At 43.7% G+C, this 57,671-nt stretch carries 46 protein-coding genes (1 of these 46 running past the window's edge); 29 read left to right on the plus strand and 17 right to left on the minus strand.

Translation table 11 applies throughout. The annotated features are described in order from the left end of the window. Positions 1-271: 271 nt before the first annotated feature. Positions 272-1,801, minus strand: coding sequence for a carotenoid oxygenase family protein (locus L1077_RS19305; RefSeq protein WP_237138556.1), 1,530 nt, complete (start codon positions 1,799-1,801; stop codon positions 272-274). Positions 1,802-1,812: 11 nt separating this feature from the next. Then, positions 1,813-2,223, minus strand: a complete 411-nt coding sequence (locus L1077_RS19310) for a DUF2141 domain-containing protein (protein ID WP_237138557.1) — start codon at positions 2,221-2,223, stop codon at positions 1,813-1,815. Positions 2,224-2,382: 159 nt separating this feature from the next. Between L1077_RS19310 and L1077_RS19315 the strand changes: the two genes are divergently transcribed. From L1077_RS19315 to L1077_RS19345, 7 genes are all read left to right on the plus strand, one after another. Then, positions 2,383-3,225, plus strand: a complete 843-nt coding sequence (locus tag L1077_RS19315) for a LytTR family DNA-binding domain-containing protein (RefSeq protein WP_237138558.1) — start codon at positions 2,383-2,385, stop codon at positions 3,223-3,225. A gap of 99 nt (positions 3,226-3,324) precedes the next feature. After that, positions 3,325-3,702, plus strand: coding sequence for a BlaI/MecI/CopY family transcriptional regulator (locus L1077_RS19320; protein ID WP_343222245.1), 378 nt, complete (start codon positions 3,325-3,327; stop codon positions 3,700-3,702). A gap of 10 nt (positions 3,703-3,712) precedes the next feature. Beyond that, the gene (locus L1077_RS19325; protein WP_237138559.1) at positions 3,713-5,056 is read left to right on the plus strand and encodes a M23/M56 family metallopeptidase; all 1,344 of its coding nucleotides are present in this window, start codon (positions 3,713-3,715) and stop codon (positions 5,054-5,056) included. Between the two features lie 2 nt (positions 5,057-5,058). Further along, positions 5,059-6,378 carry a M23 family metallopeptidase gene (locus L1077_RS19330; RefSeq protein ID WP_237138560.1) on the plus strand — a complete coding sequence of 440 codons (1,320 nt, stop codon included), beginning with the start codon at positions 5,059-5,061 and terminating at the stop codon, positions 6,376-6,378. Then, positions 6,378-7,214 carry an alpha/beta hydrolase gene (locus L1077_RS19335; RefSeq protein WP_237138561.1) on the plus strand — a complete coding sequence of 279 codons (837 nt, stop codon included), beginning with the start codon at positions 6,378-6,380 and terminating at the stop codon, positions 7,212-7,214. Before L1077_RS19330 ends, L1077_RS19335 begins: the two co-directional genes overlap by 1 nt. A 449-nt stretch (positions 7,215-7,663) precedes the next feature. Then, a complete protein-coding gene (locus L1077_RS19340; RefSeq protein ID WP_237138562.1) occupies positions 7,664-9,763 on the plus strand; it encodes a winged helix-turn-helix domain-containing protein in 2,100 nt (699 codons plus the stop codon). Between the two features lie 48 nt (positions 9,764-9,811). Then, positions 9,812-9,988, plus strand: a complete 177-nt coding sequence (locus tag L1077_RS19345; RefSeq protein WP_237138563.1) for a hypothetical protein — start codon at positions 9,812-9,814, stop codon at positions 9,986-9,988. 896 nt (positions 9,989-10,884) lie between these two features. On the opposite strand, the gene L1077_RS19350 is transcribed toward L1077_RS19345, so the two are convergent. Further along, on the minus strand, positions 10,885-12,291 hold the full coding sequence (locus L1077_RS19350) for a DEAD/DEAH box helicase (RefSeq protein WP_237138564.1): 1,407 nt from the start codon (positions 12,289-12,291) through the stop codon (positions 10,885-10,887). A gap of 224 nt (positions 12,292-12,515) precedes the next feature. Between L1077_RS19350 and L1077_RS19355 the strand changes: the two genes are divergently transcribed. Beyond that, complete coding sequence (locus L1077_RS19355) at positions 12,516-14,126, plus strand: CHASE domain-containing protein (protein ID WP_237138565.1); 1,611 nt, start codon at positions 12,516-12,518, stop codon at positions 14,124-14,126. Here L1077_RS19355 and L1077_RS19360 read toward each other — a convergent pair. The 3 genes from L1077_RS19360 to L1077_RS19370 all read right to left on the minus strand — a co-directional run bounded on the left by L1077_RS19360 (position 14,089) and on the right by L1077_RS19370 (position 17,416). After that, a complete protein-coding gene (locus tag L1077_RS19360) occupies positions 14,089-14,961 on the minus strand; it encodes a DUF417 family protein (protein WP_237138566.1) in 873 nt (290 codons plus the stop codon). The genes L1077_RS19355 and L1077_RS19360 overlap by 38 nt on opposite strands. A gap of 125 nt (positions 14,962-15,086) precedes the next feature. Next, on the minus strand, positions 15,087-15,872 hold the full coding sequence (locus tag L1077_RS19365; protein WP_237138567.1) for a substrate-binding periplasmic protein: 786 nt from the start codon (positions 15,870-15,872) through the stop codon (positions 15,087-15,089). 11 nt (positions 15,873-15,883) lie between these two features. Next, on the minus strand, positions 15,884-17,416 hold the full coding sequence (locus L1077_RS19370) for a PAS domain-containing hybrid sensor histidine kinase/response regulator (RefSeq protein WP_237138568.1): 1,533 nt from the start codon (positions 17,414-17,416) through the stop codon (positions 15,884-15,886). A gap of 465 nt (positions 17,417-17,881) precedes the next feature. On the opposite strand from L1077_RS19370, the gene L1077_RS19375 reads away from it, so the two are divergent. Further along, entirely contained in the window at positions 17,882-18,052 is a 171-nt protein-coding gene (locus tag L1077_RS19375; protein ID WP_155401336.1) for a hypothetical protein, read from the plus strand. 5 nt (positions 18,053-18,057) lie between these two features. Here the strand turns inward: L1077_RS19375 and L1077_RS19380 are convergent, their stop codons facing one another. Together L1077_RS19380 and L1077_RS19385 are read right to left on the minus strand one after the other, a co-directional pair. Next, on the minus strand, positions 18,058-18,555 hold the full coding sequence (locus tag L1077_RS19380) for a TlpA family protein disulfide reductase (RefSeq protein WP_237138569.1): 498 nt from the start codon (positions 18,553-18,555) through the stop codon (positions 18,058-18,060). Beyond that, entirely contained in the window at positions 18,545-20,665 is a 2,121-nt protein-coding gene (locus tag L1077_RS19385) for a TonB-dependent receptor plug domain-containing protein (protein ID WP_237138570.1), read from the minus strand. The genes L1077_RS19380 and L1077_RS19385 overlap by 11 nt, the downstream gene beginning before the upstream one ends. A gap of 220 nt (positions 20,666-20,885) precedes the next feature. Here L1077_RS19385 and L1077_RS19390 point away from each other — a divergent pair, with 220 nt between their 5' ends. The 5 genes from L1077_RS19390 to L1077_RS19410 all read left to right on the plus strand — a co-directional run bounded on the left by L1077_RS19390 (position 20,886) and on the right by L1077_RS19410 (position 25,848). After that, positions 20,886-22,529, plus strand: a complete 1,644-nt coding sequence (locus L1077_RS19390; protein ID WP_237138571.1) for a methyl-accepting chemotaxis protein — start codon at positions 20,886-20,888, stop codon at positions 22,527-22,529. Positions 22,530-22,606: 77 nt separating this feature from the next. Next, positions 22,607-23,023: a BLUF domain-containing protein gene (locus L1077_RS19395; RefSeq protein WP_237138572.1), complete on the plus strand. Its 417-nt coding sequence runs from the start codon at positions 22,607-22,609 to the stop codon at positions 23,021-23,023. A 40-nt stretch (positions 23,024-23,063) separates the two neighbouring features. Next, positions 23,064-24,755 carry a methyl-accepting chemotaxis protein gene (locus tag L1077_RS19400; protein WP_237138573.1) on the plus strand — a complete coding sequence of 564 codons (1,692 nt, stop codon included), beginning with the start codon at positions 23,064-23,066 and terminating at the stop codon, positions 24,753-24,755. A gap of 84 nt (positions 24,756-24,839) precedes the next feature. Then, positions 24,840-25,331 (plus strand): signal peptidase II, encoded by a 492-nt coding sequence (gene lspA / locus L1077_RS19405; RefSeq protein WP_237138574.1) that lies wholly within the window; start codon positions 24,840-24,842, stop codon positions 25,329-25,331. A 97-nt stretch (positions 25,332-25,428) separates the two neighbouring features. Then, positions 25,429-25,848: a carboxymuconolactone decarboxylase family protein gene (locus L1077_RS19410; protein WP_237138575.1), complete on the plus strand. Its 420-nt coding sequence runs from the start codon at positions 25,429-25,431 to the stop codon at positions 25,846-25,848. Here L1077_RS19410 and L1077_RS19415 read toward each other — a convergent pair. The 3 genes from L1077_RS19415 to L1077_RS19425 all read right to left on the minus strand — a co-directional run bounded on the left by L1077_RS19415 (position 25,838) and on the right by L1077_RS19425 (position 27,439). Next, positions 25,838-26,299, minus strand: a complete 462-nt coding sequence (locus L1077_RS19415) for a DUF1842 domain-containing protein (protein ID WP_237138576.1) — start codon at positions 26,297-26,299, stop codon at positions 25,838-25,840. The genes L1077_RS19410 and L1077_RS19415 overlap by 11 nt on opposite strands. A 133-nt stretch (positions 26,300-26,432) precedes the next feature. Next, positions 26,433-26,990: a PepSY-associated TM helix domain-containing protein gene (locus tag L1077_RS19420; RefSeq protein WP_237138577.1), complete on the minus strand. Its 558-nt coding sequence runs from the start codon at positions 26,988-26,990 to the stop codon at positions 26,433-26,435. Positions 26,991-26,998: 8 nt separating this feature from the next. Next, positions 26,999-27,439 (minus strand): DUF4920 domain-containing protein, encoded by a 441-nt coding sequence (locus L1077_RS19425; protein WP_237138578.1) that lies wholly within the window; start codon positions 27,437-27,439, stop codon positions 26,999-27,001. A gap of 216 nt (positions 27,440-27,655) precedes the next feature. On the opposite strand from L1077_RS19425, the gene L1077_RS19430 reads away from it, so the two are divergent. Further along, positions 27,656-29,896, plus strand: coding sequence for a TonB-dependent receptor domain-containing protein (locus tag L1077_RS19430; RefSeq protein ID WP_237138579.1), 2,241 nt, complete (start codon positions 27,656-27,658; stop codon positions 29,894-29,896). A gap of 42 nt (positions 29,897-29,938) precedes the next feature. Here the strand turns inward: L1077_RS19430 and L1077_RS19435 are convergent, their stop codons facing one another. The 3 genes from L1077_RS19435 to L1077_RS19445 form a co-directional block, all read right to left on the minus strand. Then, positions 29,939-30,328 carry a YbaN family protein gene (locus L1077_RS19435; protein ID WP_237138580.1) on the minus strand — a complete coding sequence of 130 codons (390 nt, stop codon included), beginning with the start codon at positions 30,326-30,328 and terminating at the stop codon, positions 29,939-29,941. Between the two features lie 210 nt (positions 30,329-30,538). Further along, positions 30,539-31,780, minus strand: coding sequence for a carbohydrate porin (locus L1077_RS19440; protein ID WP_237138581.1), 1,242 nt, complete (start codon positions 31,778-31,780; stop codon positions 30,539-30,541). Positions 31,781-32,137: 357 nt separating this feature from the next. After that, positions 32,138-33,376: a carbohydrate porin gene (locus L1077_RS19445; protein WP_237138582.1), complete on the minus strand. Its 1,239-nt coding sequence runs from the start codon at positions 33,374-33,376 to the stop codon at positions 32,138-32,140. A 161-nt stretch (positions 33,377-33,537) separates the two neighbouring features. Between L1077_RS19445 and L1077_RS19450 the strand changes: the two genes are divergently transcribed. The 6 genes from L1077_RS19450 (at position 33,538) to L1077_RS19475 (ending at position 42,437) form a co-directional block, all read left to right on the plus strand. Further along, the gene (locus L1077_RS19450) at positions 33,538-35,496 is read left to right on the plus strand and encodes a methyl-accepting chemotaxis protein (RefSeq protein ID WP_237138583.1); all 1,959 of its coding nucleotides are present in this window, start codon (positions 33,538-33,540) and stop codon (positions 35,494-35,496) included. 132 nt (positions 35,497-35,628) lie between these two features. Then, entirely contained in the window at positions 35,629-36,480 is an 852-nt protein-coding gene (locus tag L1077_RS19455; protein WP_237138584.1) for a D-hexose-6-phosphate mutarotase, read from the plus strand. A 60-nt stretch (positions 36,481-36,540) separates the two neighbouring features. After that, positions 36,541-37,923, plus strand: a complete 1,383-nt coding sequence (locus L1077_RS19460) for a sigma-54-dependent transcriptional regulator (RefSeq protein ID WP_237138585.1) — start codon at positions 36,541-36,543, stop codon at positions 37,921-37,923. Beyond that, a complete protein-coding gene (locus L1077_RS19465) occupies positions 37,913-39,196 on the plus strand; it encodes a sensor histidine kinase (protein ID WP_237138586.1) in 1,284 nt (427 codons plus the stop codon). The genes L1077_RS19460 and L1077_RS19465 overlap by 11 nt, the downstream gene beginning before the upstream one ends. A gap of 94 nt (positions 39,197-39,290) precedes the next feature. Next, complete coding sequence (locus L1077_RS19470; protein WP_237138587.1) at positions 39,291-39,533, plus strand: hypothetical protein; 243 nt, start codon at positions 39,291-39,293, stop codon at positions 39,531-39,533. A gap of 66 nt (positions 39,534-39,599) precedes the next feature. After that, on the plus strand, positions 39,600-42,437 hold the full coding sequence (locus tag L1077_RS19475) for a TolB family protein (RefSeq protein ID WP_237138588.1): 2,838 nt from the start codon (positions 39,600-39,602) through the stop codon (positions 42,435-42,437). Between the two features lie 76 nt (positions 42,438-42,513). On the opposite strand, the gene L1077_RS19480 is transcribed toward L1077_RS19475, so the two are convergent. After that, positions 42,514-44,325 carry a PKD domain-containing protein gene (locus L1077_RS19480; protein ID WP_237138589.1) on the minus strand — a complete coding sequence of 604 codons (1,812 nt, stop codon included), beginning with the start codon at positions 44,323-44,325 and terminating at the stop codon, positions 42,514-42,516. A gap of 651 nt (positions 44,326-44,976) precedes the next feature. Between L1077_RS19480 and L1077_RS19485 the strand changes: the two genes are divergently transcribed. From L1077_RS19485 to L1077_RS19515, 7 genes are all read left to right on the plus strand, one after another. Beyond that, a complete protein-coding gene (locus L1077_RS19485; RefSeq protein ID WP_237138590.1) occupies positions 44,977-46,224 on the plus strand; it encodes an efflux RND transporter periplasmic adaptor subunit in 1,248 nt (415 codons plus the stop codon). A gap of 8 nt (positions 46,225-46,232) precedes the next feature. Next, on the plus strand, positions 46,233-46,958 hold the full coding sequence (locus L1077_RS19490) for an ABC transporter ATP-binding protein (RefSeq protein ID WP_237138591.1): 726 nt from the start codon (positions 46,233-46,235) through the stop codon (positions 46,956-46,958). A gap of 42 nt (positions 46,959-47,000) precedes the next feature. Then, positions 47,001-49,397 carry an ABC transporter permease gene (locus tag L1077_RS19495; protein WP_237138592.1) on the plus strand — a complete coding sequence of 799 codons (2,397 nt, stop codon included), beginning with the start codon at positions 47,001-47,003 and terminating at the stop codon, positions 49,395-49,397. An 89-nt stretch (positions 49,398-49,486) separates the two neighbouring features. Then, positions 49,487-50,653: an efflux RND transporter periplasmic adaptor subunit gene (locus L1077_RS19500; RefSeq protein WP_237138593.1), complete on the plus strand. Its 1,167-nt coding sequence runs from the start codon at positions 49,487-49,489 to the stop codon at positions 50,651-50,653. 16 nt (positions 50,654-50,669) lie between these two features. Continuing rightward, positions 50,670-53,810 carry an efflux RND transporter permease subunit gene (locus L1077_RS19505; protein WP_237138594.1) on the plus strand — a complete coding sequence of 1,047 codons (3,141 nt, stop codon included), beginning with the start codon at positions 50,670-50,672 and terminating at the stop codon, positions 53,808-53,810. Between the two features lie 279 nt (positions 53,811-54,089). Next, positions 54,090-56,156 (plus strand): S9 family peptidase, encoded by a 2,067-nt coding sequence (locus L1077_RS19510; protein ID WP_237138595.1) that lies wholly within the window; start codon positions 54,090-54,092, stop codon positions 56,154-56,156. A 45-nt stretch (positions 56,157-56,201) separates the two neighbouring features. After that, positions 56,202-56,603 (plus strand): hypothetical protein, encoded by a 402-nt coding sequence (locus tag L1077_RS19515; RefSeq protein ID WP_237138596.1) that lies wholly within the window; start codon positions 56,202-56,204, stop codon positions 56,601-56,603. Here L1077_RS19515 and L1077_RS19520 read toward each other — a convergent pair. Further along, positions 56,600-57,067 (minus strand): Dps family protein, encoded by a 468-nt coding sequence (locus tag L1077_RS19520; protein ID WP_237138597.1) that lies wholly within the window; start codon positions 57,065-57,067, stop codon positions 56,600-56,602. The two genes, L1077_RS19515 and L1077_RS19520, sit on opposite strands and share 4 nt — an antisense overlap. Before the next feature lie 353 nt (positions 57,068-57,420). Here L1077_RS19520 and L1077_RS19525 point away from each other — a divergent pair, with 353 nt between their 5' ends. Further along, positions 57,421-57,630, plus strand: coding sequence for a hypothetical protein (locus tag L1077_RS19525; RefSeq protein WP_039611328.1), 210 nt, complete (start codon positions 57,421-57,423; stop codon positions 57,628-57,630). A 1-nt stretch (position 57,631) separates the two neighbouring features. Here L1077_RS19525 and L1077_RS19530 read toward each other — a convergent pair whose 3' ends face one another. Further along, positions 57,632-57,671, minus strand: partial view of a lipase family alpha/beta hydrolase gene (locus L1077_RS19530; protein WP_237138598.1) — the end only. It continues 566 nt past the right edge of the window; the window shows 40 of its 606 coding nt (coding positions 567-606); its start codon lies off the right edge, out of view; its stop codon occupies positions 57,632-57,634.

Raw genomic sequence — 57,671 nt, forward strand, 5'->3', positions numbered from 1 at the left:
CGTGCTAAATCGTCTCGAATATTGCAGAGGTCATGCACATTGATAAAGAGACGAATTAGCGCAAGGTGAAGGGAGCAACCTTCACAGTTTTTACCTTTTACTCCTTTTAAATATATACAGTCCCTCATCATCGGTCAAAAAGGCTCATTTCACCTTGCGCGAAAAGAATGCCAGCGCTTTGCGCTGTGTCATTAACCTTTTGCACGATATTCACCTTGCGCAAAAGAAGCGTACTCACTGTGTTCGCTGTCGCTAATCTTTTGCACGATGCTCACCTTGTTAAGAAGTTGCCATGAAACCCTAAAGGAATAGCATAGGGTAACCAAGCCCTGCAAATTGGCCCTGCTGATATGTTTTGTGCGTTGAATATATTTAGGCAAGTACGCTTTGTTGGGATGTGCAGCGCAGTACCAATTAAATAATCACCCTTGGTATTTTCTTGAGTATTCACTAATACGTGTTCTTCCACTAGATAGTCCTTACCATAAGTAAACGTATCTAGGCTATCATTGTCTAAGTTAATTCGTCTAACGCTGTCACTCCAAACATCACTTTCGATGGATGATAAAGTAAATAAATCACGGTTCCTTTTTCCGGTTAATGCACTATAGATACGAGGAAATTCACTGATCCCATCAATAGTATAAGAACTCACTTTTCCATTTCGCAATAAGCTAAATACAACAGACTTAGCCGGTGATATTGGGATATCACGTTCTCCTTGCATCATAGAGGTCATCTGATTAAATACATCCCCATTAGGGTATAAGCTCGCATCAAAATAGATGTTGCCATTTTTATCTTCCCATGCATTGCCAAAATGAAAAACAAATCCAGGGTCCAAGCTATATGTTTTCACGACCTTCAAAGTACTTTTACTGATAATGAGTACTTCCATTGCCTGCTCTGGCGCAAATTGAATTGATGAAAACTGTCCTTCTATCGCTCTATCTCTTTTTAAAGAAGGTAATAAAAGGAGAATGTGCTTTTCGGTGATTAGGAAGTCATGCACCATTCCTCCAGTAAACCGGCTGTTTACCATACCTACATTTTGTAATTTACCTTGGCTATTTAACTGGTATAAAACTATGTGGCCATTGAGTGCGTAGCCAAAATTCCATATCGTGCCATCCGCCTCTACTTTTGGGTGTGCAGAGAAGGGTAAGCCTTTTAAGCTATTTTGATGTTGTGTTCCTTCACCGAGGTTAATAAGTCCTTTAGTTTCGAGTGTGCTCCCATCAATTGCCGTTGCTGAACCTGCTTCCCATAGCGCCCATAATTCCCCGTTAACTGGCAGCACATTTGTATTGGCTGTATTAATTGAGTCAGGGTTGTTGATTGCAAGGCTGTTAGGCAGTTTACTATCTGGTCCAGAAAACAAAAATTTACCGGCTTTCTCTTCAGCTATAAATTTACTTGTTTGTGTAAACTTGCCTTGGTGATGTACTTTTCCTTTTGCAAATTGGAACTGATGGATCATGCCATCACCTTCAAATAAGTGGGTATACCTCTGCTCAGCTCTTTGGTGCCGAGCTGGACCGTTGCGATAAAAACAACCTTTCAGATCTTTTGGTAACTGACCTTCTATTTTCAGTTGATTAGGTGAAAAGTCAGAGTCAGTGCCAAGTACACCTACCAAGTCTGGGTATTTCTCTAATGCAGCTAGAAAGCGTTGTTTGTTTATCTTTAGCGGATCTACATGAGATACACTGCCTTGCATAGCAGCTAGGCAAGGTGTTGAGATAGCCGCATGTGCAATGGGCGCTGCAAGTATGCCTTTAAGTAATTGCCGACGGTCCATAATGTGATCCCTTAATAGCTGATATTGGTGATTTCTAGGTTATTGCCATTTTTGATGGTAATCGCCATGTCTTGATACTTTGGTGGTCCAAATTGCATGGTTGCGTTATTTGAAAAGCCAACTCCTTCAGTTGGGATACCGAAGAAATTCGTATCTAATTTTGCATTGCTATTAACATCATGAAAGAAGCGAATAACGTACTCCCCACTTTCTATATCTGAGAAATTAGCCTTTATTGTGCCGGCTTTAGCTGAGATGATATTCTGAAGGTGGCTTTTACCTGCGTTATAGTTCTGTTCACCTTTAAACAACTCGATATACACTTTTCCCTGTTCATTACTGACATTATTGATTTGTAATTCAAGGTGATTGGCCATGACTGGTGTGCACAATAGGGCCAGGGTTGAGATTAATACCTTCATATGTTCTTCCTTATCTATCTGTTTTATTTGTGCTTATTTGCGCTGGTTGATAAAAACGATAGAATGGATTTTATCCATGAACAATATGAGTTTCGTGGATGAGGCAGCTACTTCGTAGATTAGACTTATTCAGTAGATACTTTTTTGGCGAATCGTGAAATGAAAAAAAATAACTATAAAAATCATGATGAAAGCTTAAGGTGGACAATTCGTAATATTGCTTCTGATAGCACTATTGTTTTGTTATTTGCATGCTTTTTGGCTTTTTTAAAACCCTTTGGTATGGATAACATTAGTTTTGTGTATGCACTGGGCTTTTGGATAAGCATTTGTATGTGTGGTTACCTGGTTTATGCACCTGCATTGACTTTAGGTAGAGCGGCGCTGTCCAGCATTGCGCCTAATTTGAAGGCGAAGAATGTTCTCTCTTTGGTGGTCTCTATTTTATGTGCCAGTTTAATCATGGGGCTTATCACACCATTTATCATTAACCTGTTTTTTTCATTGTCATCAGATTATTGGGATAAAGTTCCTTTTTCTATTATGACTTGCTTGTTTATAGGTGGGGTGATCACTTTAATTAGCGTGACAAAGACTTATGTGCTGCAGCAAAACGCCGTGATCACCTATCAGCAACAGCGTTTAGAGTTAGAGCAACCAGAGGCGACGATATTGCAGCAGAAAATGTTGATGGACTTTATGAGTAAATTGCCTATTGAAAAACGCGGGGAACTAATCTGCTTGCAAATGGATGATCATTATCTGCAAGTACACACAGACAAAGGAAGTCATATGCTTTTAATGCGGTTTAAAGATGCACTAAAGCAATTGGATGGTTATCCAGGTTTTCAAACTCACCGCTCTTGGTGGGTATTCACCAACGCAGTGGTTGCAACAAAGCGCGAAGGACGCCGGCTTATTTTACTAATGAGTAATGGCCTAGAAGTCCCCGTCTCACAAACATTTCTGAGTCAAACAAAAGATAAACTCAATATATCGTAACAGACTGTTCTGGCGATTAAACTCATTGTTAGAACAAGGTGCGACTTGTGTCGCACCTTGTTGCATGTTAAAGTGCGACATATGTCACAGGAGGGGTGTATGTTGAAACCAAACAACACAGAGTTAGTTATATTAAAATTGCTTTGGCAAAAAGAGCCCAGGTCAGCAAGAGAGATCCATGATGCTATTGAAGCTGAATTTGCATGGAGTTACTCATCTACTCGAAAGACGCTTGAGCGCATGGCTGACAAAGGTTTGCTGAGTGTGGGCGAGCAAGGCAATAAAAAAATATTCACCGCTGAAGTAGATAAAATGCCAACGCTGGCGGCGTGTGCGCAAGAGTTTGCGCAGTCAGTTTTTGAATTGGATGGGCCGTTGCCAGTCGCAATGTTTGCAGACAGCCGTTTAATTCAAGAAGATGAGCTGGATGAACTCGAATCATTACTTGAAGAGCTGAACAAGCAAGATAAGAAATAGGTACACGAACATGGATTGGTCACTAATCAGCCCGCTCATGATGTTAGCTTTGTGGCTATTGACGAGTTGTTTATTGCTTAAAATTGGTAAGTATATAGCCGTAAAATACCCAGCTACACCGACAATATGGTGGGTGATATTGGGATTATCTGTATTGCCTATTTTACCGGTGAGCACAAGCTCTGAGATCGGAAAAGTACCAAAAGTGCTGCTTGAGTTTGGTGGATATATTGAGCAAAAGCAGCATCAGGTTGGCCAGCTGTCTGTGCAAGATATACCGCTTTCCTTTGATGTGCTGCTTTACATTATTTTTGCTGTCTATTTAGCTGTTGCTATGCGAAAGCTAAGCAGGCTTCGTAGGAGTTGGTTGAGTATTCGGCGCTTATTGACTACGTCAGAGCCATTTGCACATTCAATGTCAAAGGCGCCTTGTGTACAAATACCCATAACCTGTTCTCCTTTTGTATTTGGGCTGTTCAATAGCAAAATTGTGCTACCGAGTTATTTTTCGCAGCTGAGTGCTGAGCAACAGAACACCTTATTGTGCCATGAAGTGACGCACATACATCATAAAGATCATATTGTATTATTAATGTGGAGCATATTGGGATGTGTTTTTTGGTTTAACCCGTTTATCAAACAGATGGAAAAAGGTTTCATTCATGCGATGGAGTTACGTTGTGATTTGAAAACGCTCAGGGGTTACGACATTAATAAAAAGCACTATGCGACAACCTTGATGACGGTATTAAAGCGTTCGGTTGCGGTTAATTCGGTACCCAGCACGGCAAACTTTTCCTCAGATGCGTTGAGCTTAGAGGATTATAAATTGAGGCTGCAACAGATCATTCAGCCACAAGCCAATAAGCCTGCATACCTCGTTGTCCTTTTACTTTCTATCTCCATTGTATTGGGCTTTGCGAATATAAAAGCGGCGCCAGCATTATACTCAGCAACTGAGCAGTGGCAGAACCCACTTACTGATTTTCGGATCAGTTCATATTATGGGCATATATCTGAATTTAGACATTCCAAGCCCCACGGTGGTATTGATTTAGTTGCGCCTGTAGGTACCCCAGTCAAAGCGGTATCTAGTGGTATTGTTGTTATTGCAGATGCGACTACGCTATCTGCTAATCTAGGCAATGTCGTCCTTGTGCAGCATAAAAATGGTTACCAAAGCCTATACGCACACTTAGATAAGATCACTGTTGAACAAGGCATGCAGATCAAAGCCGGAAGTAAGCTAGGTACTTTAGGCGCTACGGGGCGTGTGACCGGAGCGCATTTACACTTCGAACTGCTACATCAGGAGCAGCGGATAAACCCGTTGGCTATTCTAGAGCTAAAATAACCATGATAAAAAATAGTATATTGATTACTGCAGCCTTAGTTGTAGGGGGTGCTTGCACCTCAGAGAATGTAGATAAAGTCGAATATAAACAAACACCAGGTGACCACACGCCTATCGAGGAGACTACCAGTAAAATAACAGAAGCGTCTATCAAGACCGAAGGAGCGCCATCTCAGATAGTAAGGGTAGATGCTGGAGAAAATCTATTGGGTGTCCTAAAGCGCTTTAATGTAACGACATCACAAGTCATTTCGTTGATTAGTGCAGTTAAACCATGGCTGGACCTTAATAAGTTAGCTACGGGCCAGGTGATTCAAGTGACGCTAAATGAAAATGATGACTTTAAAGCCATTTCTATCGGTGTGAAGTTTGCCACAATTATTACGGCTACATTAGCGGAGCAGGGCTGGCAAGTTACAGAGTCACAGCTTGAGACTGAGTTTGTCGATAGGCATATTCAAGTAAATATTGGTCGCAGCCTTTACAATAGCGCATTGGATACCGGTATGGATGCTGAGGTAATTCAAAGAGCTATTGCGGTTCTTTCTTATCAAGTTGATTTCCAAAGATCTTTACAAGAAACGGATGTTTTTGAAGTTATCTATCAATCTACTCAGCTTATCAATCCTCATGTTTTATCAAGTGAAAGTGATTTAAGTAAGGTTCGGTATATCAAGTTAACGGTTTCAGGTCAGGTACATGCTCTTTATCTCTTTGAAGAGAGCGACGATAAATACGAGCGGTTCTATTATGCTGACGGGCGACCTGTGCAAAGCTTTTTACTCAAAACCCCGCTGAATGGCGCGCGGTTATCATCTACTTTTGGACATCGTAAACATCCGATACTCGGTTTTACAAGGCTGCATAAAGGACTCGATTTTGCGGCCACTGTGGGCACGTCTGTCTTCGCTGCTGGGGATGGAAAAATACTAAAAGCAAATTGGGGGGGCAGTTTTGGTAATCGAGTTACCATCAAGCATGCCAATGGATATAAAACGCTATACGCACATTTACGAAGCTTCGCTAAAGGTTTAAAAGCGGGGCAGTTCGTCAAGCAAGGGCAGGTCATTGGGTATTTGGGTAATACTGGACTATCACAAGCCCCACATCTCCATTATGAAGTACACAAAGATGGACATGCAATTAATCCATTGAAACTCAATATGCCTCAACTTGCTGAACAAACACTTTCCGGTATGGAATTAGCAGCCTTTCTAAATACGGTAAGCCGTATTGAGGGTCAATTACAGCAGCGTCATAAGCTGCAAAATGAATCATCAGAACTCGTTTTTAATTATATTCTTAAGGAGAACCTTCAATAATGTATAAAAGATTTATATTTATTTTGATGCCTTTATTGTTTGTTATGCAGGCGTTCGCAAATGAGCCATTTACCATTCAGAATACGCACACAATACAAGTGACATCCAAAATTAATCAACAAAGCTATGAGCTCTATGTGCGATTACCTAAAGGTTATAACAAATCAAAGCGCCATTATCCGCTTGTCTTAATTAATGATACTAGCTACTCCATTGCAACTGCCAGTGGCGTTTTGCATTTAATTGAAGGTAGAGATATTGAAGAAGTCGTCGTCGTTGGTGTCTCTTACTCCAAAGGAACCAACCCACTAATTAGCAGGACTCGTGACTATACTCCTACTTTCGCGCCTGATGAGGCCATGGGACACTCCAAAGAAGCGCAACAAGTATCGGGGCAAGCAAAAAATTATGTGAAGTTTATCGAAACACAAGTATTACCATTGGTAATAAGTCAATATCGTATTGATAGCTCGCGCAAAACTTTCGTAGGCCATTCATACGGTGGGTTATTAGGCACTTATATTTTGCTACATCAACCGGAGCTATTTAGCTCTTATATCTTGGGCAGCCCGTCATTTTGGTATGACAATAAGGTGATATTTGAGATGGAGAAAAGCTATGCAAAGCGCAATAGCGCGCTACCTGCGACAGTACGTTATTTTATAGGAGGTAATGAAGGTTGGATGGTGACGGACTTGAAGGAGTTTATTAGTGTACTAGATAAACGTCAGTATAAAGATTTTGACTATCAACATACGGTGATCCCAAATATGTCTCATTTTAGTGTATTTGCGCTATTGCTAACGGAGGGGTTAATTAGCTTATACGGTAAATAGTCAAAAGAGATGCTGATCGCTACCCCTCTGATCAGCATCATCTTTTTCAAATATCAAGCTTTGTAATATCCTGTTTTTTGCATGTAAATAATTTGTATGCAAAATAATTGTGTGATCATTAGATGATGCTTTGTGAAAAAGTGTCAATAAGAAATTATTTTTAAGTTTTAAAATTTTAATGCGTATCATTCACTAAATAAATTCTTAAGTAGATGTTTATTAAGTACAAATTCCAAATTGAGGGACTAGGTTAAACTGAAGATTGTAAATATAACTGTATATTTATAAAGAGATTTTCAACTTGTCACATCATTGTTTAGGTTGAATTATTAAGGTTTTCCTTGGTACACTTGATGTGTCAAAACTTTTATAAATATTTACATATTTAGCATTATTGGTGCCAGTTTTCAGTCCATCTTGTGCGTTAAACTTTAGTTAGGAATAGTTTGTTGCAAAAGGATAGTATCAGAGCTTCACTTGGGGAATTTGTCATTGATTTAGGGCAAAGTCTGCTTTTTTTAAAAGGTGAAGAGGTTTCAGTAGAACCTAAAGTCATGGAGTTATTACTATACCTCTACGATTGTCGTGGCCGCTATGTCACGGTCGAAGAGTTACATGATCATGTTTGGGCAGATCGTGTAGTCACTGACACCGCTGTGAGAGGGACTGTTAAAAAGCTCCGGGTGATCCTCTCTGATGATGACTTGAATAATCCAAAATATATCAAATCCGTTGCAAAGAGAGGATATAAATTAGTCTGTGAGACTAAAGTACTGTTTGATGAGGATGAACACCCGCCTACGTCTAGTATTGAATCCTCTAATTCTAACCTCAAGTCAAATTCACGTAGCCAAGAAAATATAAAGCCTCAAAAAAGGTCATTTTTAGCTGCTTTACTGTCGCTGTTTTTTATTTTGTTGACTGTAAGCTTTATGGCTTCCGAATATATTTATAATGATACGCACCTAATAGGGAAAGAGCACCTTACCGAATTTAAGGGAGAAAAAAAATCACTAGCTATATCCTCTGACGGGCGCTTTATCGCTTTTACAGGTAGGTATAGTGAAGACGGCCTCAGCCAAGTGTATCTGCTAGATAAGCAAGAAGGGGTTACACGGCAGCTTACCACGCGCGCATCTAATGCGCGTTTTATCAGTTTTGCACAAAATGACAAAGTGTTGGTATTCACTGATACTGTCACTGGTGCTTCTGCACTTAAACTTTTGCCATTAACGGTCTCAGACCCTGAAAGTGCTATGGTGACGCTGTTGGAAAATAAATTTCTAATCAGTGGTGTTGCATCTGGTAGAGTGCCATCTGAAATACTTGTTCAACTGGCAGAGGATGCTGAGGCAGCACTTGTGCTGTATGCAATGGACCTAGAATCTCTTAACTTAACTCGGCTTGTGACACCTACTCACAGAGGTGAATATATAGTGGGTGGAGCAGTATCTCCTGATAAATCACGATTAATGACCATCGTTGTCCAGTCAGGTAAATACCAACTAGTCATTCATGATTTTACCACTCAGTTAGACAGTGTATTGAGTGAACAAAATCGAAGAATAGACGGTGCTGTTTGGTTGAATGATGAGGAAGCTTTATTCCTTGATACCGAAGGCTTGCACGTCATTAATGTTAACACGGCTGAAAGTAAGCAAGTGTATGAAAATTTAAGTGGTTTGGTCAGAGAGATTGCAGCTTCTCAAACTGGCCATGTGGTGGCTATTGAAAAGTCTCAAGAGCGCGCTAACAGGTTGTATATTGAGCGCGCATTGAGTGGTTCTGGTGATGTTAGTAGAGTTATTAATACTGCCCCTGAGATCACATCTATGTTGTTCGACCCACAAGATGAGCAGATGCGATGGGTAAGGGTGAAAAAGAACAACATTAATTATGTTGGTCACTTTAATATTAAAAATGACGACATTTCAATGCATTACCAGACGACGGGGCTACTTGAAATACTAGATGTCGCCCAAGACAATCAACATATATTGGTCAAAGAAAATCATCGTTTAGCAATTTTGGATATTCATACTGGCACATTGCTTTACTTAACTGCCGACTCGAGTGTCTCGAGTGACGCCGTATTTTATCAAGATAGTAAATATGTGCTTTTTGGGATGCAGGTTGCAGGAGAGTGGGAGATCCAAAAATATGACCTTAATAAGGCGACAACAGATGTATTTCTCCGTAACTTTAGGTCAATTAGGCCTGCTAATACAGGTTTTATTGCCGCGAACAGTGCAGGCGATTTATATCATTTAGCTTCATTGCAGTCTATTGCTGAACCACTTGGCCATCAAATTAGTTATGAGTTTATTTCTCGGTGGCACGTCAAACAAAATACTGTCATTTGGACTGATTTTGATTATTTAAAAAGTTATGTGCACTTTATTGATATAGAGACAAAAGAGCATGTCGTTATTGAAGATTTATTCTATAGCATGTACCCGAGAATATCAGTGGATAAAGTTGGTGAGCATGTCGTATATCTCTCGGTACAGATAAATGACTCTGCCATTCAACAGTTATTCTTTGATTGAATCACTTATCTCCACCCCCTTATTACAATCCTAAATACGAGAAAAATAATGAGTACCTTAAAACTATTGAGCTTTACTATTTTTATTGCGGTTATGTCGAGCCCAGCTTATTCCTTACAAATGACTTCCCCTGAGGAGTGTAAAATTACACAAGAGTGTACAGATCCTGTTACCCCATTTGGAAGTGGCAAAGGTAAAGGGGGCGTAGACAAGCCTTCTAAATAGACCGCCCTAATATGACTACTGCTTGTTTTGCAAGAATGCTTGTTAGTAAGTAGTAGTTTCCCCTCTCATTTTTTTAAAATTTAAATTATATAAATATATGATTTAAAAGCTTACTTTTTAGGTTATAAAAAAGCAATGCGTTAGTTGTTGGTGTTCGGTGCACATTTTAATAACTTGGTTAGCGCAGCAAGGAGTGGGCACTTGGTAGTGTGATTCGCCTCCAGTTTTTTGTACGGATGCAGAAATATATTGGAGGTTGAATCGCCAAACCTGAATCAAATTTAACAGGATTTGATGCAATGAGTCAGCCAGGATGCAATGAGTCAGCCAGGATGCAATGAGTCAGCCAGGATGCAAGTGAGTCAGCCAGGATGCAAGTGAGTCAGCTAGGATGCAAGTGAGTCAGCTAGGATGCAAGTGAGTCAGCTAGGATGCAATTGAGTCAGCCAGGATGCAAGTGAGTCAGCCAGGATATAGGTTAATCCACTGGGAAGTCTCACAGCTAATAGAAATAAAAAGAATAAGCCAGCTTATGTAAGAGAGAAGTACACTTCCCTCCCCGTTTGGGAAAGTGGTGAAGCCAAAAATCCATTGGCTAAACTGAGAGTAGAATCTGGGGATGTTTGCTAATTTCAAGGATGGTCGCCACGTATGCGTAGTTCACCATTACTTGGTGTTGTCATATGACCGCAAGGAGAGCGGTACTGGCTTTTATTCTTTTCGTTTTTCTGTAAGTGTTTCGCTTTACTTCACTTCAAATTATCATTCAATCAGTTTATTTTTTGATTGGCTTTTTATGAATGTACACCTACCTATCCAGAGCATTTTTCCTCTATGTCAGGGGGAAAAGCTGAGGAAAAATTCAGCTTTTCAATGAAGGGACGCTATCTATTGTCCTATCTCTCTTGTCGGCGTGATTGTGATTGGGTTGCTTTTTGACCTCGCGATTTTGGCTTTATAGCCTGCTTTGAACCGTGCGTTGAGTTGTCAGTGTTTGTTTTTGCTCTGCGCGGTGGCCGGTTCTTTTTGACTGGGCTTTTTGTCTTTACTGGATCTTTTGACTTGGTAAAGTGCTGAGCACTGTCTGTGGTATTTTGCTGCTTTTTTTTGGGCTTTTTGGGTTTTTTTGGTTTAATGGGCCTAGTATCTAGCGCTTTTTCAGGCACTGGGTTTTGAGGTACAAACCCTGATTCTTCCGCTCTAGGGATGAGTGCGCCAATAAAGCGCTCAATACCATACAGATCATCAGCATCTGCAAGTGTTACAAATGACACAGCCACACCTTCTGCACCTGCACGACCGGTACGCCCAATTCTGTGTACATAGTCTTCATAAGTGTTAGGCAAATCGTAATTGACTACATAGGGAAGCTCACTAATATCAAGACCACGAGCCACAATGTCGGTGGCAACAAGCACATTGATTTCACCTGTTTTAAAGCCATTTAATGCTTTTACCCTTGCGCCTTGGGATTTATTACCGTGTATTGCTGCTGCACTGATATGATTTTTCTCAAGATAAGTAACTAAGCGATTCGCACCGTGCTTAGTACGACAAAAAACCAAGACCTGCTGCCACTTTTTATTCAAAACAAAATGACTTAAGAGTTTGTTTTTTTGAGATTTATCTAGAGCATATGCGCTTTGAATTACCGTTTTGGCAGCTGTGTTTTCTGCGGCAACAGAAATCTCAACAGGCGCTGCAAAGAGGGTTTTTGCTAATGCGCGAATTGGGTCAGAAAAAGTAGCGGAAAAAAGTAAGTTTTGACGTTTCTTAGGTAACAGGCTGATGATTTTTTTAAGATCATGAATAAAGCCCATATCCAGCATACGGTCCGCTTCGTCCAAGACTAATGTAGTGAGCTCTGTGAATTTCACCGCATTTTGCTGGTATAGGTCGAGTAGCCTACCCGGCGTAGCAATTAAGATATCAACGCCTTTTCTCAAGCGCATCATCTGTGGGTTTATTTTCACCCCGCCATATACAACAGTGCTACGAATTCTAGTACCTGCGCTATAAGTTTCTACGCTCTCGGCTATCTGAATCGCGAGCTCGCGTGTGGGTGCTAAGACTAACACACGAGCTTGGTTAGCGTGAGGTTGCTGAGAGGCTAACAGTTTTTCGATTAAAGGTAAGGTAAACGCGGCTGTTTTACCCGTGCCTGTTTGCGCGGCTGCCATGACATCCTCACCAGTTAGAACGGCTGGGATTGCTTGCTGTTGGATTGGAGTCGGTGATTGATACCCTTTAGACTGAAGTGTATCTAACAGTACTTGAGATAGCCCAAGTTGGGAAAAATTCATGCAAGTTCTCTTCTGTTTGGCCAAAGTGCAGCTCGGCCTTTGCTTTAATCTGATGTTGAGCGACGGTAATATCGCAAGTTAGCGATAATAGCAGAGAAGCGGGTATCTGCCGAATGAATTGTGATATGGCTAAGGATCGGTGAGAGACTAATTTTTGTTAAAAATGCTGTGTTCTTGATGCCTTTATCTATACTTGCAGGTGACATGGAAGATAGGGGGTAAGCATGGACATAACACATCGTCATTATGCTGGGACGTTGCAAGGACTTGTGGTGTTACTTGGGTTTAGCTTAACTGGATTTTTAGGTTATGCCTTATACGCGGATCAACAGCGTTTAATTACCCAAGAATTTAATCAAGAATATCTTTTGCGTGTTGACTCCTTTAAGCAGAGTGTACTGAATCGCTTAGCAACATTGCATAGCTTGGCAGTGTTATTTGAAACTCAGCCAAATGTAACTAAGCCTTTATTTAAGAAGGTTGCCGCGGAGCTTATTGCTCATCACCCTGATATTCAAGCCTTGGAGTGGGCGCCAAGGGTGGAGCATGTAAATCGTTTGCCTTTTGAGCAAGGTGGTCTAAATCACCACTCCCACTTTTCAATCACAGAACGACATCCCTCAGGTACTATGCAGTACGCAACAGAGCGGTCAGAATATTATCCAATTCAGTTTGTAGAGCCGATTTACAATAATGAGATTGTACTGGGGTTTGATTTATTATCTGACTCGCACAGGAAATCCACTATTCAGGCTTCAAGAGATCTTGCGCTACCGCTTGCTACATCAAGTCTTAAATTGGTTCAAGATCCCAAAGGACACAGTGCATTTTTAGCAATGCGGCCGGTGTATCTTGATAGGCCGATTACAGTGCTTGAAAAAAGAGCGCGTATTCTCGGTTTTGTTGTCGGAGTGTTTAAAGTACAGGCTTTGCTTGCACAGTCCAAGCTTGGTAAAAATGAGGGCGATATGGCTTTTACAATTAAGGATGTGACAGAACAAACGCCTCAAGAGTTGCATGTGGAGGGAACATTAGAGGCGGGTATACCACCAGTTATTGTCTGGATTGAAGTGTGGGGGCGAGACTGGCAAATAAGCGCGACGCCCTCTTCTCAATTCATCGCAAGTCGCACTTCTGCAATGCCCTATATCGTGTTGGTTATTGGATTTTTATCGACGATCCTGACTGTGCTATATGTTCGCTTGTTATATCGTAAGCAACTGGCCATAGCGCAAGCTGTGAGAGCAAAAACATATGAGTTAGATAAAGCGAATGCGCAATTGCAGGTACTCACGCAAGTGGATGGTTTAACACAGGTTTCGAATCGACGCTTTTTCGACTTACAATTGCAAAAGGAGTTTCGCCGAGCTGCGCGTATTGCGAGTCCCATCAGTTTGCTGGTGGTTGATATTGATTATTTTAAAGAATATAACGACCGCTATGGACACATAATGGGAGATGAATGTCTTCGCAGTGTTGCGCAAGCCTTGAATGCTTTGGCAAAGCGTCCCTGTGATGTGTTTGCACGTATTGGTGGTGAAGAGTTTGTCTTTATTTTGCCAGATACAGAACGAGTAGATTCGCTCTGTGACCAATGCTTAGAGGTCGTTCAAGGGCTAAAAATAAGACATGAAGGATCTGATGCGTCGAAGTTTGTGTCTGTCAGTATCGGTGGTGCAGTGATGCGCCCGAGTAGTCATGAAAGCGCCGAAATTGCACTGAATCATGCTGATCGAGCAATGTATACGGCCAAAGAAAATGGCCGTAATTGCGCGCATGTCGTGAATTTGGTTAAACCTAACTCTCCACAGGTACCGATGAGTATTGTTGATTAGTATGTTGCGCACTTGGGTTATGTGCAATCCATGTGATGATTAATAAGTTACAAATAAACCAAATGTCTTTGATAATAAATTGGCCTGTGCCAGTTAGCAGTGTGGTTGCACTGAGTGCGCCCGGAGTTGTGAATAGGAAAGTTTGCGTCATGACGAAGACCGCACCGCAGCCAAGAATGGCAACGTTCACTAATACCTTGCTTTGATGAGCCAACGCGACTGCGAGTAATCCCGCGATAAATAAGTCGTAGATGCCAATGACGTTTGATGCCATTTGTAGTGACATCAAGTCATACATCCATGACATAAATGGCGAGTGATTTACTAGCGTCTCTATCCCTTTCGCTTCAAATTCAAAAAACTTCATGCTGCCTATCCACACAAGTACCAGTGCGACAGGGAAAAAGTTGAACCAGAGATGTTGATTATCAGTCAATTTATCACGTAAAAATAGATAAGTTGCAATAGGCAATAGCGCGAAATATTTGATGATCCCTTGTCCGGAGCCAATAACAGGAAATCCACCAAGGGAAGATATCCAGCGGGTTTCAGAAAATAAAGAGAGTAAAAATAGAGCGCTAAGCACAAATAATCCGATGCCAGCTGCTTTTTTTAGCACGGAGTGCTGAAAGATAAGCATTGCGCTAATTATCACAATCACGCCACCGAGTAATTGTGCCGCGTGTATCTGTGATAAAATGTTGTCTAAGAAATAAAGCTGTGTAATGGCGTGTACATAGCGATCGTTGCCGCCTAGCATCATTGATAACCCGAAAATAAATAAGCTAAAAGCCAATGAACCGGTCACCAAATTTATAAGCATTTTATGTTGCATATGAACTCCAAGAATATGAACTATTCTTAAAGACCGCATCAAGTGGATATATATTTCAATTGTCGTGAAGTAAAACACATCCTCAGTAGTATTTTTCAATGCGAATACAGTTTTACTTATTGATACTAGGGGGAGTGAATAGCTTGAGTACTTTGGGCTTGGGTCAATATGGCTTGGTATTCACCGCTCTCTTTGATTTTTTGCATTCCCTCATTAAAGGTTTTTAACAATTCGATTGAACCCTCTTTGTCTTTTGGAAATAACAGGTGCAATGTCCCTGTCATGAGCGGTGTAGTGTGGTAACTGAGCTGATGCTTTTCATCTGGGTAGTTTTGTTCTAACAAATAGGTTGCAGGCAGTAACCCCATGGGGAAAAGGTCAATTCTCCCTTTGAGTAACATTGAGAGGTTTTGCTCATCTCGGGTCATGACATTGATATCTAAGAAACCGGTATTTGCCAATTGCCAAAACTCTTGTGTATAACTGTAGCCCCGAGTTGCGCCGATGCGGTATTTATCTAGCTCCGGCAGGGAACGCCAAGGAGGAACGGGATTATTTTTATTGTAAAAAAACACTGCGGTCTCTTCATACAGTGCGGTACTACAAAAATAATCTTGTTGCCTCTTATCCGTGCAAAACCAAAATGCAGATGCATCATAGTTTATTTTTTCGGACTCTTTAAAGCTGCGGGCCCATGGCATAAAGACAAATTTGACCTGAATATTTTGCTTGGCAAAGGCTTTTCGAAGGATTTGTGGCACGAGTCCCTGATGCACTAAGCTTTTTCCAGAGTAGGGAGGGTATTCACCAATCGTAATCGTCAGGGTGCGTGCATGTAGTGAATGACTCACCATTAAAAAAGTCAGATTTAAAAATAGTATTGTGAAAACCGAGAGCTTGGTCGTTGTCATAAGCGTTGGCATTAAGTATTCGAGTTTGTGGTAGCCAGAGCTTTCATTAACTCTTGCTGATTAAACGGCTTGGTTAGATACCCATTTGCACCTAGTTCAAGACACTTTTGCTGTGTGGCTTCGTAAGCATCAGCTGACAGCATGATGATCCGAGTAGATTCAGACATTGCCATCGTCTTGAGCAATGCGAGTACTTCATAGCCATTCATTTTTGGCATATTGATATCGAGTAAAATGAGATCAAAAGGAGGAGAGTTATTAATAACTTGCAGCGCTTCATAGCCATCAGATGCTTGCTCTATGTCGGTGCAAAATGTCGAGAGCATTTTATTGGTGATAACGAGATTGAGTGCGTTGTCATCAACCACCAAAACACGCTCAATGTCGGGAATATGTACCTTGGATGTGATGGGTTCAGGCTCGCTGTGTTGCTTGATGATTTCCACAGGCATAGAGATAGAGACTTGTGTACCCACACCAAGCTGGGATTCAAAGGTAAGTTGATAATTGAGTAACTCACAGAGTTGAGAGACAACCTCCAGTCCCAACCCGCTGCCGCTGACCATGCCTTCATAAGAGTTGTCTTCTTGGGTATACGCTTGAAATATCGCATCGACATCTTTAATGCCAACACCCGTGTCGATGACAGAGACTGTGCACGCTTGCGCTGTGAGCGCCGCGTTGATGGTCACTGAACCTGATTTAGTATATTTGATTGCATTGCTGACTAGGTTACTCAAAACTTGGGTGAGCCGTACTTTATCTGTTTTAACATAAACATGAGTAAGGTTGTGTGTCTCTACATTGAGGGTTAATTGCTTTTCATTTGCCGCCGCATCGTACAGCTCGTGAATATGGCTGAATACGTTTTCTAGCGAAACTTTTTCAATGCTCGTGGAGAGTTTTTCAGCGTCTAGTTTAGACAGCGTGAGTATATCATTTAGAAGAGATTGTAACTGTTCGCCACAGCTCAAGATGGTACTGATATCTTGCGCTATTTTTTCATTGCCCACAGCGCTTTTCAAAGTACCAGCAATACCTAAGATGCCAAAAAGGGGGGTGCGGATTTCATGTGACATCCGCGCAAAAAATTGCTCTCGGGCTTCGAGCTCCTCAATAGCCCGACGTTCACTTTCTTTAAATTCAGTGATATCGATGTGAGAGCCAATCATGCGAGTTGGGTGGCCATCCGACTCTCTGATTATTAATCCTTTACACCGTATCCATATTGTCTTGCCAGTAGCATGGGTATACCTGACTACTTGGTCATAAGGGTGGCTTGGATCTGCTTTGTGCTTTTCGAAGTTATCAAGCGCTTGCTGGAGGTCGTCTTGATTGATGATTTTGTGCCACTCGCTGACTTCGTGTTTTTTGGTGTTAGGGTCGTAGCCAAGTGTTTGCCATAATTTGGGGCTCATCCATTCTTGTTCTGGGTTATCTAGATCCCAGTACCAGAGACCATCCAAAGACGATTCAACCACAAAGTCGAAAATCTCTGGGTGTTCTTTTAGCTTCGCGTACAGTTCCTTTTCCAGTCTGTGCACAAAGTATCCTCCAAAATTAGGCTAGTAGCATAGTTAAGTATAGTTAAGTATAGTCATTACAGACATGGGTGCAGATTTTATGTACAGCTAAGTATTACAGTCTGACGCTGAGGGTTATTGAAAAGCCATTTTGAAAAGAGAATTGCGTAAAAATGACACATAAACTTCATTTTTCTCTTGTACAGTTTAACTAATTAAAGTATGCTGACCAACTTGCTTATGAAACTTACAAATATAAGCAGTAATATGTCTTACCTTGATCCAGTCAGTCATAGTTTTAAAGTTAGCGCCTTAATGCGTCTGTCTTGAAATTATCAATTGTACGACCATGTCATTATCATGGTTATAAATTTTGCCACCGAGTGTGAGCACTATTCAGCAGACCTTAATAAGGCATCATGTAAATAAATCTCTTTGTGCATTGTGCACGTAGAGATATTAATATTAAAAAATGAGCGTTTTATTATGTCTTACTTATACCAAGGACAGCAGGTGGCGATTACGTTACCGGTCCAATCAATTTCTATGCATAAATGCCGTATGGCAGTAAAGCATCAATCAGGCCTAAGTTACATCGACTTTGCGAACACTGCCGATGCAAAAGGCTTTTTAAACTGGCTGGGTAAAGCAAACTAACCCAGCTAAACCTTACATTGCGCTTTTGCCGTTAACCCATTCAATGCACTTCGTAAAGCATTTTCTGGCATAAAGCCAATGTGGTAGGTCACTAATACTCCCTCGGTATCTAAAATAAACAATTGTGGTGCACTTTTTACGGTCAATGACTGCGCCAATTTATTAGGCAAGGTAGTGATGGGAAAGTGACTTTGATAACGTTTCATTGCCCGTTTTAGGGTATGTCTGTCGCCTCCTGTTGCCATCATCATTACGGCCAGCTTATGGCAGTTTTTTGGCTGTTGCTCAACGAGATGAGAGAGCAATTTATATTGCTTTTTACACCAGCTGCAATCAGGTTGTACAAGCATGATTGCAAGTACCTGACCTTGAAAGACTGATAAGTTGCTAGGTGCATTTTGTGTGATTGGGGTCAGATTTAACTGGTAAAAAGGGCTTATGGCCGCAGCGCCAAAAGGCGCTGCAAGTAAAAGCCAAAGTATTGAGACTGGTTTAAAAGTCATAGTCAAAGCCAAGGTATGCTTGTCTGCCTCTGAGCGGTGCATAAATATAGGTGACGTCATATCCACCTTCGCTGTCAAACAATAGTGGAGACGCTTCATCTGCTGCCTGATTGTAATCCAGTGCATTATTCATACCTGCATATAGCTTAATATCATTTGTCAGTGCATAGGTGACTTTAAAATCTAGCAATCCATAACTAGAGACGTTCGTGGCTTTAGGTTGTTGTGCCTGGATATCATTGAAACCCTCATAGCCATAATCACTCAAGTCTCTGCTGGGCACAAATAGGTAATTGGCTGTGACGGTCCACGCGGCTTGCACAAACTCTAGATTGATACTGGCACGCTTTTCGGTGGGTGCTATGCCAAAGGAGGACTTAAATTCATCATTGTATCTGTAAGTCTCAATACTGGCGCCAAGCTGCAGTTGCTTTAGTAGTTGATAGCTCAATGCGAGATCCCAAGCCCACACATCAGCCCGTTCTGATAATTGGCCGAGTACAGGCGTACCAGTTTCGTTGTGAGATAGGGCGGCTAGATTATCGACTTGCGTATAGGCTAATGACAATGTTGCATTGAGTTTGTCCGCACTGTGGTTCAGTGAATAGTTATACCCGACAGAACGTTCGACATCATGCACATCGACTAAGTAACCTTTTTCAGCATCTAATATCCCGTGATCGCTTTCAAAAAAAGACAATGGTGCGCGGTAGCCTTGGCCTACAGAGAACCGTGATGTCCAGTTTTCGTGGTGAAACCAGCGCATGTCAAAGCGAGGAGAAACCAAGGTTTCATCTATTTCGTTATCAGTTACTCGATTGGCGATAAAGTCTGCGGTGATGCGGTCGAAGCGTACAGCTAAGGCCAGTTCAAAATCAATGGACGGGGTATAGGTTTCCTGAATATACAAACCTGATACGGTGTAATCAAAGCTGTCAGACATATAGAGTGGATTATCGGCTAATGCTGCGCTGTGACTGCGCATTTGCTCATCACGGTGATCGACCCCCAGGGTGATAAGGTGCTGGTCATTCAGTTCATAATAGAGTTTGGCACTGATAAATTGCATATCATCTTGCGCAAAGTAATCAATACTTTCATAGAAAGAGTCTTGAGTATGCTCAACATTGGCATAACTGATATCGACAGTGAGCTTGTCATTCACACCGTGTAGCAGTGACACTAACCACTCTTCTCTTTGTGTGTCGACCCACTCTGCTGTTTCCCAAGGGTGGCCGACATAACGACCATCGACTTGGTTATCGACAAACAAACGTTCAGCTTCCCCTTGATTGACACTGGCCAACGTCTCGGCTATTGAGCTGGTGGTATCGCCAAGTACTGGACCGCCAAACACTTCAGAGTCACTGCGTCCATAGCGCGCTTTGATAGTCGTATCGAGTGATAAATTATGGGTGAGCGTGATGGCAATGGACTGGTTGTCTAAAAGTGGAGATTCATTGACGCCATTTCGATCGCCGTCAAATTGATCTCGGCTATCTTGTTGCGCAATGGCACTGATGCTGCTGTGCTCATCTTCACTGACGCCCATAGCAACCATGGATACTTTTCTATACCCATGGTTGCCGACCGCCATGTCTAGCTCAGCGGCATTTTTAGTTGGCTTTTGGGACACTAAATTAACCGTCCCACCAATGGCTTCTGGCGCTGTCAAGGATGCACCTGCACCGCGTGCAATTTCTATGGTGCCAATGCCTGATGTTGCGATGCTATCCATACCATAAAACCCAGATAACATGGTGTGCATGGGCACGCCATCGATCAATACATTGGTGTGCTCCCCCTTCATACCATTGATCATGATGCGTTTTGCGCCACACATTGAGCATTCGTTGGAGACTCGAATGCCGAGTGCCTTATCTATCGCCTCCGTTAAATTGGTAGCCTGCATATTTTTTAATTGCTCGGCATCTATCAGCTCTGTTTTAGCAATGCTGTCTTTTAATATGCCACGTGCTTGCAGCCGAGATTGCACACCTTGAACTTCAATATGCTCAAGCGCTGTTTTATCTGAAGTTGAAGAATTTGCGAATACGCCCGCAGAGCTAAATAGCAGACTAGTTATTAATGAAGGAGTTAGATAATTCACGATGTCTATTTATATGATAATGATTATCATTAATGTTAAGTGTTTATGTACCTTGAGTGCAAGTAATAATTTATTTTTTATCCTTGTAACCAGAAAGTGCTTGATAGGGTCTATTTGTCAGTAAAAACAAATAAAAGCTAATTTTTTACAGGGCTGAAATTGGCGCAGGACTAAATTAGGCCCTAAATTTACTAAGCGGAAGTGACAAAAAGGTGAATAAATGAACTTTTTAGCGGGATTAACGATACGACAGCGACTTTCTGTCGGGTACGGCGCTATTTTGTGTTTGATGATTATATTAACAGGGATAGGGATTAAAGACGTTAACTTTATAGATGACACCTTGGCTCAAATGACGGATGTCAATTCGGTAAAACAGCGATATGCAATTAATTTTAGAGGCAGTGTGCATGACACCGCGATAGCTATTCGAGATGTGGCAATCGCGCGCTCTGACAATGAGCTGCGTCAATTTGAACGTGAGATTGCTGAATTAGAGCGCTTTTATATTGAAGCTGAAAACAGTATGGCACAAATGAAGTCCAAAGGGGTGCCGTTTAATGATAATGAAAGACGTATTTTAAAAAGTATTGAGGACATTAAAGTCACCACGCGGCCTTTGGTGGCAGCGATTATTGAGAAAAAGCGGGCTGGGGAAAACGTCGATGAGACGGTGCTTGAGCAAGCACGACCTGCCTTTATGACTTGGCTGGCGCGGATCAATGAATTTATCGACTATCAAGAAGAAGCAAACCAAATTGCCACGCCAGAGGCGCGTGCGGTCGCTGGTGGATTTGGTCAGTTCATGGTCGGTGCAACCTTACTGGCCATTGCGGTGAGTGTATTTATAGGGCTGATGATTGCGAAGAGTATTCGTGAAGCGCTAGGCGGAGAGGTACGCCAAGCTGAAAAGGCCTTGTCGGCTATTTCGCAAGGGGATCTTACTCAGAGTATGTCCACTGACTACCCCAATAGCATGTTGTCTAAATTATTTGATATGAAATTACAGCTCACTGAAATTGTTTCCAAGATAGTGGGCGGTTCGGCTGACTTAGCTGAGCAAGCGAAGGTGGTGTCATCAGGCTCAGATGATATTTATGCCGCAGCACAGCAACAGGCTTCTTTGACGCAGCAGACTGTAGTGCGATTGGATCACTTACGTAGCAGCATTGATCATGTTAGTGAACTGACAGCCAGAACCGAGGAAAACTCCGAGTCTACAGTTGAGTTTGCAGACAAAGGCCGCGATGCCATTGCTGCCAGCGCTGCAGAAATTGTCCGTATTGCAGAGACGGTGAATGGCACAGTTGCACAGATCAAAAAGTTAGAAGCCAATACTGAGCAAATTGGTGGGATTGCCAATGTTATTAGTGGCATATCAGAACAGACCAACCTGCTGGCATTGAATGCAGCCATAGAAGCGGCACGAGCGGGTGAGTCTGGACGCGGCTTTGCGGTGGTGGCGGATGAAGTGAGGCAGCTTGCTAAGCGCACTGGTGAGGCGACAGGTCAAATCGAGGCCATGATAGGTGAAATTCAAAAAGAAACTTCGGCTTCAGTTGAGGCGATGGAGCAAACTCAGCCTCAAGTTGAAAATGGCAAAGCACTGATCCAAGAGGCCACTGAGTTGCTGCAAAGCATCGATGCCCAAGCCAGTGATTCACTTCAGCGGGTGAGGGAAGTCGTGCAAGCCAGTGCGGATCAAGTGGGGGCAATCTCGGAAGTATCTGAAGCGATGAACTCCATAGCTTCTATGTCTGACAATGCCATTGAGGTAACAGAGACGAATCGAGATGCAACGCAAAAACTAGATGAATTATCCGCCGGCATGCGTAGCGCCATTAGCTTTTTTAAAGTGCGTTAGCACCCATGCTTTGTTAAAGCGCTATGGTCGTTCATTAGATTATTGTTCGTGAGAACACGTGTGGAGCAGCAAACGATATGTTTCAACTGGTATACATCAGCAAGGCTAAACACCGGCTCGGTGAGCCCGAATTACTCAAGATGATGGCGAATTTTCGGGCTCGTAATACAGCCAATGAGATCACCGGCTTGCTCTTGTACGACGGCAAAGGCACGTTCATCCAATTATTAGAAGGTGAGGTGGATGCTGTACAGGCATTGTATTCAAGCATTTGCCAAGATCCCCGCCATGAAAGGATCAATAAGTTGCATGAGCAGACGGTTGAAAAACGCATGTTTGCACAGTGGCAAATGGGATTTAAGCGTCTTGATAAGTGCGACGTCATTGAGCAAGAAGGCATGTCAGAGTTTTTAAATCAAGAAGATGGCTTTGATTATTTGCAGCATCATCCAGAATTTTCAATTCAGCTTTTACATTATTTTAGACAGTGCTGAGAAGCTTGAAACTGCATAACTAAACCAAAAGGTGTTGATTATGAATCAACTAAAAATTGCACACCGTATCTATTTAATGAGTGGTATTCAGCTGGCGATGCTGCTGTTGGTCGGTACCATAGCCTTGGTGCAAATGGCAAAAATAGGATACGAGCTAATTGATATTGCGGAAGAGGATATTCCGCTCAACAACTTTCTTACCCAAATTACAGAACATCAATTAGAGCAGGCCATTTTACTTGAGCGCATGCTTTTGTATAAATCATTGGCGGATAACGGCCATGCTGAATATTACAATAAAATAAGTCAGCTTGAGCAAAAGCTCATCACATCAGTGGATAAAGTGGGTAAAGAAATAAAAGAGACTCGGGCTTTTGCAACTGAAGCAATCACACTCGCGCACTCTCAAGAAGCGGCTAAAAAGTTTAAGCAGGTGCAGCAAGAATTGGATGTGATAAGCAAGCATTATGCAAAGGCCAGCCTTGATATAAATGCGCTTTTGGGGCAATTATCGCAAAAACCACTCATTGAGTTGATGCCGCAGGTGAAGCTGATTGAGCAGGAAGAAGATCAATTGAAAGACGAGTTAATTGCCCTCCTTGCTGATGTTCAAGCGTTTACCCAAAAAGCAACGCGTCAAGCAGAGCATGATGAAATATTAGCGATCAAGCTTATCTCCGTGACTGCGATTGTCGCTGTGGTGATTGCTATCATCGTCGCGATGGTCATTGGTCGCTCTATCACGCAGCCGATTGAAGCACTGATTGTAAGGCTAAAATCGATAGCCGGTGGAGATGGCGATTTAACCGTGATGCTGGATGAGTCCGCAAAGGATGAAACGGGCATTATGGCCAAGGAGTTCAATAAGTTTGTCTCTGGGCTGCGTGCTACCATTCAAAGTACCAATGAAGTCGTAAAAAGCTTGGGCAGCTCTTCTGAGCTGGCCATGAATGTGATGCGCCAAACAGAGCAAAGCGTGACGGAGCAGAAAAATCAAACGGAGATGGTCGCTTCCGCAGTGTATGAAATGACCACCACCACGCAGGATATGTCAAAAAGTACAGCGCATGCGGCTGAAGCCACTGCCAAGGTGCGCGAAAAAGTGAACTCAGGAAAAAGTATCGCAACGCAAACCAATCAAATTATTGAGAACCTAGTATCAGAGCTAAACCTAGCATCGGATGAAATAGGCGAGCTGGTGGAAGAGACCAATAATATCAGCTCAGTACTGGAAGCTATTCAAAGTATCTCTGAGCAAACGAATTTGTTGGCACTCAACGCTGCCATTGAAGCGGCAAGGGCGGGTGAAAGTGGACGCGGCTTTGCCGTCGTCGCGGATGAAGTACGCACGCTTGCGACGCGCACCCAATCATCAACGGCAGATATTCAAGATTTATTAGATCGCTTAAAAACGGAAGCAAACAAAGTGGTGAGCAGTATGGAAAAAGGTAAAGCAAGTGCCCATAACTGCTATGAAAAAAGTGAAAAAACGCAGCAAATGCTCGATGAGGCATCAGAGTCGATTGAACAAATTAATGACTTAAATACACAAATTGCGACGGCCACTGAAGAACAATCTATGGTTGCAGTTGATATAGATAAAAACATTAATAATATTAATGGCCTGGCAAAAGAGACAGCGCAAGGGGCGAGTGAAACGGCCGATGCTAATCATAATATTGCCAAACGCATTATCGATTTGCACACTAACTTTAACCGTTTTGTGACCTAATAACTTAGCCTATTTATCGAGTTGTCATTTTATGTTCACTAAATGCTTTTTATAGTGATAGAACGCAGCGCAGGAGCAAATAAAATGAAAGACAGCAAAGCAGGACATATTTTATTGGTGTGCATCATTTGCTTGATACTTGATCAAGGCACCAAGTGGTGGGTTAGCGATAGCCTAGTTGCTTGGCAGATGACCAGCTATTTGGGAGATGTGGTTCGCATAGGGTATACCGAAAACCTAGGCGTATTCTTGTCTTTGGGTGCTGAGTTATCTCCTGTCCAGCGGATGGTGTTATTTGTTGGGGTTATTGGGTTATTTTTGCTGGCATTGCTTGGCTATATGATTAAAAGCCATGATTTATCAAAACGACAATTGACGTCCCTTGCTCTGATATTTGCTGGTGGCTTGGGGAATTTACTCGATCGTATATTCAACCAAGGCGCAGTGATTGATTTTATTAACCTTGGGATCGGCACAGTGCGTACAGGGGTGTTTAATGTCGCTGATATCGTTATTTTGTTGGGGGCTATGATGATCATTGCGTGTACGCCTTTTCAGTTGGAACAGCATAAATAAAGAGTATAAAGCGTGAGCGCGTGAATGTCGTAAATATCCAATTTTACTGTGTTCAATAGGCGTAAGCTCCTACATATCAAATAAACAGGAGCAATTTATGATATCTCAAAGCGAACTTTTTACTCATTACTCATTTATACCATCTGCACTGGCGACATTGGGCGAGTCTGGGGAGCAAATGCTCCCGGATACCACAGTTCATTTGCTGCGCCTATATGTCTCGCAAATAAATGGCTGTCAATATTGCCAAATAATGCATACAGATGCCTTGCAAAATAGCGTACCTGCTGAGCAATTCGACCTATTGTTGTCGGCACTCTCTTCTTCTGATTTGTCATTACTGAGCGCATTTGATCAAGCTGTTTTGCAGCTGGCAAACGCGGTGACAAAATCTTTGCCGTGTGATTTAGCTGCTAAATCACAGCAGCCATTAACACAGGCGCAGCAATTGGCCGTTGTCGGCTTAGCGCTTCAGATAAATAGTTGGAATCGTGTAGCGATTGGCTTTAACTTTTAACTTGTAGGGCAAGTTGAGCGAGGTCTGAAATGTTGTTATTGTGAGTCTGGTGAATACTCAATTGCGGCTGATGTTGCCAAGTATCGGCTCTGAGATCGCGGTAACACAACTCTACTTGACCAGAGCGCCAGTGCTCGTTTAACAATATATTCAGTTTTATATAGTGGTAAGGGCTGGTTTGTTGATGCGGGCAGGGCTGTGCTTGCTGACCTAATAAATTAATCGCAATGGGGTGTGGATCTGAGGTATCGCGATAGTGAAACTCCCCGGTGAGGTGAAACATCAGCGCGTCCTTGCGAGGTGATGACGAGCATAACTTTGCGCGCCCAGACAATGTTTTATCTGGTGTATAGACTAGCAATGACATCTGGCATAGTGGTGATTGGTTTTGTTGGCCCATTAAGTAGTTGATCAGAAATAGGCCATTGATACCACATTGTGTCATTTGCATACCTGCGTCCATCCAATTGAAGAGAGTCACACTGCTGATAATTTTGCAGCAGTGTGTTCTCAATCTAGTGTGCTAAAGGGGGTTATGCCATTACAGCGCATTACAGTTGATATATTTATGTGTAAGCACTTACTTACGATGAGTAAATAAAGATAAAAATAGCCGGTGCGGCAAAGCCAGCTAACACCAAAAAGCCCCGAGGCCCAAAAACACCACGCTTTCCTTTCACCATAAACAGGGCAGAGACGGCCAAATAAATGAGTAAAACTGCATAGAAATCAGAAAACCACATCCATGCAGCTCGGGCTTCATTGAGGTGTAAAAAGTTAAGTTGTCGTAGTAAAAAACGTGGTTTCACTTGTTCAACTAACACTTCATTTTTTTGGGGATATAGGTAGAGCGTTGTATCTTTCTCTAAAAATAGCTTGTAAGTTGCTTGATCCTGCCAGAAGCGCGCTTTTATTTTGTCACTTACCTGTAGTGTGGTTAACAGTGTTGTCTCAAAGTCGTCGGTTTCTATGTCTACCCCAGAGAGCGGTATGACATGGCTGGTACGGGTGACCTGATAGTTAGAGTTAAACTGATGAATATGATTCAGCGCGATCCCTGAAATAGCAAACACCAAAGTCATACCAATACAAAAATAGCCGATGTCTCGATGCAGGCTGCGATTGAGTTTAAACCATGACATGGCGTGATTTAATCTTCAATGGTGACAGCAACGGGTGTAAAGAGGTGCAGCACTTGGGGTGTATCAACGGGATCAAGGTTTTGTGCTTTGCGCCTTTGGTTAGTTTGCTCTAGAGTGAGGGGATGTACTTTTAAAGTACCCGTGGCAAACGCTGTCTTCCCTTGTGCTGTCATGGGAAAAACCATATCGCCATCACGTACTTTAACGCGCAAAGTTTGAAACTTTTTGTCACTGGCCAATTGCATCCAACAACCACGTTTTTGGCATACACGTGTCACGGTCCCTTTGATCGTTGCGGACTCTGTTGTGTATCTTTGTGCGTTGCTTAACAGTGTGGAAATGGGAGTTATCTTGCTCATATCCGCGCCGCCATTATACGTTTTAGCAAGCGCCGCTTGGCTAAACACCAGTGTACCGATCATCATTATTGGGGTCAGAACCGCTTTCATATCTTTTCCTTAATTTGAATGTATTAGCTAGAACAATACGTTACGACAAAATTGACGGCGTTGGAATGTTGCTCACGCTATTTTCCTAGGTAAATAGTACCGATTTATTTATAACTTTTAGTTATTTGGTTATTGCTTTAAGCGCTTAGTTTAATTATTCTAGCGGCGCATTTCAAATGCGATTCATTACTATTATCATTTAAGGTGTATAAGGACATGAAATTTACACGCTCGGCGCTTTCTTTGGGTTTATTGTGTGCGTTAGGTACTGCAAAGGTGTTTGCAAACGCCGCGAAGCCCAGCAATATTGAAGATGTAATAGAAGTCCACGGACATAAATTGTCAGTGATTAACAAAGATGCAGCAGGATCTGTGACGGTTTTGGACAGCGAAGCTATGGCACGCCGTCAACAAGCGGAGCTGACGCAAATACTGCGTGAGATCCCCGGAGTTGAGTTAACGGGTAGCGCTGCGCCTTTGGCGGCTCAGCCCAGTATTCGTGGTCTCTACGGTGAACGGATCCATGTTTCTGTGGACAATGTTAAGCGAAAAATGGAATCAGATGGTGGCAGTAATCTCACCTCAATCAATAGTCTAGGTGTTGACCCAAGTCAGTTAAAGCAAGTGCAAGTGCTGCGTGGGGCTGACTCGCTAACGGTTGGTTCGGGTGCCATTGGTGGAAGCATTCGTTTAACGACCAAAGATGCCAGTGATTACTTAAATGGCGCTTATGGTTTCGGTTCCCATGTCACCGCGACGCACCAAAGTAATGGAGATAGCACGCAACTAACGGGCTCCTTATTTACGCTGTCAGAAGACATGGATACGGTGTTACACCTCAGCACAGTTCGTTTTTCTGACATTGACGTTGTAGGAAGTACAGGACTGGGCAGTGAAGAGCAGCCAATCGCGGATGCTGCAAAGTTAGATAAAATAAAAAATGATTCAGAGCGACAAAATATCGCGTTAAAAAATACCTGGTTCATTGATAAAGCGCATAGTGTGCAGAGTAAGATTGACTGGTCAAAAACCCGGTCTGATGATCAGCCATATAACTTAAGTACACGTTTAGGCTTGATGTATCCGACCTTATCAAAAAACTTCAGCAATGATTATTTAGAAATCGCCTCGACTTATGTCTATCAGCCTGACAATCCGTATATCGATTTTGATGCGCAACTGGTGTATTCCGATAAGTCGTATGATGACTATACCCTAGGCTATATTGTGCGCCGAGGGCAGCAGATAGACTACTCAGGTAGTAAGTTTGGTAATACCAAACGCTATGGCGCCCGCTTGGCTAACCTTTTTGATTTAAGTACATCATTTGACCACCAGGTTGCCGTTGAATTTAACTATGACGTTGAGCAGTTTGATCAGTCTGAGTTCGATGAAAATCAGATAAGAACCTCTGAATATGGTGAAAGTGATGCGCACAATATCTCGTTATCGGTCATCGACCAAGTGTCGCTTGTAGACGATGATATCTTGATCACAGCGGGTCTTCGCTATGATGGTTACAAGCGCAGTAGCGACGTGTATACCCAATATGATGATCACGATGATGACGCACTATCAAGTGAGCTGGGTGTGACGTTAAAAGTCACCGACTACTTTAATTTTTATCTTAAATACGCTGAAGCATTTCGTGCTCCCAGTGTTCAAGAGCTTTATAAAAAGCGTGAATGGCGCTGTCATATTGGTGGCAAATTCTGCTACAACGAGCCTCAACCAGATTTAAAGCCAGAGGAGTCTGAAAACCTAGAAGGCGGATTTGGTATCTTTTTAGACACGCTCAGCTGGGGCGGTAAATTTGAACTAAAGGCCCTTTATTTTGATAACAATATCAAAAACTTTATCGATAATGTGCCGTTTATGTATTATCTGGATGCTCAAGGAGTAAAGCAACCTGGTGCACCAGGACCTAAGCCTGCCAATGGCGTGCCTGTCGCAACCCATAGGGATTATAGCGCTAAAAATATCGGTAAATTGGTGAGTCGCGGCTGGGAAGTTGAGATGCATTATGAATTGGGTAAATTCAGCGGTTATCTTGGATACTCTGCCATTGATATGAATGCCTATGGTGTACCTAACTTCTTTTTAGGGACCATTGAAACCGATAAGCAACCCTACTCTGAAGCCCCTGCTGATAAGCTCAATTTGAATCTACAATATACAGTGTTGGAGAATGTGGATGTTGGCGCACAGATGCTGGCATATCGTGCTCAAACTCGCTTAACAGAAGACTATCTTGAGCGAGGCTACGGTACAGGGTCATATCAAGTTTACAATTTGACGGCTAAATATCAGGGCCGCGGCAGTTTATCTGATTTGGTTGTTCGTGCGGGCATTGATAATGTAACGGATGAGCGTTATGTGAGGGCACCTGCTGGAGAAGCGAATGACCCTAGTGAGCTTGGTAGGAATTATAAATTAACGCTCAGTTATACTTTTTAGATGAATACCGGGCTTACTTTAGGTAAGCCTGGTCTGACTGTGTTAGTTTGCGCTCGCAGGAGGGTGAGAAGGGCGAGTGAGTACATAAGCCAGTACCGCAATTTCAATCACCGCGACTAACACCAGCACATACCAAGGGGCGGTACTAAAACACAAAATAATGTATCCAATTAACATGCCTATCCCCGCGCCCCATTTCCCTTTTGGGGGAACCACTTGATACTCTCGCCAAGCAACTAGCGACGGGCCAAATTTAGGGTGGGTAAGCAGCCAGTGTTCGAATTTGGGTGAAGAGCGAGAGAAGCACGCCAGTGCCAGAATAAAAAAAATGGTGGTGGGCATCACGGGTAGTGCCATACCAATAAAACCAAGGCCGACAAAAATGATTCCAGCAGCATGAAGCCAGAAACAGCGATTAAAAAGCTTTTTCATAATGAGCTGTTTCTCCTTTTTGCCAGTGTCGCTTAATTCGCTACTACGCAAGTTTGATTGGTAATTACATGTCAGTGCACAGGCGGTATTTTAACAGCAGATGCTTTTCCATTATAGACGAAAAATGCAGTAAATTATGCAAAAGAAGGGGAGAATTTATATGGAGAGACCATGAAAATAGTGTGTATTTTCATGGTCTTTGGAGCAAAATTAGAAGTAGTAACCGATGTTAATATTAAAGCGTCGCTCTACGTCATCACTTTGTCCTGATAGCGTGCCACCAACAAAAGGTTGGTTCTTTGCGTGCACTAAATCAATGTATGAAAAGATAGGGCCTGCTGTGACGGCCACGCCCGTGACGTTCATCCACGAATTAGCAGAATCATCCGATTTGTTATAAATGGTGCCAAAATCATTGTACAGTTGCAGGTGCGTGATAGGGCCGTAGTTTACTGACAAATTATAGGCAATGTTTGCGCTTGTTGAGGTCGCTTCTGTTGGCATAGTGTCATAAGTCGCATTGGCTGCGATAGCAATGCGTTGACTTGCGTCGATTTGATAGTCGTATTGACTGTGTTGGAATTGCAGGTTCCAGTTGCCAATATGACTGTTAATATGGAACGCCCAAGCATGGTAATCACCGGCACTGTATTGACCATCATGAAGGCCACCTGATAGCGCTGATACACCAATCGCAGTTGACCCTGCAGCATGATCTACATGATATGCGTAACGTGCAACAAAGGTGTTGTGCTCGCCAAGCTTAGCGGCTGGTTCATCATAAATACCTTCGTCATTGGCGCGAACACCTACGATGTCGATGGAATATCTATCTTTACGGTCTTCTACATAACCGTCGATGCCACCGAGCTCATCATTTTTGAAAAAGCCCAGATCTAGCTGCCAGTTATCTGCAACTTGTCTGCGCATCACCAAACCCATGTCGTAGTCGTCTTCCAGACCAAGATAATAATTTGGACTCATGAAAAAGCTGTGTGAGTTATATGGGTCGTTGCCAAAAGGCACTTGCGTTAAACCTAACTGCGCTTGCCATTGTGATGTGATGTCATAATCTAGGTAAGCGTATTTAACCGCAGTCATGTAGTCGAAAAAGCGGATTTCCGCATTTAAGCCAATGTCAGCCACTTCACCTGAAAAGTTAAAGCGAAATACGTCAAAATCTAAGTCACCACCTCGGTTTTTAGTATCTTCATCGTATGAATTAGTCGAGTAGTTTACGCGTATCGCACCACCCACTTTTATGCCTGATTCTGCATCCGCTTCAACCGTGTTTTCAGCAGTTTGATTCGCTTCTAATTGTTGAATTTTTTGCTCTAATTGTTCGAGCTGTTGTTTCAATTCACTAAGCTCATTATCGGCTGAAAATGCATGTGGTGCAGCGGCTAAAAGCGCGCCACTTAAGGCCAAAGCCTGTCCGGTACTTCTTGACATTGATTAGAATATCCAGGGGTGAAAATTAACAAAGGCGCAAGACTAACGCACAATATTTATGTGTGCAAATTAGGGAAAATTGCAATTTTTTATGGTTTGTAATTGGATTGTATCGCAGCGGTGAAAAGGATTGGTTTTTGTCAGAGGTTTGCTTAAATTTTGTTATGTAAAAGTCAGCTTAAATAGCTTGCTTTTTTGCGTTATTTACAATTTTGTGCCTCTTAATCAGTTGCTTATGTTCTTTCCTGTAAATAAATGGTCAACAGTGTTTAAGACATACTTTTTTCTATAAAAAATTCCGCTTTTATTACTTTTTTCGGCCAAATAGGATTATTTGGCCATCACTAAAGGAGAAGTCTAAAAGTAATAACCAAAATTCAGGTTAAAGCGTCTTTGTGTATCATCGCTGTCTCCGGCGATAGAGCCACCAACGAAGGGCTGGTTTTTGGCATTCACAAAGTCCAAGTAGGAGAAAAACGCGCCTGCGGACATAGAGACCCCAGTAACGTTCATCCAAGTATCGTGACTTTGATCTGATTTATCGTAGATGATGCCAAAGTCATTATAGAATTGCAGTGCATTGATGGGCCCCAATTTGACCTTCATGTTATAAGCGACATTGAAATTAGACATGGTCGCTTCTGCGGCGATTGAGTCATAGAATGCATAGGCACCCACTGCGATTCTATCTATGCCTGCGATGTCATAGTCATATTCACCATGTTGTAGTTGAAGATTCCATTTGCCAATATTGGCATTCAAATGCACTGCCCATGCTTGGTACTCGCCCGCTTTTTCTATGCCGTTATGTAAGTTGCCCATTAAACCGGAGACGCCGAGCTCTGTTGTGCCGTCTTTATGCTTAAAATGATAACCATAGCGACCTGCGAAGGTATTGTATTCGCCAAGCGGTTGCGTTGGGTCATCATAAATCCCTTCTGCTTGAGGGCGCGCGCCGACGATGTCATAGGAGTAGCGGTCGCTGCGTGATTCAACGTAACCGTCAACGCCGCCTAACTCATCATTTTTGAAAAAGCCCAAATCGAGCTGCCAATTGTCCGCCAGCTTGCGTTTAAATAGTACACCCATGTCATGGTCGTCTTCTAAGCCCACATAATAAGTTGTGCCAAAAAACCAGCTATGAGAGTTATATGGCCAATTGCCAAATGGTACCTTGGTCATACCAACTTGCGCTTGCCAGTCTTTGGCAAAATCGTAATATAAATAGGCATACTTCACGGCGGTCATATAATCAAAGTAACGCCACTCTGCGTTTAATCCAAAGCCGCCGATGTTGCCCGAAAAATTGATTCTGAATACATCAAGCTCAAAATCCCCTCCGCGATTTTTATTATCATCATCATAAGATGTGTGGCTGAGTGTGGTTCTGACTGCCCCTCCGACTTTAATACTGGGCGCCGATTTGCTGACTTTGGGCTTGCGTTTTTGCTCAGCTTCCAGTTTTTCTATTTTTTGCTGCAGTTTTTGCAGTTGCTGTTTTAACTCTGCAAGCTCAGAGGCATTAGCAACAGTGGGTGACGACAAGGTTAACAACAGCAGGGTGGCGCCAAGGTATTTACATTCTGTGAGTGGCATTGTGGCATATCCTTAAAAGCAGGCGTATCTGTCATAAAGGGTAGCTGAGTATTTCCGACTTGCCATTAACAAGACGCGGTTGTTATCAGAAATTTTTTAATCTTTTTGAATAGTTGAAGATCTAGAACTATATTTTTTGAATGCCCACAGGAAGTTTCGCTATGACAATTTCACAAAAATTACGCCTTGCATTCATCGCCGCCATTGTGGTACCGCTGTTGATTATTGCGGTCATTATCATTACTCAAACAAGACAGCTTGCGGTAGATAAATTTGTTGAAATGAGCAGCCGTGAGGCGCAGCAAATCGACAATGGTATCAGTATGTTTTTTGATGAGGTAGCAAAGAATGTTACCTACTTGGCCAATCACCCAGATGTGCTTAACGGGCGCAGTCAGGTGTCAGTTTATAAAGATAATAACACGGCCGAGCAAATGACACCGGACTCTGGTACTGAGGTTGAACAGCGCATGTTTGAGTTGTACCAACAATTTGGTACATCCCACCCAGGGATCTCTTATATTTACTTTGGGAACCCAAAAGGCGGCTATATTCAGTGGCCAAAAGGTCAGGTCAGTGCAAGGTATGATCCCCGTGGTCGTCCTTGGTATACAACGGGTAAAGAAAAGAATGGTCAGACAGGTTTAACCGACGCCTATTATTGGGAGCCAGATGATACGGCAATTATCTCCACCGTCAAAGCGGTGAAGTCAGGCGGTCAATTTGTGGGTGTGCAGGGCATGGATGTCTCGCTTAAAGGGCTGACAGATATCATCAAGAATATTCGTTTAGGTGAAACAGGGTATTTGATGCTGGAGGAGGACAGCGGCACCATTTTGGTTAATGCTAAGCACCCAGAATACACGTTTAAACACATTGATGACGTTGAAAATGGCTTGTACACAGAGCTGAACCGCAGCCCAGATGGGTTGTTTGAGATCACCATAGATGGCGTAGAATTTTTCTCTAACATCTATACATCCAAGACGCTTGGCTGGAAATTTATCGCGTTTGTTGAGCAGCAAGAGGTCATGAGCAAAGCTAATCAAATGAAACTCACAGTGTTGATCATCAGTGGTATCTTAGTGGCTATTTTTGTGGCCATGGCGACGTATATCGCTAATTTACTGTCTGGCCCAATTGTCAATGTAAGTGATGGTTTGACCGCTATTTCTCAAGGCGGTGGTGATTTGACTAAGCGGTTGGAGGTCACCACCAAAGACGAAACGGGTAAACTCGCAGAGAGCTTCAATCAATTCTTAAACTTGATAGCGCAGCTGGTGCAGCAGATCAATCATTGTGCGCAACAGGTGAATCAAACGGCGCTGACCACGGCTGGACAGGCGGATGAATTGACCGGCTCTACCAGTGCGCAGCAGCAATCGTTGGAGATGGCGGCAACGGCCATCAATGAAATGGCCGCCACTGCGAATGAAGTGGCATCCAGCTGTGCGAATGCTGCAGAACTTGCGACCCAAACCCAGCATGCCTCGGAGCTGGGCCAAACCGTGATCACAGAGACGGTGGACAGTGTTGCTGAACTGTCTGGCGTTATCAATCGCGCCACCTCAGATATCACTAAGCTCGACAGCGAAAGTGAAAACATCATGTCAATTTTAAGTGTGATACGGGGTATTGCTGAGCAGACTAATTTGTTGGCGTTAAATGCGGCAATTGAAGCTGCCCGAGCTGGAGAGCATGGACGGGGCTTTGCCGTGGTTGCAGATGAAGTGCGTGCTTTGTCTCAGCGTACTTCGGAGTCGACGGAAGAAATCGCATCTCAATTAGACAAACTGCGTAAGATGACAGAAGGCGTCTCTACAGATATGACCAACAGCTTGGAAAGAACAGAAAAAACAGTCGAGCTCACTCACTCCGCGCAGAACCAGTTTATTGAGATTACTCAGTCGATTCAAAATATCAGTGATCTAAATACGCAAATAGCCACTGCGGCAGAAGAGCAGCAGCATGTTGCGGAAGACATTAATCGCAATGTGGTAGAAATCAAAAATGCGGCAGACAGTGTTTCTCTCATCGCGAGCGATACCTGCGACAACGGAGACAAAATGACGGGGTTGTCGAAACAGCTGACCGAGTTGGTTGGCAAGTTTAAAGTTTAGTCTGAAATAGTTCTAAGGCGCTGTTATTTTGTACAAAATTGTTGAAGATCATTCATAGTGGGTAAATCAGGTTTACTCTGTGCTGGTGGCTCGGTAATGTAAGGACAGTTGAATTAAAATGAAAGGTGGAGCATGGAATTTTCCGACTCAGTAAAATTAGCAAGAACCGATACTGGACTTGAGTATTTTGATGTTAAGAGTCCTCTGTGTCAGGCGAAGATTTTTTTGCAAGGTGCGCAAATTACAGAGTTTATCCCGACAGGCAAAAGCGACCTCATGTGGGTCTCGGCGGACGAAGATTATCAAGAAGGTAAATCTGTGCGTGGTGGGATCCCGATTTGCTGGCCGTGGTTTGGTGTGCATGACAACGCGGACTGGCCTGCTCATGGCTTCGCGCGCAAAATATTGTGGCGTGCAGAGCAAGTAACTGAAACCTCAGACGCTGTGCGTATTTCGCTGTCACTGCCTATGATGCAAGTAGACAAACAATTTTGGCCACATGATTCTAGACTGGAAGTGGAGTTTATTTTAGGCGAGCGATTAGAAGTCAGACTGACCAATACGAACTTAGGACAAACGCCTTTTTCACTGACGCAAGCACTCCATACTTACTTCCCAACTTCGGATATTAAAAACACCACGGTTGATGGCCTGCAAGGTGCAAAATATATTGAGTTTGGCGAAGGGCCATTTGATCAATCAGATAAAGTGGGTTTCGCCCGTGAAACGGACATGGTTTATACTCAGGCTGCGCCAGTGCAGAGCATCCATACGCCTGAAGGCATAATAGAGGTTGGACGTGAAAACTCGACATCATGTGTGCTTTGGAACCCGTGGATAGAGAAATCAAAGCGTTTGAGTAACTTTCAAAATGAAGAATACTTGGGCATGTTGTGTTTAGAAGCGGCCAATGTACTTGAAGACACTGTTACGGTTGAGCCTGGTCAAAGCCACACGCTTGCGACCACAGTCTGCTGGCGTTAAGCTTTTCCTCCAGCCTTGATTTATCGTATCCTAACGGAAAAATACTGTTAGGATACACCCATGCCTTTGCCCCGCATTTTGATTGTTGACGATAATGTCGAAGTACGATTGAGCGCCGCTTACTTTTTGGAAGACCAAGGCTTTGAAGTCATTGAAGCTGATTCTCCCAGTACGGCAAAGCAGCTACTGAGTGTCACATCTTTCGATGTCATTTTACTTGATATGAACTTTGCGAGAGACACCACCTCTGGGCAAGAGGGCTTAGCCTTTTTAACTTGGTTGCAAGCACAGCAGGGGGCGCCAGCTGTGTTGTGTATAACCGGGTGGGGTAGCGTTAAACTGGCAGTAAAAGCACTACAACTTGGTGCCAGCGACTTTATTGAAAAGCCATGGCAAAATGCCGCATTACTGGCTTCAATTCAGCAACAACTCGCCTTACAAAAAAAACAACAAACTCAGTTAAACCAAACACTGCAACCAGAGCAGGAAACAGATATTGAGTTTGTTTGGCAATCTGCGTGTATGCAGGCGCTTGAACGCAAACTATCTCGCGTGGCGCATTCAGATGCCACTATTTTATTGTGCGGTGAGAGCGGGGTGGGGAAAAGTCATTTGGTGTCATGGCTGCATCAGCACTCTGCGCGCGCAAGCGGTCCGTTAGTGAGTGTCAATATGGGGGCACTGTCAGAGTCATTATTTGAAAGCGAATTATTTGGTCATGTGAAAGGTGCTTTTACAGACGCAAAGCAAAATCGTGTTGGGCGCTTTACCATGGCCTCGGGTGGCACGCTCTTTATGGATGAGATTGCGACCCTCTCTATGCCGCTGCAAGCCAAGCTATTGCGCGTATTAGAGACGGGCGAGTATGAAGTGTTGGGGAGTAGCAAAACCGTTCGCAGTGATGTGCGACTGATTTGTGCCACCAATGCGGATTTGCCGCAAAACGTTGCAGAGGGGACGTTCAGACAGGATTTATTTTATCGTATGAATACCTTGGTATTTGAACTGCTGCCACTGCGTGAGCGTCAAGCTGATATTATTCCCCTCGCATCCTACTTATTGGCAAAACATGCGAAACGTTATGGCATAGCTACTAAGCCAATGGATGATGAGGTGATTCATGCGCTGCAAACATACCCTTGGCCGGGCAATATTCGAGAGCTAAGTCATGTCATGGAGCGTGCTTTGCTGATGAGTGAAGAGAGTCAGATTGCGCTACAAGATTGCCAGTTACGACTCGCTCAGCGACCTAGAACTGCGGGTATAATGGCGGATAGTCCAGCTGAAACCACAGGTACATTAGCACAGATGGAAAAACGTATGATCATGGATGTCATGGCACAAGAAGGCGGTGTGACCAGCCAAGCAGCCCAAAAACTGGGGCTTACCAAGTCGTCTTTGTACCGCCGACTAGATAAATATGGTTTGAAGCATGCTGAGTAACTTTGAGCGAACGCTCAAGTTATACCTCGTATTGCTCAATGCATTGATAGGTGGTTTGTGCGCTGTCATAGGGTTGAAACTGTCATTAAGCGTTTGGCTTACTGTGACGTTAGCCATTGCAATATTTGCCAGTTTTCAGTGGATATCGAACCAAGTGTTACATCGCTTTGTCGGTATTTTTAAACGGGCCAATATTCAACTCGAAGCCATGCAGCAAGCGGATTTTACGCACCAGATAAACCCTCATTTCCAAGCGGGTCACATCGCCCGTTTTGAACGTGAATTGGTGGCGCTGAGTGAGTGCATGCATCAACAAAAATCGCTTTATACTAGTCATATGTTGATTATTTATCAGCTAATAGACAAGCTGCCTAGCCCAATTTGGGTGTTTGATGAAAATGAGACCCTTAATTATGCCAACCCAGCGTTTAGTTTAATTTATCAAAAGCCGTGGCAGGATGAACGCGGTCGTACGGCAGAAACATTGGGTTTGTTTGCAGTAGATAATCAGTGGTGCTTTTCCAGTGATAGGTTAAATGCACAGTGGTCGCTAACCAGCAGTGAGTTTTATGAGCAGGGTAAACGTTATCGCCTTGTGATCGCGACGGATATTCGTCGTGCACTTCGCCATCAAGAGTTGGCTGCATGGCAGCAGTTAATCCGTGTGATCAGTCATGAGATCCACAATACGCTGACACCTGTTAGCTCTTTGGCGCAAACGTTACAAGGGAAAGTGAGCGTAGCAAGAGATGCGCATGCACTTAAAGTGATAGAGCAAAGGTGTGTGCATTTGCAGCAATTTGTCTCACGATTCAGTGAGCTGTCTAAACCTCTAGAGCTGCATTGCCGAAAGGTTGAATTGCATGACTTATTGATATCTGTCAAAGCGTTAATTGGGCAAATGTATGATGATCAAATCATACAGCTTGATTGCACTGTTCGTGACTGCCGATGTGATCCTCAGCTGTTTGAACAAGTGTTGATTAACTTGCTGAAAAATGCTGCCGAAGCAAACTTAAGTCACACCCCCACGGGTTCCATTATTGGTCTCAGTGCGCATTATCAAGCGGGACATGTGGTGATAAGCATCACAGATCAAGGGGGGGGATTTGCGAACTTAGACAATGTCATGACGCCGTTTTACTCGACAAAAAGCACTGGTCAAGGTATTGGTCTAACCCTGAGTAGGCGGATCATTGAGCAGCATGATGGCAGTATGATAGTAAGCAATGGTTTACAGGGAGCAGAAGTAAAAATCACCCTCCCTAGTTGATAATAGTTATCATTACCATATAATTAACATGAATCGAGAGTCAGAGACAGTCTAACAGGACGTTTCTGCATTTGACTTACCTGAGGAGTGTATTGTGTTGGTGTTATATCCGTTTATCGCTTTTCTTGTTATGACGTTTGCCTTAAAGCATCTTCAATTGCCTTTGCAAACCAAGCGTTGGCTCAGTCGAGTGAGCGTTTGGGCTGTTGCTGCGGCCATGGCAATCGCAAAGTTTACCTTGGGGCTCAGCGCTTTGTTTTCCATGGTGGCCTTTGTTGTCGTCGGTGCGATTTTAACTTTATTTACTTCACTGGGCGCGATGGCGCGCAACGATTAACCCTTTCTTGATGTCGAAAATTGGCATAAGGTCTACTAAACAGTAAGGTCGTACCAAGGATTTTCGATGTATAGTAGGATACATGGTGTTTTAATCGCACTCTTGTTCTGTGTCTGTGTGCCTGCTTTGGCAAAGACACAGGATTGGCAATCAATTCAAAGCCCGCATTTTCGCGTGCACTATCAGCCGCAGCATTATACTTGGGCGAGCGCTGCGGCCATTGAGCTTGAAGCGGTGAGACAGCGTGTTCTAGCGCAGCAAAACCGAGCGCTGGATGTGACGGTTGATGCCATTGTGATAGATCCTTTTAACTTACCCAATGGCTTCGCGCTGCCAAGCTCTGATAGTCCTTTTATGGCTTTATATGTCACGCCGCCGCAATCGGATATGGCAATTTCACATAGTCCAAGTTGGCTGAAGTTATTAGTGCTTCATGAATATATTCACCTAGTGCACCTGTCTCAGCCGAGTCGTCATACACTAAAGCAGACGCTACGAGATCTAAGTGACAGTTATGACTTGGCAAGCGCCGTGTTGCCGCGCTGGGTGGCCGAAGGCTATGCAACGTTGCAAGAGTCTAAGTTAACAGGCAAGGGACGTTTGTATGACAATTACAGTGAAGCCCTGTTGCGTGCATATGCACGCCAAGGGGCATTACTACCTTATCATTCACTGAGTGATGGAGATGGTAGTTATCGTGCAAGTGCCATGGCCTACTTGCTCGGGGCTCGGTTTCTTGCTTGGTTGGAGCAAGAATATGATGAAGCAACCCTAGATGCGGTTTGGACGCGCGTTAATGCCGTTGAGGGCCGTAATTTCGAATCTGCATTTGCAGGTGTATTTGGCAGATCTGCGCTGCAGCTTTATCGCCGTTTTATCGCCGAGTATACCCATCAAGCAATGTTATCTGCGCCTCAAGCACCGCTGGTGGATAGCCAAGAAATGATGCAATTTGATTTTGCAGCGCGTGATGTTCAGCTCTCAACGAACAAGCAAAAATTTTTGGCTGTGGAGTCGAGTCCATCGTCAGAAATCACATTAAATGTGTACCAAAGTGAAGAAAATCAGGCCGCTGTTGCAAAATTTGAGCAGCGTCAAGCGGCACTGCTCAAGGCCGATCCTGAAGACATTCCAGATAAACGACCTAATTCATTTACCCGTAAAAAGCTGGCGTCTTTGGTGCCGGTAAATTTTTCCGGAATTTACCATCCTCAGTGGTTTGATGAAGACACCATCTATTTTGTTGCAAGACAAAAAGTCCCCCATGGTTGGCAAAATGCTTTGTTTAAATGGCAAATTGAAGCGGACAAAGTGGTGCAAATAACGAATACGCTGGGGATACGTCGTTTCACCGTAGTAGACACATCAACACTCATTGCCGAGCGAGTTGAACATGGTTATTCGCAATTAATTCAGCTTAACTTGTCTGATCAAAAAGAGACGTCACTGTCATCACATGAGCTGGATACCGTGTATGATTATCCGCTCATCAGCCCTAAAGGAGCGCAGCTCGCTTACTTAAAAACGGATCAAACCGGTCTGTGGCGATTATATGTTGCCAAGAGCCATGCCTTGAATGCAGATCATATTGCAGTGCCTGTCCCAGACGAAGCTCAATATGTGACATCACCGCGTTGGGATAATGAAGGCGCAGGTTTGTATTTCATTGCGGGTTATCAAGGGGCTTTAGGTGTGTATTACTATCACCTAGCCAATGAGCAATTGGTGCAATTAAGTTTAGGTGAGCACGTTGTTGAAGCGCTTGTGGGCGAGTATGGCTCACAACTTTGGTTTATTGAAAGCACACCTTATGGCACAAAGTTGAGTGCCTTAACAGAGATAGATACACTTAAAGCTCAGCAACCAAAAATCACAAAGCCGGCGCCATTTGTTGCATCGCAGTTCAAAGCACCAGTGCGAGTCAACAAATTACCCTCGCCATGGTCTACTGGGCCGTATACACCAAAGCCACAGGACTGGTCATTGGCACTTTCTGCGCAAAGTGCATCAGCCAGTACGCAATTAGTGAGCTTCGCACTAACTGGGTCGGACATACTTAAACAGCAGAGCTGGCAAGTCGGCGTGAGTAAGTCACTATTTGATGACGTATTGCTCGGGGGGTATGCTGATTTTACGTATCAACGCGATGACATAAAACTCCGTAATCAGTTGAAGCTGTATCAGTTAGATATCGCAGAGCAAAGCATTAAACCTAAGAGGCTGCAAGCGCAACATGGGTGGTCTAACACATTAGATGTGTCTTTGGCACATGTTTGGCAAAAGTGGCGTTGGCAACCTTATTTAGGTGGGGTGGTAGAAAAACACCGATATCACGAGACTGCGTATAGTTATTGGCTAGGCCAACGCGTGTCTTTTCATCACAATCAACAGCAGTTTGCCTTTAATGCGGCGCTCGATGGTGCCAAAGTGTGGGGAGAGAATGCCGGTCATGACATCCAATTTAACAGTGAAGCAGTATTGTGGGATTGGCCCGTTTATGTCCGTGCTGATAACCGCTATCGTCAGCATCGAGTAATGGAGATAGGTGGATTTGCGACTAATAGCTTGCATACAGGAGTCGGTGCAAGTCAGCAGCCTATTGCCATGCTGCCTTTTTGGTTTGATACTGGAAACCATTACCTAGGCTATGAGTTTGCAACCAGTTGGCGCACTGGGCGGCCACGTCTATATTATGCGCAGCACCACTTAGACAGCATGCGTGTAGCCAATAGCTGGGGCGTAAAATGGCAACTTGAGTTGAGTGAGCGCGTCTTGGGAAGTGCGGCTAACTATGCACCTGCGGGTATCTCAAATATGCGCCTTGATATTGGGTTTGCGCGTTTGTCTGCACATCAACATGATAAAGAGTGGCGAACTTGGCTGGGGCTTTGGCACCCTTGGTAAAAACATAGCTTTGAGCATGAAAAAGGCGAGCTGTTGCTCGCCTTGCTTAATTGGTTGGTTTGAAAATAGCTAGAGTTTATTCCGTATAGGTCGCTACCAGCTTCAGGTTCGCGTATGCACTATAGCCTCGTATCATCACCCAGTATTTACCTGCGCCACCTGTGATACTACAAGACTCGCTATTACCCCATCTGTAAGGACGGCAATCATAGGTTGAGGTGGTCGGCTTGCTGTCTTTTCTAACATACAAATCGGCATCTCCTGAACCGCCAGAAATACTGATTTGCACATTAGACGCGCCTGCTGGTAAGTCTAAATAATAAAACGCAGTTGCGAGTCTATCGCCACTTAACCCTTCTTTTGCGACACCATTGATAAGTTTGGCTGGGTCGTCATTTGGGTCAACCAGTTGAATTTGCTTCGAGGTTGTCGCCGATGCACCAGTTGCATCCGTGACCGTCAATGAAACCGTGTACTGACCGTAAGATACATAATCATGCGTTACATTGGCACCAAAGCCATTGCTAGATGCATCCCCATAGCTCCATTCATATTGGCTAATTGCGCCATTAGGTGAACTGGATGCGCTGCCATCAAAGGTACAACTTAATGCTGTGCAGTCTGCGGTGAACTGAGCGACTGGCATTGGATCGCTGTTGTTATCCCCATCAGGGATCTGATTGTTGAAATGACTGGCGACTTTTGGCCAGATCAGGCTGACTTTCGCCCCTTTATTATGACAACCGCCAAGGTGGTGCAATGCAATAACCTTGTTGGTTGCTGCTGCCAATACTGGAGAGCCCGAGGAGCCACCAATGGTGTCGCAGTAATAGCCTAAATCAGTACCTGTCCCACGTCCGTTGGCATTGGCATTATTGACAGAGCAGAGCCCGTCGGTATCGCGATCTGATTCAATAGACAGCTCTTTTGGATTACCTGAGCCGTGCTGAGGAATGTAAATGCGTTCACCTTGTGTGGCATTTCGTACATCAAGGCCAAAGTAGCCAAACGGCTGTGCTTTTGCAAAATCATTGATGGTGAAAAGCGTATAATCTAGCGTGTAATCTGTCGATAGGAAATCTTTACCTGTTACTTTGACAACGGTTTCACGTGTTGAGCCATTACATGAAGTGTGCTGATAATTAAACCATACCTCGGTATTGCTGAGTTCAGATGCACTCTCAACACAGTGGTTATTGGTAAACATGCGGTTATCTGGACCTACGCGCCAACCTGTACACAGACCACTGCCGTTCATCAGTAGGCGTGCTACAGGACGGCTGCGCTCAAATTCGGTTGGATGAGTATTGGCCCAGCACTGCACATCTTTTCTTTCCATCGCACCACATGTAGAGCTGATCCCAACATCGGTTGCAGGCGCAAGCTGAGGTTCGTTTTCAGTACCGTGGTCATAGTAGTCGATGATGGCACTTTGGTTTGTCGTAACTTGGCTGCCAGGTGTGTATTCTACGACTGCTGTTTCAGCAGAGATAGACATGGCAGAGAAACTTGTGACACCATCATCAGCTTGGGAAAGCGTTGCTGCACGCATATTGTGTTCTGTGTATTCATAGCGCTCACTCCCATCTTTTGAGCGCACCACTAGCTTGCCACCCCCGGTCAAATTAATGTTTTTGAAATGCAGTTTGATATAGCTGGCATTGGGGTGTGTCACTGTCTGAGTGATGGCTTGACTGACACTGTTGGCTGTCATTGCTGTTGTTGCTTGAGGTTGGATCACCAAATTTAGTTCAGCACGTTGACCAATGGTGGCCATACTGGCTTTGCTAGTATATTGCATCATTTGTGCTTCGGTGAGTGCGGTGGTTTGCGCAAAGCAGCTCGCTGAGGCAAGTCCTAGCGCAGATAGTAAATAACGAGTTTTCATTTATGTTCCTTGTTAGTTGTGTTGAGTAATATTTAAACAACAACAAACAAGGTAATCTTATAAATCGCAATTGTAAAGAAATTGATAATAAAATATTTTTATGGTGTTTATTTTCAGCGTTGGGTAGCCACACTGTTATTCAATTTCAAGCACATAAGGATTACGATGGCGGTTATATATTCAGGCTTCGCCGAGTTGATAGCAATATTGGCAAGCCGCTTTTCATGCACTACTTGCTTATGCTTTTTATTTATCAATATCATCAATTATATACAGTTTTAAGAGACAATCGGTGATAAATCACTTTGGATATATTGTGTTGTACGCGTGTTGTGTGAATTTAAAATTAATGAGTTTTTATCAATAGGTCCGGGCACGTACCAGTTGGTAATCGGCATGACTTCCTATATTTATTGCTGGTGGTAAGGCGTTAAGTTAAAGAGCGGGCAATGTGGATTTTATGCTCTTGATAAGCCTTCTTATTTTCCGATTCCGGAATCGAATTGAGATTGCTTCGATTTCGAGGTAAATATCATGCTGTTAATTATTAAGCTTTTGATATTTCTATTTTTTATTTTTGGTATGGTTTTCGCTACTCCTTATCTTCAGTAAGTATCCTTTATGATACGCATGACTTACGAGAAGAACTACATGGATATACGAGTACCGAAAAAAACGTCTTTTCCTCTACGCCATAAGTGGGCGGTCGGTTTGTTGGCTGGCGCTGTGATAATTACCGCGCTATGGGCATCACTGTCGGATAAAAAAACATATTTAGAGCGGCACTCACTGATGATTGATACGGTCAAGCATGGTGCGTTGTCGATAACTGTCGATGCATTTGGCACCTTGGTCAGTGCTGAGCAAAAAATTATCACTGCAACAAGCCCTGGCGTGGTGATCGACATTAAGCACAAGCCGGGAGATGTCGTAGCGCCGGGTACCGTGATCGCGCGTTTGGAAAACGCAGACTTAGAATTGGATTATAAGCGCGCGCAACAACAATTGGCTGAAGTGCAAGCAGAGCTACATCAATTGGATTTGCGCCAGCAGCGGGAGCTGCTGGTTGAGCGTTCAGCCATTAGTCAGCTCGAAGGGCAGCTGGCCACTTTGTCTTTTCGTTTTCAAGCGCAAAAAGGCCTTGCTGAGCAGGGTATTATTTCTCAATTATCATTTCTTGAAACACAGGCACAGCTGCGCAGTGTGACAGGTCAAATTGACCATGCTAAGGCGCGTTTGTCACAGCTACAAGCGCTGCACCAAAGTACTTTGCAGTTGATGCAAAAGCGGGTCGCTTTATCACAGCAAGAGCAGGCATCATTGGCGTCCAAAGTTACCATGCTCTCGATCACCGCACCGAATGACGGTGTCATTGAGAGTATGTCTTTGGATTTAGGCACGCGCATCGCGATGGGTGATCATATTGCAACCTTAGGAGACCAAGCTGGGCTGATAGCACAGTTACAAGTGAGCCAGTCTCAAGCTGGCTCTGTACAAGTTGGCCAGCCAGTTGATGTGTTTGCTGGTGAGGCTGTGTTACGCGGTGAGGTGCTGCGGATTGACCCTGTGGTTTCTCAGCACAGCGTTAAGGTGGAAGTGCGTTTGCCCGAGTATGAGTATTTGGATCTGCGACCTAAGCAGAGCATTACAGCGTCTATTGTCATCGACACAATAGAAAACACCCATTATATTCGCACGCCGGTTATGGAGCTAAGTACACAGTCTATTGATATGTACAAAGTGCTTGAAACAGGTCACACAGAGCTGGTTGAGGTTCAGTTCGGGCAACGCAGTGAGCGTCATGTGGAAGTAAAAAGTGGTTTGCAAGCGGGGCAGGCAGTTGTCATTTCAGATCTTGATGCGCTGGCAAAAGCTAGACAAGTTGTGGTTATTCAGTAGGAAGGAAGATGCAAAATATTATTGAAATGCAGGAAATTGGTAAGGTATTCACCACGGCTGATTTTCAAACACATGCACTTAGGAATATCAATATGACAGTGGGTAAAGGAGAGTTTGTTTCAATATCTGGCCCCTCTGGGTGTGGTAAGTCTACTTTGTTGTCTTTGATGGGACTGTTAGAGCCTGCGTCATCAGGTCGCTACTTATTGGCAGGTCAACAAGTAGATAATCTGACGTTCGATCAGGCGGCTAAATTAAGAAACCTGCATATTGGCTTCATCTTCCAATCATTTAATCTCGTAGATGGGCTGTCGGTATTCGATAATGTGGCGCTGCCATTACGCTACAGAGTGCCCAAAATAAATCGGCAAGACACTCAGCAACGGGTGCAATCCTGTTTGGAAAAAGTAGGCCTATCTCATCGCAGTACCCACTGCCCAAATCAACTCTCAGGTGGACAGCAGCAACGAGTGGCTATCGCACGAGCATTGGTGACTCAGCCCAGTATTTTGTTGGTGGATGAAGCAACAGGCAACTTAGACTCCAAAAGTGGTGATGCGGTGATGAAGCTTATCAGTGACTTGCATCAGCAAGGCACCACGATTTGTATGGTAACGCATGATCCGCGTTACGCTGATATGGCATCACGTCGTGTTCAGTTATTTGATGGTGAGCTGTTAACCTCGGTGAGCAGATCATCCAGTATGGCAAATACGGTCTTTGGCCCTCTATAAATTGGCTTTTGATATCCACAGGAGGGCTTGGAAAAGATGAATATGATGCAGGAAAATATTAGCTCGATTAAAGCGCTATTTAACAAACTGAGATTTACCGTATTATTTGCGGTACTGCTTGCCAGCGCGCTTGCCGGTGGTGCCTTGGTCAGCTTAATCGCTTGGCATGCGTATGCACCGCTGCCCTATGCACAGCCTGACCAATTGATTTGGTTACACGGTAGCATGGTTGATGATAAAGACAGTGTGGTGATGGACAAGGCGCTTTCTAATGTAGCAGCCCAATATATCGCCCGACATGACGATCGGTTGTCCATGGCGGCGCCACTACATTACGGCGATGCGCTGTATATGAACCATACTAGCCAGCCTAAGTTAAATCTAACCTATGCGGAGCCTGCGTTTTTTACCTTGTTTGAGCAAGAATTAGTGCAGGGGCGCTACTTTAGTCAAGGGCAAGTTGATGGCGCCATTCCATTTGAAGCGGTTGTCAGTGAGTGCTTTGCTAAGCGTTATATGCCACAGCTCTTAAAGCGGCAGAATCATAAACAAGTGTATAGTATGCAATTAGATCAGCAGACCTTTCAGGTGGTTGGGGTGGTTGCTTGCACTCAAACTGAGCCGCAGATTTACATGCCTAATCGATACACTGATGTTTATGTGTCTTTTGGACACACGATAGATACACGCGCGATGTCACAAGCGCATATTTCGGTGCGGTATAATACGTTTGTAGTCGGACGCTCGACCACCGCGCAAATAGGACAACCCATATCGCCAGGTATCACAGCGTATCTAGATACCCAGTTTCGTGCTGGATTAGTGGATTTTGGTAGTGCCCTTAATAATCATGTGCGCTTTGAATATGACGCATTAAAGCAATATTTAAAAGGAGATATACAGCAGTCGAGTGATTGGCTGTTGCTGAGCGGTGGTGCGTTCTTATTGATCACCTTGATTAATTTGTTGACGTTCTATTTGCTAGACATAAAAAAGCAACAAGCACAGCTTGTACTCAAAGCAACACTGGGTGCACCGCTGACCACATTGCGTTTGGCACACTATTGGCAGGTGATTATATTATTCTTACTCTCGGCGATGTGCGCGGCAGTACTTGTTGAGCTGGGAGTATTTGCGATCCAGATGTTTGGTGCGCAATCGATTGCCCATTTAGATTGGCTACAGGTTAATCTTCTTCATTATTTTATAATGTTCGCCGTTGCCACTGTATTGGCGCTAGGGTTTGCTGTATTTGGTTTTAAGCAACTGCCATTTACAAGCCTCTATCAGAATTTGCAAGGCGCAGGCAAAGGGCAAGAAAAGCAACTCGCTCAGTGGTTTAGCGTTAGTATATTGGTCACTCAGCTGAGCATTGGCATGGTTGTATTATCTATTGGTACTTGGTCGGCCTATTACTTCGGTAGCCAGATGCAGACCCCTTCAGGCATAGATGCAGAGGATACCGTGTTTGTTGCGCGTCATCAGGTGTCTTGGCGCCAAGATGAAGCCGCAATCGCAGAGCGCAAACAGCTCTTTCTATCTAATCTTCAGGCGCTTTCCTCGCATCCTAAAGTGGCAGCCGTAGCCTTAAGCAGCTTAAATCCTTTTGATACCAGTTATTTGGCACAAATTGGCAAGCAACCCGTGAAATCTGCGCAGGTAACTATGCACTCACAGTTAGTAGGAGAAGGTTATTTTACGCTGCTTGGGATTCCGCTTATTGCGGGTGATACTTTCACACGGTTAGATAGCGCTCGAAGAGAGTTGGTCATCATAAATCGAGCTGCTGCAGCAATGCTCGGTGTTGGGGTCGAAGACATTGGACTGAGTCTCTACGGTCGAAGCGGTCAGCCTTTTCAGTTGTTGGGTATCGTAGAAAATATTTACAGTCACAGCAAAGGTGCCCCTGCGACCGTGTATTTTCCACATGATTACTTTGAAGGGAATATGGTGGTTAGGCTTAAGCCTAATCAATCCATGTCAAAATTAGAACTATCTCAGGTTTTACAGCAACAGGCGCATGGGCAAAGTGTCCGCGAGGTACTTGGTTTAGCAAAGCATTTATCTGGATTGAATCAGGCGGCTGTACTGAGCTTTTATAGTGGACTTGGACTAAGCTTTTTAATGATTATGCAAGTACTTGTGGGGCTATATGGGTTGCTTGGTAATCTTGCTTTGGCCCAGCAGCCGGTCTTGTTGATTAAACAACAAGTTGGTGCAACACGCCTGCAGTTAATTATCGAGCAAATACTCAGTCGTTTGGTGCATTTTGGTGCCGCCATGTTAATCGCAACAAGTGTAACGCTCGGTTTGGGAGTTTTCTTACCCACGATGGCAAATAGCCTGCTTTTCAGTTACCTAAGTGCTGTGATTTTATCTTTTATCGTATTGTTTATTATAGAGATTAATCACCTGAGAGGTCAGTTGAAAAAATATTGAAAGGTTGTAACAGATTCTTACAAATGTCACACCCTAGGGGGGGGAAATCTTGTTAATATAGCGCTAGGAAATTATCAATAGGTACAGTCATGCAAGCAAAAATACTGAAATGGATATTACCCTTCGCCGCGTTGGGTATTGGTTTCATTGGGTTTACGGGCATAAACGCCGTGGCCAAAAATGATGATGAGTCTGATGTAGTGGATACGCGACCAATTGTTGAAGTTGAAGCGATTAAGGCGCAAGATCATCAAGTTGTGATCAATAGCTATGGTGAAGTCGTGCCATTAGACCAGACTATGTTGTCTGTGCAGGTGTCGGGAGAAATAGAGTATTGGCATCCAAAGTTTGTCACTGGCGGTATTGTCAGTAAAGGCGATGTATTACTGCGTATTGAAAAAGATAACTATGAAGCCGCGGTGTTGCAGGCGGAAGCTGCATTATCGAGTGCGCAAGCTCAGTTAATTGAAGAACAAGCCTTGGCAGATGTTGCGGCTGACGAGGCGAAGCGTTTTCCCAACAAGAAGCACACGGACTTATTTTTGCGCAAGCCTCAGTTGATGAGTGCACATGCCGCGGTGAAATCAGCAAAAGCGGCGCTAAAAAGAGCGCAGCGTGATCTAGATAATTGTGATGTAGTAGCCCCTTTTAATGCATTAATTGTATCGAGAGAAGTGGGGTTAGGCCAATTTGTTAGTACTGGCAGTCCGGTGGCACAATTAAACAACATTGAGCAAGCTGAAGTGGTGATCCCTATCGCGGGTTTTGACTCAATCTTTTTACCTGAACAAGTGTCTGGCTTAAAAGCCACATTGACGCAAAAAGGCGTGAATGGTTTTACTCGTGATGCTTATATCCACCGTGATCTTGGTGTGGTTGATCAGCAAACACGTATGAGCAGTTTAGTGGTACGTATTGAAGATCCGTACGGCTTGACCAGCAGTAAGCCTAAAGTGAAGTTTGGTACATATGTACAGGTTCAATTTAAGGGTGAGACGTTACGCCAAATCTATCGTCTTCCGCAGGAATTAGTGAATAACCAGACCGTGTGGTTACTTAATGAAGAAGCACAACTAGAGCCGCGTCCTGTGCAAGTGATCCGTGAAGAAGGCATGTACTACCTAGTGGGTGAAGGGCTATCTAATAGCGATAAAGTTGTGGTGACACTGCCTGAATACCCGCAACGCGGTATGGCTGTTAAAGTTGCAGGCTCTAAAGAAAATGAGACAGAGTCTGATAATACGGGAAAGCTGTAACAGCAGGGAATGAACTATGAGTGAGCAAATCAAAACATCCCAAAAGGGGTTAATTGCCTATTTTGCGCATAACCCCGTCGCGGCGAATCTGATGATGGTCTTTATCCTAATAATGGGTATTGTGAGCTATTTCACGATTCAGCGACAAATGTTTCCGAGTATCGAGCTGAACTTTGTCAGCATTAATGCAAGTTATCCCGGCGCATCGCCGCAGGAAATTGAAGAAAGTATTCTTATCAAGATTGAAGAATCTTTGAAAGATGTGACTGAAATCGATAAAGGCGTTTACCGAGCACGCCGAGGCAGCGGCAGTGTGCAGTTAGAAATTGACACCAGCGCTGATTTAAGCGATGTGGTTGAAAAGGTGCGAACACGAGTTGATGGGATTGCGACGTTTCCAGCTGCTATGGAGCCGATACGAGTTCAGCAAGTCGAGTTTCGTCAAGATGTGATCCAAATGGCACTGGCTGCAGATATCCCATTAAAGGATCTTAAACCTCTTGCCAAAGAAGTTGAAGACGAGCTGTTACAGCTATCTAATGTATCCTTGGTTGAACGCAGCACCCCTGCGTATGAAATCGCGATTGAGATTGACCCTGACACACTACGCCGTTACGGCTTGACCATTAGCGATGTGAGTAATTCAATTCGCAGATACTCAGCCAATATCTCAGCCGGTGAAGTACGTACGGATGCTGGGATTATTTCAGTACGGGTTGAAAACCAAAAATACCGTGGAGATGAATTCAAACGCATCCCCGTCAAAGTGGGTGATAACGGCGCAAAAGTCTATTTACAAGACGTAGCGGTGATCAAAGATGAGTTTGTTGAAGGTGAATTTTACTTCAAACAAAATGGCATCAATGCCGCATTCCTATCAGTCAAAGCAACCAAAGACCAAAACATGATCCCAGTTGCTAAAACAGTCCATGCTTATATTGAAGAAAAGAATAAGACACTACCAGCTGGCATGTCACTCACACCTATCGTAGACATGACTTACTACCTTGATGCACGTCTTGAAATGATGAAAAAGAATATGCTGCAAGGTGCGCTGTTAGTGGCCTTCATGTTGTCAATCTTCTTGCGCTTTAAGCTTGCTCTATGGGTGATGATAGGATTACCGGTATGCTTCTTAGGCGCCATTATGCTGATGCCTGCATTTGGCGTGAGTATTAATATTGTGTCCTTGTTCGCATTCATCATGGTACTGGGGATTGTGGTCGATGATGCCATCGTCATAGGAGAGGCGGCCTATACTGAGGTTGAACGCAGTGGTCCAAGTGTCGACAGTGTTGTACGTGGCGCAAAACGCGTTGCCACTCCTGCGACATTCGGAGTCTTGACGACCATGGCGGTCTTTGCGCCGATGATTATGTCCAGTGGGCCACAAGGGGCTTTCTTTAAATCGATTTCTATTGTGGTGATACTGTGTCTAATATTCAGCTTAATTGAGTCAAAATGGATATTACCTGCACACATAGGTCATACTAAATTTAAGCCGCTGCGTGAAAACAGCCTACGCGCTAGGTTTAACAAGCATTTCTTTGCATTTGTGAATGGACCTTATCGTAATTTTGTTGAAAAAGCCGTGGAGTGGCGCTGGGCGGTATTCTGCGGTTTTATTGCTATATTCCTTGTGAGTATGTCTTTGATCACCTCGAATCAAGTGCGTTTTATTCCGTTACCGAAAGTACCACATGACTTCCCGCAAGTGACAGTTATGCTCAATGACAATGTGTCTGACGAGCAGACGATGTCGGCACTGCAGCAAATCGAAACTATGATGCTGACCGTGGATAAAGACATCGAACGCGAGTATGGCCAAAAAATGGTGAAAGACATTTTGGTATGGAATGAAGGCCGTAGTGAAGGTAATGTGCTCGCTGTACTTGTTGATGAAGACTTACGTCCATTTGATGCTTTTGAATTGTCCCGCCGCTGGCGTGAAGCCATGCCAACAATTCCTGGTGTTAAATCGTTACTTGTCATTGATGATGTCAATGACCCAGGTAATGGCGATGGTGAGTTTGGCTATCTGATTTATGGACCAGATATTGATACGCTTAATGCTGCGGGCAGACAATTTATTTCTATGTTGCAACAAGAAAAAGGCTTGTTTGATATCAGTTCAACCATAGACCCACCGAGTAAAGAAGTGCAGTTGTCGTTGAAACCGGTTGCTTACGACTTGGGCTTGAACTTGGCTGATGTGGCTAACCAGATTGGTGATAGCTTCTATGGCGGTGAGGCGCAGCGCCTGATCCGTGATGGTGAAGAAATACGAGTGATGGTGCGTTATCCAAAACTGGATAGAGAAGCGGTGGCGTCGCTTAAATATGCGCTGATCAAAACACCAGATGGGCGTGAAGTGGTTCTGGGCGATGTGGTTGAATTTACTGAAAAGCCGGGTGTGAGTTATATCCGTCGTGAAGATGGTTATCGTACCGTGTATGTCTATGGCAGCATTGATGAGCAGGTAATTGAGCCTTCGGCGGTTGTTGATAACATCAAAGACAACCTATTGCCTAAGTTATTTGAGCAGTTCCCTAGCGTGAAAACTGAGTTAGGTGGCTCTATAGAAGAGACGCAAGCGCAAGCCGATGAACAGATCATGTTCTTTGCTGCGGGTATGATGATTGTGTACATCTTGCTGGCGGTGCCATTAAAGAGTTATTCTCAGCCGCTGATTATCATGTCGGTTATTCCATTTAGCTTGATTGGTGCAGTTTGGGGCCACTGGTTAAATGGCTTAGACATGAGCATGATGTCGACCTTTGGTCTGATTGCAGCTGCCGGGGTTGTTATCAATGACTCCTTGGTGATGACCGACTATGTTAACCAAGTACGCAAAGAAGGCGTGAGGCTCAAAGATGCGGTGATTGAGGCTGGGTGTGCGCGCTTTAGGGCAATCACCTTGACGTCCATTACAACGTTTGCAGGTGTTACACCGATCATCTTCGAAACCAGTTTACAAGCTAAGTTTGTTATTCCAATGGCGATTTCACTTGGTTTCGCGGTCTTGTTTGCAACGTTAATTACCTTGATATTAGTACCTTGCTTGTACATTATTTTGGTGGATATTAAGAGTGCTTTTTCGAAGCTTGGACAATCGACGAAACGCTTCAAGAAAGACTCGACTCAGTCGGCAGTATAGTCGACAGTCAATATATTCAAGCCCAGCGCCATGCTGGGCTTTTTCATTTCTAACTTTCTAATTAGATGTGCTATTCCGTTTTGATATTTAAAGTCATAAAGTAACACTTTCTACCTTCGTCTTAAGTTTTAGCTGACGTTTCATTTAACGTTAAAATTTGGCCTAAACAGTATATGTATTTGTTACTGTTTGGCGTACTAGGCCAGTTATGGCACAAAGCTGTACCTCACCTTTAGCTATGTTAGACTGGATGAATAATAACAAATCAGGAACATCTATATGACCAAAGCGCTTACCCCGCCAGTGGCAAAAAAAGTACCCCATGATATGGAAATACACGGGCATCAAAGGACAGATAACTATTACTGGATGCGCGATGATGAGCGTCAAAATGATGAGATATTAGCTCACTTAAAAGCAGAAAATGAGTATTGTGAAGCGATAATGCAACCGCATAAAGGTTTGCAGGCAACACTATTTGAGGAAATGAAAGGGCGTATCGTCAAAGATGATTCTTCTGTGCCAGTAAAAGATGGCCGCTATTGGTATACCAATGAGGTAAGTGGAGAGGAAGAGTATGGTCGTCATTATCGTGCTTTGAATGAAGCGATGGACGACAAAACTTTATTACTCGATGTGAATGAGTTGGCCAAAGCATTCGAATTTTATGAACTCGCCGATATGGCTGTGAGTCCAGATGATGACCTACTTGCATACAGTGAAGACACAGATGGTCGTAGAATTTACACGATAAAGTTTAAAGATCTAAATACTGGCCAAATGCTGGAAGATTGCTTGGTTGAAACTGAAGGCGAAGTGGTTTGGGCAAATGATAATCGCACTGTCTTTTATGTGAAAAAAGATCTGCAAACCTTGCTGGGATTCCAAGTTTACCGCCATGTACTTGGTACACCGCAAAGTGACGATGTCTTAGTGTATGAAGAGCAAGACCGCCAATACTACATGGGTCTTGGCAAAAGCCGTGATGAGAGCCAAATTTATATTTACTTGTCTGCGACAGAGACGAGCGATGTGCTTTATCTTGATGCTGAGCAACCGATGGGCGAGTTCAAGCGCTTGTTAGCACGACAAGAAGGGCATGAATATGGTCTTGATAAGTTTGGCGAACACTATTATTTGTTGACTAACAGTGATGCAAAGAATTTTCGCATGGTGCGAGCAGGCTTAGACGTGGTGAACGATCCTAGTCAGTGGGAAGAGTTGATTGCGCACCGTGAACACGTCCTGCTAGAGGGATTGGAGTTATTTGAGTCACACTTTGTGATCACTGAACGAGAAATGGGTCAAATCCGTTTTGTCATTCATGATTATACGGGTGCAAGTTACCAATTAGGCTTTGATGACGAGTGTTATTATGCGGGGGTTGGCTATAATCCAGAGCCAAAATCAACCTCGGTACGCATCACTTACTCTAGTTTGACGACGCCAAGCAGTGTCTATGAATGTGATTTGGCAACCGGCCAAAAAACCTTGAAAAAACAAGTCAAAGTGCTGGGGGATTTTAAACCTCAGGATTATGCATCTGAGCGCTTACATATTACAGCACGTGACGGCGAGAAAGTCCCTGTCTCTATAGTTTATCGAAAGTCGATGTTTAATAAAGATGGCACAAATCCATTATTACAATATGGCTATGGTGCGTATGGCTACACTGTTGACCCAACTTTCTCAAGTACGACTTTGAGCTTGTTAGATAGGGGCTTTGTTTATGTTATCGCTCATATCAGGGGGTCAGAAATGCTGGGCCGTCAATGGTATGAAAATGGTAAAAAAGCCCATAAAGAGAATAGCTTCAACGACTTTGTGGATGTCACTCGTGCATTAGTCGAGCAGCAATATGGTGCGGCAGATAAGATTTTTGCATCGGGTGGCAGTGCGGGTGGCCTATTGATGGGCGCGGTAATGAACCAAGCGCCTGAACTGTATTTAGGAATTGGTTGTCATGTGCCATTTTTAGATGTACTGACCACCATGTTGGATGAGTCTATTCCTCTCACTACCAATGAGTATGACGAGTGGGGGAATCCAAATTACTTGGCTGACTATGAGAGTATTTTGTCTTACTCGCCTTATGACAATTTAGCCGCAAAGCACTACCCTAATACACTAGTAACAACAGGTCTGCATGACTCACAAGTACAATATTGGGAGCCTATGAAGTGGGTTGCTAAGCTCAGAGAGCTTAAAACGGATGATAACGTACTAGTGTTTAAAACAGACATGGACTCTGGACATGGTGGTGCGTCTGGCAGGTTTAAGAGTCTGAATGAAAAAGCGTTGGAAATGGCCTTTTTTATCTCTTTGTTACCGCAGCAGGCTGACTAATTGATTTGGTGATTGACTTCGCGTATTGGGTTTTAGGGGGACAGTGTGTTTTCAGTACATGGACAGTGGCAAATAGACATTACTCCACCGACGGTTTTTGTAAACCTAGTGGGTGCATTCAATAGCGAAGGTGTCGCTGCGTTGGTGCAAGAAGCACGTACGCGTTGGCAAGACTATCAACCTGGTCAATTACACTGTGCTGTCGTTAATCTCAGCCAGTTTATAATGACCACTGCTGATAGCATTGCCGCACTGAAAGCTTACTGTAAAGACATGGAACAGCGTGGTTATCGTCAGATTGACTACATTGGCATTGATGCCCTAACCCGAAAATTCATTTGTGAGTTGTGGACAGAGAGTGACATCAAGGTACAGATGTACCTTGATGTGGCAGCCTACCTGAGCCAGCATCCGAGCTATCGCGGTGCTGCCTCATGGTTGAATTAGCCTAAATAAGCCTTGAGCATCCAAACTAACTTTTCTTGCTCCGTGATGTAATCTCCCATGAGAGACGCGGTGCCTTCGTCCTCGGCATCAGCGGCTTGCGCCAGTATAGTTCGTTGCGACTTAATAAGTTGAGTAAAGCCAGCAAGTAGGGTTGCGACTGCTTCTGGACCATTTTGAATATCTTTTGCTTCGGTAATTTCACTGGCGTTGAGGTAATCGCTAAATGCATGCAGTGGTATGCCTTCAATGGTTAGGATACGCTCTGCTAATTCGTCCACTTTGAGTAATAGCTGGTTGTAAATTTCTTCAAATTTAACGTGTAGTTCAAAAAACTCTCTCCCTTTGATGTTCCAGTGGAAGCTGCGCGCATTCATATATTGGATCTGGTAGCTACTTAAAAGCACGTTTAATGCTGCAACCAGTTGCTCACTTTTCTGTTTGTCTAACCCTATGCTATTTGTCATTGTTCGCTACCTTATGATGTTTTTCCGCAGCAGATGCGGCGTGTTTAAATGCTTGTCATTGTGTGACTTTGTATGTTGTACAGTGTGGCGGATGGAGGTGATAAAGGCCAACGACTAAAAGCGATTATAGCCATCGAAAAAGTCGTTAGTACTTGCTTAAAGCTTGCCACTTTGACTAAAAAGTCAGCGCTTTGTTGATCCATCGCAAATGTGAATAGGTGTATGTATAAAGCGGTTTTTCAGCTTGATTTAGGTCAATTTTCATACCGACAGCAAGGCCATAATAAAAAAGCAAAGCGCCCTGTTTTATTTTTTAGGCCATTTCTAGGGCGCTCATTTTTAAGGAGAGCTCTATGAAAGGTAAAACAGAATCACAGCACAAAGGTGAAATTACCGTTGTTGTCATTGCGCTGGTGGCTTTTGTGGTTGGGCTAGTGGGGCATTTAGCAGGCGCTAGTTATGCAAACTCAGACAGCTTTGGCTACTTGGCAGCACCGGTGCCATTAATTACGGGTATCATTGCCTTGGTCGCATATAAAGTCGCGCAAAAGGCAGATAAATAACTTACTTATCGCGACTGATCACATCAATGATATAGTCCATC

Origin of the sequence: Pseudoalteromonas luteoviolacea (genome assembly GCF_021654285.1) — a bacterium.
In the GTDB taxonomy this organism is placed as follows: domain Bacteria; phylum Pseudomonadota; class Gammaproteobacteria; order Enterobacterales; family Alteromonadaceae; genus Pseudoalteromonas; species Pseudoalteromonas luteoviolacea_J.

Bases quoted from the DNA above. Each gene is read 5' to 3' on its own strand.
- L1077_RS19510 (WP_237138595.1), top strand. From the start codon at position 54,090: ATGACCAAAGCGCTTACCCCGCCAGTGGCAAAAAAAGTACCCCATGAT.
- L1077_RS19480 (WP_237138589.1), bottom strand. From the start codon at position 44,325: ATGAAAACTCGTTATTTACTATCTGCGCTAGGACTTGCCTCAGCGAGC.
- L1077_RS19380 (WP_237138569.1), bottom strand. From the start codon at position 18,555: ATGACTTTTAAACCAGTCTCAATACTTTGGCTTTTACTTGCAGCGCCT.
- L1077_RS19440 (WP_237138581.1), bottom strand. From the start codon at position 31,780: ATGTCAAGAAGTACCGGACAGGCTTTGGCCTTAAGTGGCGCGCTTTTA.
- L1077_RS19495 (WP_237138592.1), top strand. From the start codon at position 47,001: ATGATGCAGGAAAATATTAGCTCGATTAAAGCGCTATTTAACAAACTG.
- L1077_RS19315 (WP_237138558.1), top strand. From the start codon at position 2,383: ATGAAAAAAAATAACTATAAAAATCATGATGAAAGCTTAAGGTGGACA.
- L1077_RS19435 (WP_237138580.1), bottom strand. From the start codon at position 30,328: ATGAAAAAGCTTTTTAATCGCTGTTTCTGGCTTCATGCTGCTGGAATC.
- L1077_RS19335 (WP_237138561.1), top strand. From the start codon at position 6,378: ATGTATAAAAGATTTATATTTATTTTGATGCCTTTATTGTTTGTTATG.
- L1077_RS19520 (WP_237138597.1), bottom strand. From the start codon at position 57,067: ATGACAAATAGCATAGGGTTAGACAAACAGAAAAGTGAGCAACTGGTT.
- L1077_RS19360 (WP_237138566.1), bottom strand. From the start codon at position 14,961: ATGCAACATAAAATGCTTATAAATTTGGTGACCGGTTCATTGGCTTTT.
- L1077_RS19450 (WP_237138583.1), top strand. From the start codon at position 33,538: ATGACAATTTCACAAAAATTACGCCTTGCATTCATCGCCGCCATTGTG.
- L1077_RS19355 (WP_237138565.1), top strand. From the start codon at position 12,516: ATGGACATAACACATCGTCATTATGCTGGGACGTTGCAAGGACTTGTG.
- L1077_RS19415 (WP_237138576.1), bottom strand. From the start codon at position 26,299: ATGCAAATGACACAATGTGGTATCAATGGCCTATTTCTGATCAACTAC.
- L1077_RS19485 (WP_237138590.1), top strand. From the start codon at position 44,977: ATGGATATACGAGTACCGAAAAAAACGTCTTTTCCTCTACGCCATAAG.
- L1077_RS19325 (WP_237138559.1), top strand. From the start codon at position 3,713: ATGGATTGGTCACTAATCAGCCCGCTCATGATGTTAGCTTTGTGGCTA.
- L1077_RS19410 (WP_237138575.1), top strand. From the start codon at position 25,429: ATGATATCTCAAAGCGAACTTTTTACTCATTACTCATTTATACCATCT.
- L1077_RS19445 (WP_237138582.1), bottom strand. From the start codon at position 33,376: ATGCCACTCACAGAATGTAAATACCTTGGCGCCACCCTGCTGTTGTTA.
- L1077_RS19330 (WP_237138560.1), top strand. From the start codon at position 5,059: ATGATAAAAAATAGTATATTGATTACTGCAGCCTTAGTTGTAGGGGGT.
- L1077_RS19475 (WP_237138588.1), top strand. From the start codon at position 39,600: ATGTATAGTAGGATACATGGTGTTTTAATCGCACTCTTGTTCTGTGTC.
- L1077_RS19425 (WP_237138578.1), bottom strand. From the start codon at position 27,439: ATGAAAGCGGTTCTGACCCCAATAATGATGATCGGTACACTGGTGTTT.
- L1077_RS19500 (WP_237138593.1), top strand. From the start codon at position 49,487: ATGCAAGCAAAAATACTGAAATGGATATTACCCTTCGCCGCGTTGGGT.
- L1077_RS19420 (WP_237138577.1), bottom strand. From the start codon at position 26,990: ATGTCATGGTTTAAACTCAATCGCAGCCTGCATCGAGACATCGGCTAT.
- L1077_RS19350 (WP_237138564.1), bottom strand. From the start codon at position 12,291: ATGAATTTTTCCCAACTTGGGCTATCTCAAGTACTGTTAGATACACTT.
- L1077_RS19390 (WP_237138571.1), top strand. From the start codon at position 20,886: ATGAACTTTTTAGCGGGATTAACGATACGACAGCGACTTTCTGTCGGG.
- L1077_RS19375 (WP_155401336.1), top strand. From the start codon at position 17,882: ATGTCTTACTTATACCAAGGACAGCAGGTGGCGATTACGTTACCGGTC.
- lspA (WP_237138574.1), top strand. From the start codon at position 24,840: ATGAAAGACAGCAAAGCAGGACATATTTTATTGGTGTGCATCATTTGC.
- L1077_RS19465 (WP_237138586.1), top strand. From the start codon at position 37,913: ATGCTGAGTAACTTTGAGCGAACGCTCAAGTTATACCTCGTATTGCTC.
- L1077_RS19460 (WP_237138585.1), top strand. From the start codon at position 36,541: ATGCCTTTGCCCCGCATTTTGATTGTTGACGATAATGTCGAAGTACGA.
- L1077_RS19395 (WP_237138572.1), top strand. From the start codon at position 22,607: ATGTTTCAACTGGTATACATCAGCAAGGCTAAACACCGGCTCGGTGAG.
- L1077_RS19490 (WP_237138591.1), top strand. From the start codon at position 46,233: ATGCAAAATATTATTGAAATGCAGGAAATTGGTAAGGTATTCACCACG.
- L1077_RS19365 (WP_237138567.1), bottom strand. From the start codon at position 15,872: ATGACAACGACCAAGCTCTCGGTTTTCACAATACTATTTTTAAATCTG.
- L1077_RS19305 (WP_237138556.1), bottom strand. From the start codon at position 1,801: ATGGACCGTCGGCAATTACTTAAAGGCATACTTGCAGCGCCCATTGCA.
- L1077_RS19345 (WP_237138563.1), top strand. From the start codon at position 9,812: ATGAGTACCTTAAAACTATTGAGCTTTACTATTTTTATTGCGGTTATG.
- L1077_RS19320 (WP_343222245.1), top strand. From the start codon at position 3,325: ATGTTGAAACCAAACAACACAGAGTTAGTTATATTAAAATTGCTTTGG.
- L1077_RS19505 (WP_237138594.1), top strand. From the start codon at position 50,670: ATGAGTGAGCAAATCAAAACATCCCAAAAGGGGTTAATTGCCTATTTT.
- L1077_RS19430 (WP_237138579.1), top strand. From the start codon at position 27,656: ATGAAATTTACACGCTCGGCGCTTTCTTTGGGTTTATTGTGTGCGTTA.
- L1077_RS19400 (WP_237138573.1), top strand. From the start codon at position 23,064: ATGAATCAACTAAAAATTGCACACCGTATCTATTTAATGAGTGGTATT.
- L1077_RS19455 (WP_237138584.1), top strand. From the start codon at position 35,629: ATGGAATTTTCCGACTCAGTAAAATTAGCAAGAACCGATACTGGACTT.
- L1077_RS19525 (WP_039611328.1), top strand. From the start codon at position 57,421: ATGAAAGGTAAAACAGAATCACAGCACAAAGGTGAAATTACCGTTGTT.
- L1077_RS19310 (WP_237138557.1), bottom strand. From the start codon at position 2,223: ATGAAGGTATTAATCTCAACCCTGGCCCTATTGTGCACACCAGTCATG.